This window comes from Paenibacillus senegalensis JC66, assembly GCF_000285515.1.
Taxonomy (GTDB): Bacteria; Bacillota; Bacilli; order Paenibacillales; family NBRC-103111; genus Paenibacillus_L; species Paenibacillus_L senegalensis.
In genome coordinates, this window is the sequence record NZ_HE610960.1 from 163398 (window position 1) to 221068 (window position 57671).

At 48.7% G+C, this 57671-nt stretch carries 52 protein-coding genes and 1 other RNA gene; 15 read left to right on the plus strand and 38 right to left on the minus strand.

All coding sequences use genetic code 11. The features are described from left to right. Positions 1 to 830: 830 nt before the first annotated feature. A complete protein-coding gene (locus tag PSHG_RS16290; RefSeq protein ID WP_010274733.1) occupies positions 831 to 1148 on the plus strand; it encodes a hypothetical protein in 318 nt (105 codons plus the stop codon). 260 nt (positions 1149 to 1408) lie between these two features. Here PSHG_RS16290 and PSHG_RS16295 read toward each other — a convergent pair whose 3' ends face one another. Next, complete coding sequence (locus tag PSHG_RS16295; protein WP_010274736.1) at positions 1409 to 1735, minus strand: hypothetical protein; 327 nt, start codon at positions 1733 to 1735, stop codon at positions 1409 to 1411. Positions 1736 to 2040: 305 nt separating this feature from the next. Beyond that, positions 2041 to 2610: a xanthine phosphoribosyltransferase gene (locus tag PSHG_RS16305; RefSeq protein ID WP_010274739.1), complete on the minus strand. Its 570-nt coding sequence runs from the start codon at positions 2608 to 2610 to the stop codon at positions 2041 to 2043. A gap of 417 nt (positions 2611 to 3027) precedes the next feature. On the opposite strand from PSHG_RS16305, the gene PSHG_RS16310 reads away from it, so the two are divergent. Next, positions 3028 to 3684, plus strand: coding sequence for a hypothetical protein (locus tag PSHG_RS16310; protein ID WP_010274741.1), 657 nt, complete (start codon positions 3028 to 3030; stop codon positions 3682 to 3684). A gap of 89 nt (positions 3685 to 3773) precedes the next feature. Then, on the plus strand, positions 3774 to 4820 hold the full coding sequence (locus PSHG_RS16315; RefSeq protein WP_010274743.1) for a YkvI family membrane protein: 1047 nt from the start codon (positions 3774 to 3776) through the stop codon (positions 4818 to 4820). On the opposite strand, the gene PSHG_RS30635 is transcribed toward PSHG_RS16315, so the two are convergent. Together PSHG_RS30635 and PSHG_RS16320 are read right to left on the minus strand one after the other, a co-directional pair. Next, positions 4746 to 5147, minus strand: a complete 402-nt coding sequence (locus PSHG_RS30635) for a hypothetical protein (RefSeq protein ID WP_148497754.1) — start codon at positions 5145 to 5147, stop codon at positions 4746 to 4748. The genes PSHG_RS16315 and PSHG_RS30635 overlap by 75 nt on opposite strands. A gap of 27 nt (positions 5148 to 5174) precedes the next feature. Next, complete coding sequence (locus PSHG_RS16320) at positions 5175 to 5501, minus strand: hypothetical protein (protein ID WP_010274747.1); 327 nt, start codon at positions 5499 to 5501, stop codon at positions 5175 to 5177. A 356-nt stretch (positions 5502 to 5857) separates the two neighbouring features. Between PSHG_RS16320 and PSHG_RS16325 the strand changes: the two genes are divergently transcribed. Then, positions 5858 to 6628 carry an SDR family NAD(P)-dependent oxidoreductase gene (locus PSHG_RS16325; protein ID WP_010274751.1) on the plus strand — a complete coding sequence of 257 codons (771 nt, stop codon included), beginning with the start codon at positions 5858 to 5860 and terminating at the stop codon, positions 6626 to 6628. A 129-nt stretch (positions 6629 to 6757) separates the two neighbouring features. Here PSHG_RS16325 and PSHG_RS27885 read toward each other — a convergent pair whose 3' ends face one another. From PSHG_RS27885 to PSHG_RS16365, 7 genes are all read right to left on the minus strand, one after another. Then, positions 6758 to 8452 (minus strand): alpha/beta hydrolase family protein, encoded by a 1695-nt coding sequence (locus PSHG_RS27885; RefSeq protein ID WP_010274753.1) that lies wholly within the window; start codon positions 8450 to 8452, stop codon positions 6758 to 6760. Between the two features lie 667 nt (positions 8453 to 9119). Next, the gene (locus tag PSHG_RS16335; protein WP_010274755.1) at positions 9120 to 10055 is read right to left on the minus strand and encodes a D-alanyl-D-alanine carboxypeptidase family protein; all 936 of its coding nucleotides are present in this window, start codon (positions 10053 to 10055) and stop codon (positions 9120 to 9122) included. Between the two features lie 205 nt (positions 10056 to 10260). Continuing rightward, the gene (locus PSHG_RS16340) at positions 10261 to 11391 is read right to left on the minus strand and encodes a sensor histidine kinase (RefSeq protein ID WP_010274758.1); all 1131 of its coding nucleotides are present in this window, start codon (positions 11389 to 11391) and stop codon (positions 10261 to 10263) included. Continuing rightward, positions 11381 to 12073: a response regulator transcription factor gene (locus PSHG_RS16345; RefSeq protein WP_010274760.1), complete on the minus strand. Its 693-nt coding sequence runs from the start codon at positions 12071 to 12073 to the stop codon at positions 11381 to 11383. The genes PSHG_RS16340 and PSHG_RS16345 overlap by 11 nt, the downstream gene beginning before the upstream one ends. Before the next feature lie 397 nt (positions 12074 to 12470). Next, entirely contained in the window at positions 12471 to 13634 is a 1164-nt protein-coding gene (locus tag PSHG_RS27890; RefSeq protein ID WP_010274762.1) for an FtsW/RodA/SpoVE family cell cycle protein, read from the minus strand. A gap of 25 nt (positions 13635 to 13659) precedes the next feature. Continuing rightward, positions 13660 to 14787, minus strand: a complete 1128-nt coding sequence (locus PSHG_RS16355; protein ID WP_010274764.1) for a glycosyltransferase family 4 protein — start codon at positions 14785 to 14787, stop codon at positions 13660 to 13662. 421 nt (positions 14788 to 15208) lie between these two features. After that, positions 15209 to 15430: a helix-turn-helix domain-containing protein gene (locus tag PSHG_RS16365; RefSeq protein WP_010274766.1), complete on the minus strand. Its 222-nt coding sequence runs from the start codon at positions 15428 to 15430 to the stop codon at positions 15209 to 15211. A 500-nt stretch (positions 15431 to 15930) separates the two neighbouring features. On the opposite strand from PSHG_RS16365, the gene PSHG_RS16370 reads away from it, so the two are divergent. Continuing rightward, positions 15931 to 16323, plus strand: coding sequence for a helix-turn-helix transcriptional regulator (locus tag PSHG_RS16370; RefSeq protein ID WP_010274768.1), 393 nt, complete (start codon positions 15931 to 15933; stop codon positions 16321 to 16323). Positions 16324 to 16771: 448 nt separating this feature from the next. Here PSHG_RS16370 and PSHG_RS16375 read toward each other — a convergent pair whose 3' ends face one another. The 3 genes from PSHG_RS16375 to PSHG_RS16385 form a co-directional block, all read right to left on the minus strand. After that, entirely contained in the window at positions 16772 to 17503 is a 732-nt protein-coding gene (locus tag PSHG_RS16375) for a hypothetical protein (protein WP_010274771.1), read from the minus strand. Next, the gene (locus PSHG_RS29465) at positions 17500 to 18147 is read right to left on the minus strand and encodes a DUF4004 family protein (RefSeq protein ID WP_010274774.1); all 648 of its coding nucleotides are present in this window, start codon (positions 18145 to 18147) and stop codon (positions 17500 to 17502) included. The genes PSHG_RS16375 and PSHG_RS29465 overlap by 4 nt, the downstream gene beginning before the upstream one ends. Positions 18148 to 18484: 337 nt before the next feature. Next, entirely contained in the window at positions 18485 to 19294 is an 810-nt protein-coding gene (locus tag PSHG_RS16385; RefSeq protein ID WP_010274777.1) for a metallophosphoesterase, read from the minus strand. Between the two features lie 1645 nt (positions 19295 to 20939). Between PSHG_RS16385 and PSHG_RS31555 the strand changes: the two genes are divergently transcribed. After that, positions 20940 to 22547 (plus strand): RsmB/NOP family class I SAM-dependent RNA methyltransferase, encoded by a 1608-nt coding sequence (locus tag PSHG_RS31555; protein ID WP_010274778.1) that lies wholly within the window; start codon positions 20940 to 20942, stop codon positions 22545 to 22547. On the opposite strand, the gene PSHG_RS16395 is transcribed toward PSHG_RS31555, so the two are convergent. The 4 genes from PSHG_RS16395 to ppdK all read right to left on the minus strand — a co-directional run bounded on the left by PSHG_RS16395 (position 22520) and on the right by ppdK (position 27188). Beyond that, entirely contained in the window at positions 22520 to 22786 is a 267-nt protein-coding gene (locus PSHG_RS16395) for a hypothetical protein (RefSeq protein WP_010274781.1), read from the minus strand. The two genes, PSHG_RS31555 and PSHG_RS16395, sit on opposite strands and share 28 nt — an antisense overlap. Before the next feature lie 68 nt (positions 22787 to 22854). Then, complete coding sequence (locus tag PSHG_RS16400) at positions 22855 to 23718, minus strand: pyruvate, water dikinase regulatory protein (RefSeq protein ID WP_010274782.1); 864 nt, start codon at positions 23716 to 23718, stop codon at positions 22855 to 22857. An 11-nt stretch (positions 23719 to 23729) separates the two neighbouring features. Then, a complete protein-coding gene (locus PSHG_RS16405) occupies positions 23730 to 24401 on the minus strand; it encodes a helix-turn-helix transcriptional regulator (RefSeq protein WP_010274783.1) in 672 nt (223 codons plus the stop codon). 105 nt (positions 24402 to 24506) lie between these two features. Beyond that, positions 24507 to 27188, minus strand: coding sequence for a pyruvate, phosphate dikinase (gene ppdK / locus PSHG_RS16410; protein ID WP_010274784.1), 2682 nt, complete (start codon positions 27186 to 27188; stop codon positions 24507 to 24509). Positions 27189 to 27660: 472 nt separating this feature from the next. On the opposite strand from ppdK, the gene PSHG_RS16420 reads away from it, so the two are divergent. Together PSHG_RS16420 and PSHG_RS16425 are read left to right on the plus strand one after the other, a co-directional pair. Beyond that, positions 27661 to 28476, plus strand: a complete 816-nt coding sequence (locus tag PSHG_RS16420) for an undecaprenyl-diphosphate phosphatase (RefSeq protein WP_026021421.1) — start codon at positions 27661 to 27663, stop codon at positions 28474 to 28476. 371 nt (positions 28477 to 28847) lie between these two features. Further along, positions 28848 to 30194, plus strand: a complete 1347-nt coding sequence (locus PSHG_RS16425) for a hemolysin family protein (protein WP_010274791.1) — start codon at positions 28848 to 28850, stop codon at positions 30192 to 30194. 134 nt (positions 30195 to 30328) lie between these two features. Here the strand turns inward: PSHG_RS16425 and PSHG_RS16430 are convergent, their stop codons facing one another. Together PSHG_RS16430 and PSHG_RS16435 are read right to left on the minus strand one after the other, a co-directional pair. Continuing rightward, the gene (locus PSHG_RS16430) at positions 30329 to 31366 is read right to left on the minus strand and encodes a hypothetical protein (protein ID WP_010274794.1); all 1038 of its coding nucleotides are present in this window, start codon (positions 31364 to 31366) and stop codon (positions 30329 to 30331) included. A 117-nt stretch (positions 31367 to 31483) separates the two neighbouring features. Next, the gene (locus PSHG_RS16435) at positions 31484 to 32224 is read right to left on the minus strand and encodes a pseudouridine synthase (protein WP_010274797.1); all 741 of its coding nucleotides are present in this window, start codon (positions 32222 to 32224) and stop codon (positions 31484 to 31486) included. Positions 32225 to 32524: 300 nt separating this feature from the next. Between PSHG_RS16435 and PSHG_RS16440 the strand changes: the two genes are divergently transcribed. After that, positions 32525 to 33004, plus strand: coding sequence for a thioredoxin family protein (locus tag PSHG_RS16440; protein WP_010274800.1), 480 nt, complete (start codon positions 32525 to 32527; stop codon positions 33002 to 33004). Between the two features lie 181 nt (positions 33005 to 33185). On the opposite strand, the gene PSHG_RS16445 is transcribed toward PSHG_RS16440, so the two are convergent. From PSHG_RS16445 to PSHG_RS16455, 3 genes are read right to left on the minus strand one after another with little or no spacing between them, the layout of a single operon-like run. Then, positions 33186 to 33614, minus strand: a complete 429-nt coding sequence (locus tag PSHG_RS16445) for a DUF309 domain-containing protein (RefSeq protein WP_010274801.1) — start codon at positions 33612 to 33614, stop codon at positions 33186 to 33188. 18 nt (positions 33615 to 33632) lie between these two features. Then, positions 33633 to 34445, minus strand: coding sequence for a GTP pyrophosphokinase (locus PSHG_RS16450; RefSeq protein ID WP_010274803.1), 813 nt, complete (start codon positions 34443 to 34445; stop codon positions 33633 to 33635). Between the two features lie 23 nt (positions 34446 to 34468). Beyond that, positions 34469 to 35563: a quinone-dependent dihydroorotate dehydrogenase gene (locus tag PSHG_RS16455; protein ID WP_010274805.1), complete on the minus strand. Its 1095-nt coding sequence runs from the start codon at positions 35561 to 35563 to the stop codon at positions 34469 to 34471. A 283-nt stretch (positions 35564 to 35846) separates the two neighbouring features. Between PSHG_RS16455 and PSHG_RS31745 the strand changes: the two genes are divergently transcribed. Beyond that, on the plus strand, positions 35847 to 35978 hold the full coding sequence (locus PSHG_RS31745; protein ID WP_262362366.1) for a hypothetical protein: 132 nt from the start codon (positions 35847 to 35849) through the stop codon (positions 35976 to 35978). Here the strand turns inward: PSHG_RS31745 and PSHG_RS29470 are convergent. The 3 genes from PSHG_RS29470 to PSHG_RS16475 form a co-directional block, all read right to left on the minus strand. After that, on the minus strand, positions 35975 to 37657 hold the full coding sequence (locus PSHG_RS29470; protein WP_235782081.1) for a L,D-transpeptidase: 1683 nt from the start codon (positions 37655 to 37657) through the stop codon (positions 35975 to 35977). The genes PSHG_RS31745 and PSHG_RS29470 overlap by 4 nt on opposite strands. A 687-nt stretch (positions 37658 to 38344) precedes the next feature. Next, positions 38345 to 38587, minus strand: coding sequence for a ferredoxin (locus PSHG_RS16470; protein ID WP_010274809.1), 243 nt, complete (start codon positions 38585 to 38587; stop codon positions 38345 to 38347). A gap of 97 nt (positions 38588 to 38684) precedes the next feature. After that, positions 38685 to 39983 (minus strand): DNA polymerase IV, encoded by a 1299-nt coding sequence (locus PSHG_RS16475; protein ID WP_026021422.1) that lies wholly within the window; start codon positions 39981 to 39983, stop codon positions 38685 to 38687. Positions 39984 to 40235: 252 nt separating this feature from the next. Here PSHG_RS16475 and cimA point away from each other — a divergent pair, with 252 nt between their 5' ends. Continuing rightward, positions 40236 to 41852, plus strand: coding sequence for a citramalate synthase (gene cimA / locus PSHG_RS16485; protein ID WP_010274812.1), 1617 nt, complete (start codon positions 40236 to 40238; stop codon positions 41850 to 41852). A gap of 283 nt (positions 41853 to 42135) precedes the next feature. Here the strand turns inward: cimA and PSHG_RS16490 are convergent, their stop codons facing one another. Continuing rightward, positions 42136 to 42669, minus strand: coding sequence for a TlpA family protein disulfide reductase (locus PSHG_RS16490; protein ID WP_010274814.1), 534 nt, complete (start codon positions 42667 to 42669; stop codon positions 42136 to 42138). A 305-nt stretch (positions 42670 to 42974) separates the two neighbouring features. Here PSHG_RS16490 and PSHG_RS16495 point away from each other — a divergent pair, with 305 nt between their 5' ends. Continuing rightward, positions 42975 to 44297, plus strand: coding sequence for an MFS transporter (locus PSHG_RS16495; RefSeq protein ID WP_010274816.1), 1323 nt, complete (start codon positions 42975 to 42977; stop codon positions 44295 to 44297). 238 nt (positions 44298 to 44535) lie between these two features. On the opposite strand, the gene PSHG_RS16500 is transcribed toward PSHG_RS16495, so the two are convergent. From PSHG_RS16500 to PSHG_RS16510, 3 genes are all read right to left on the minus strand, one after another. After that, the gene (locus tag PSHG_RS16500) at positions 44536 to 45279 is read right to left on the minus strand and encodes an exonuclease domain-containing protein (RefSeq protein ID WP_010274819.1); all 744 of its coding nucleotides are present in this window, start codon (positions 45277 to 45279) and stop codon (positions 44536 to 44538) included. A gap of 44 nt (positions 45280 to 45323) precedes the next feature. Then, positions 45324 to 46415: a DUF294 nucleotidyltransferase-like domain-containing protein gene (locus PSHG_RS16505; RefSeq protein WP_148497755.1), complete on the minus strand. Its 1092-nt coding sequence runs from the start codon at positions 46413 to 46415 to the stop codon at positions 45324 to 45326. Between the two features lie 77 nt (positions 46416 to 46492). Further along, positions 46493 to 47833, minus strand: a complete 1341-nt coding sequence (locus PSHG_RS16510) for an ammonium transporter (RefSeq protein WP_085980216.1) — start codon at positions 47831 to 47833, stop codon at positions 46493 to 46495. A 331-nt stretch (positions 47834 to 48164) separates the two neighbouring features. On the opposite strand from PSHG_RS16510, the gene PSHG_RS16515 reads away from it, so the two are divergent. Both PSHG_RS16515 and PSHG_RS16520 read left to right on the plus strand, forming a co-directional pair. After that, positions 48165 to 48596 carry a MerR family transcriptional regulator gene (locus tag PSHG_RS16515; RefSeq protein ID WP_010274825.1) on the plus strand — a complete coding sequence of 144 codons (432 nt, stop codon included), beginning with the start codon at positions 48165 to 48167 and terminating at the stop codon, positions 48594 to 48596. A gap of 26 nt (positions 48597 to 48622) precedes the next feature. Next, positions 48623 to 49315, plus strand: a complete 693-nt coding sequence (locus PSHG_RS16520; protein ID WP_010274827.1) for a zinc metallopeptidase — start codon at positions 48623 to 48625, stop codon at positions 49313 to 49315. Between the two features lie 95 nt (positions 49316 to 49410). Here the strand turns inward: PSHG_RS16520 and PSHG_RS16525 are convergent, their stop codons facing one another. Further along, a complete protein-coding gene (locus tag PSHG_RS16525; protein ID WP_042122182.1) occupies positions 49411 to 50334 on the minus strand; it encodes a LysR family transcriptional regulator in 924 nt (307 codons plus the stop codon). 153 nt (positions 50335 to 50487) lie between these two features. Between PSHG_RS16525 and tpx the strand changes: the two genes are divergently transcribed. Beyond that, the gene (gene tpx, locus PSHG_RS16530; protein WP_010274830.1) at positions 50488 to 51009 is read left to right on the plus strand and encodes a thiol peroxidase; all 522 of its coding nucleotides are present in this window, start codon (positions 50488 to 50490) and stop codon (positions 51007 to 51009) included. A gap of 110 nt (positions 51010 to 51119) precedes the next feature. Here tpx and PSHG_RS16535 read toward each other — a convergent pair whose 3' ends face one another. The 7 genes from PSHG_RS16535 to ssrS all read right to left on the minus strand — a co-directional run bounded on the left by PSHG_RS16535 (position 51120) and on the right by ssrS (position 57604). Further along, positions 51120 to 51506, minus strand: a complete 387-nt coding sequence (locus PSHG_RS16535; protein ID WP_010274831.1) for a DUF1499 domain-containing protein — start codon at positions 51504 to 51506, stop codon at positions 51120 to 51122. Positions 51507 to 51676: 170 nt separating this feature from the next. Continuing rightward, positions 51677 to 53353, minus strand: coding sequence for a UDP-glucose--hexose-1-phosphate uridylyltransferase (locus PSHG_RS16540; protein WP_010274833.1), 1677 nt, complete (start codon positions 53351 to 53353; stop codon positions 51677 to 51679). Positions 53354 to 53411: 58 nt separating this feature from the next. Then, on the minus strand, positions 53412 to 54398 hold the full coding sequence (galE, locus tag PSHG_RS16545) for a UDP-glucose 4-epimerase GalE (protein ID WP_010274835.1): 987 nt from the start codon (positions 54396 to 54398) through the stop codon (positions 53412 to 53414). A gap of 27 nt (positions 54399 to 54425) precedes the next feature. Next, positions 54426 to 55583 (minus strand): galactokinase, encoded by a 1158-nt coding sequence (locus tag PSHG_RS16550; RefSeq protein ID WP_010274836.1) that lies wholly within the window; start codon positions 55581 to 55583, stop codon positions 54426 to 54428. 40 nt (positions 55584 to 55623) lie between these two features. After that, positions 55624 to 56397, minus strand: a complete 774-nt coding sequence (locus tag PSHG_RS16555) for a DeoR/GlpR family DNA-binding transcription regulator (protein WP_010274838.1) — start codon at positions 56395 to 56397, stop codon at positions 55624 to 55626. Positions 56398 to 56660: 263 nt separating this feature from the next. After that, positions 56661 to 57317 (minus strand): fructose-6-phosphate aldolase, encoded by a 657-nt coding sequence (gene fsa / locus PSHG_RS16560; protein ID WP_010274840.1) that lies wholly within the window; start codon positions 57315 to 57317, stop codon positions 56661 to 56663. A 104-nt stretch (positions 57318 to 57421) separates the two neighbouring features. Continuing rightward, positions 57422 to 57604: non-coding RNA, 6S RNA (gene ssrS / locus PSHG_RS30035), on the minus strand. Between the last annotated feature and the right edge of the window lie 67 nt (positions 57605 to 57671).

Consider the following 57671-nt stretch of genomic DNA (forward strand, 5'->3'; position numbering starts at 1 on the left):
AGTCTAGCAGCAGTCGGCCAAGATCCAGCTAGAGATAATGCCGAGGTTCATGCGAACTCCTCAGCACAACGTTCATCCGGAGCTGAGACTTTTAATATATGTCGTGGATATCCATATAAAATGTCCAACAACGCATGTTCGGCAAAATGCTCTACGCTAACGCTCGCCCCAGCTCTTATTTAACTGAAAAAGCAGGGATTTTATTTCTAACGCTCCTCCTTGTTCTTATTTGTGACAACTAGTGGGAAAAACCGCAATCTGGAGCAGAATAAGGACCATGACGAGCGTTACAATTCTCAAACCCTTGATTTTGCTCAAATAAGGACAACGGCGAGCGTTAGAAGTCGAACCGAAAGGTGCTGCAAGCGTTAAAATTCGATGCAGGCAGCAAATGTCCACAATGCCCGCTGCACACTGTTATTTGCTGTTATCGCCCAGCCGTAAATACACCCTTGATCCTCTTTCTCCGGTTTTTGCCCTACTCTCATCCAGTAATAACTTAGTTGATCTTGGGCATTCTAATAAAATCTCATGCAGATCTAACTGACCAACCCTAAGCACTTACCGTCACTGATCACCTTGGACTATAGCCAAACTGGCACTTTCTGTCACTATCACCTTGGACATACCTAACTGACCAACCCTAACTAGCACTTACTGTCACTGATCACCTTGGACTAATCTTAACTGCCGCTAACCATCACCGATAGTCACTGATCACCTTAGCGGTTTCTTATCGTCGCCAACTGAATGGACTAGCCCTGACTGCCCCTGTTCTGACCTTACCTGACCGGCCCTATATCGTCCAGCATTCGAAAGGAGGCCCCCAAATGGCGAAAAGCACCTATTATGTAACAGTCGCTCAAGGAGAGCTGCTTCAAGACCCTACCGCTTTGAATTATGACTTTGTTATCGAAGCGGATGAAGATGAATTTGATAAGCTTCAGGAACTGTTTGAGGATACAGCTGAGGCGGAGCAAAGAACCGCAGGCACCTCACTGATTCCCTACCTCCGGGATGCCGCGGAGGATAATGAATTCTACGACTCCCAGTTGATGGAGATCTACCGTATGCTTCATCAGCTTGGTACTCCGGAGACTAGAAAGCACATTGAAAGCATGGGCATTCTGTCTGACCTTCAATCCTAGCGTTTTGCATAGATGAGACTAGGCTGTTTTACAAAGTTGGCTTTGAGAGGACCAGCTGCAGAAGAACGACAAAGCGTTAGCTGGCAACGACCAGGCAAGCTGCAAGGGCTGCTGCAAATGCCCTCATGACGACCCGGCTGCCTACTCAAGGGCTTCCAATGGCTGCGAAACGAGTTCACTGCCTTACATAGCGCCAAATTAATTAGAAGCCTTGCAAAAAAAGACCTGGAAGCCGATTGGCTTCCAGGTCTTTCCCAGCGTTAGCCTACATGTTCTTTGGAATCATTGGTCTCAAACCAATAATCCAACACCTTGCTGGACATGACACGTTGATGGATATATTCTACCTGCTGTGCAGTAAACTGGCTTTCCCAGTCAATTTCCAACTCATTGCAAAGCTTGACAATGGTAAGCAGCTCAGACCAAGCTACGTACCTCTTATACCAGAAAAATTGAGGATGTTCAATCATATAGGGATAAAGGTCGTCAAACTCAGTATGCTTGCAATCCAGGGCGCGCTCGAAATGAACCTTTGATTCCGCCAGCTTAGATAAGAAAAATTCAACCGGAATGTTCTCATTCCCCATAGCAACTTCCTCCTCTCCTTACTACCTTACCCCACATTATAACGAAAAATCTACAATCTGCAAAGGGTAAACCCCCGATCTTCCATGGAATGAAAAGGAAACTCGGCATTTACCCACATTCCAGAATACAAGTGGAAAAGGGGGGGCCTGCAAAGATTTGACGCCTGCCTGAGCTGCTTCCATGAAATCAGTCCAGGGCCCCCGGCCGACCGTTGTCATGCAGCGAAACACCTCGCGCTGGGAGCCGCACGCCATCGCTGCAGCAAGTCTGGTGCGCTTCTAAAATTAAGAGGCCCTAAGCCGGTTTATTCAAACTCAATAACTCCTCCGCTAAGTCCTGAAATTTTAACTAGAGACTCTACCCGGATTCCCTGCTCTCGAATGGTTGCCGCTCCTTTTTGGAACGTTTTCTCGACGATGACCCCCATGCCGACCAGCTCGCTCCCGGCGCGTTCAATGATGCGGATCAAGCCGCGGGCAGCATCCCCATTAGCAATAATATCATCGATAAATAACACGCGATCCTCTTTGGAAAGAAACGCTTTTGATACCATAATATCCGTTACAATCCCTTTGGTGAAAGAAGGAACTCTCTCCGAGTAATTTTCTTGGTCTGAGGTTAGCGTCTTTTTGCGCTTGGCAAACACCAGAGGCACACCGAACTGCAGCGCTGTTGTAAAAGCAGCAGGGATACCGGAGGACTCGACGGTTACCACCTTGGTAATAGACTCACCCGCAAAACGGCGGGCAAATTCTCTTCCCATCTCCATGACCATTTCCGGCTCCACTTGGTGATTCAACAGAGCATCCAGCTTCAATACTTCGTCAGACAGGATGACTCCTTTATCCAAAATTGCTTGTTTCAATACTTCCATATGCATACCTCCAACGCCATTAATCAAATCAACATCTTTTAAAAAATCCGTATTCCAATAAAAAGCTAACATGTCTAGTCAACTCTAATGACTTAGAGCGTCATGAAACAACTTGGATTCGTCCATTACTTGATACTCCAATTTATCACAGGAACGGCTTCCTTTCAAGGAGGAAGTTCCTTCAGGAAAGGAAAACTTTTCAAAACTTTTCAATTCTCAAAAATGAAACTTTTTCCGTCATTTGGAAGTCTATATGATTAGAAGCTAAAAAAATTGCCGTTTTTCATCTAGAAGCGTTAAGTTTTTTTACGCGGTGATTCGTATTAGGTGATTCGTATTGGGTGATTCGTATTAAGATGAATGTTTTAGACTAAGCCATCTGATTGGCTTGGTGTGAATAGAAAGAGGAATTTAGCAATGAACCCACTTCCCAACAAAATCAAGCACTTTGTCTCCATCAGTTTATTGTCGTTACTTTTGTCATCCTGCGGTATGTTAAAGCCAGCTCCGGAACCGCCAGCTGCTTCTAACCAGAATCCGCAGCCGCGCCTTCCGGCTTCCCATGAAGGAATCGGGGCCTCATCCCCCCTCCCTTCTTCGCCTCACCGGCTCCCGGATCCCGATTCTTATCAGGATGCTATCGATAGCAAATCTGTCCTGGCGAATGCAGGTGAGAGATATTCTCATGAGCTGCCGCTATTGATGGGAATTTCAATTGGCGATAGCCGCCAGAAGGTTCTTGAATTATATGGAAACGAATCTGTGCAGTACATAATGGAGGATCCCGTTGAACCTGTCAGAGTGCTGGATTATGTCACCTTTAAGGTAGGCTTGGACAATCAAGGCTTTGTTAAATTTATTAGTATTGAGAGCGAAGAGCTTGATCCCGGACTAGGGGGAGTTAGAATAGGCAGCTCTGGAAAGACTATTCGTTCTGTGATTGGCGAGCCGGATACGGACACGCAGTTTGTTCTCTCCTATTCTTCCAACAACACCGTTCTGAAGCTGGATATGGACCCTTCAGAGGAAACAGTCCAATCCATTAAATTGTTTGCCGAGACGCGCATTCCTTAACGTTAGAGCCATTTCCGCAATTCCTGTCATGTATGCTCCACAATCCACATACCTTGTACAGATAACGTATGGACAAGGATGGGATTGCAATGCGCAAAGTGCTGACCGTTATCCAGATTGCCTTTACTTACATTGGTACGATAGTGGGCGCCGGCTTTGCTACCGGACAGGAAATCGTCCAATTTTATACACGGTATGGGGGATTTGCCGTTGTTCTGATCTTTCTCTCAGCGCTTTTATTTATTTATTTGGGGACCAAATTGATGCTGCTGGCGCAGGAAATGAATGCGGAGTCCTACGAGGATCTAAACCGGATGCTGTTCGGAGAGCGTGCCGGATCATACATCAGCCTATTCATGATGGTTGTGCTCTTTGGCGTGACGACCATCATGCTGGCTGGGGCTGGATCTTTGTTCGCCGAGCAGTTCCATTTTTCCTATCAATCCGGTTTATTGCTTACGCTGCTTGCAGCCTATTTTGTTATTTCCAAAGGGATGAAGGGGATTCTCACCATCAACGTCATCGTGGTGCCTTTTATGATCACTTTCTCTCTAGTCATTATCGCCGTCACCTGGAGTCATCCGCAAGCAGGCAACTGGCTACATCTTCCCAGCGATTTATCCTCCTGGCGGCTATGGCTTTCCCCCATTCTATACACCTCATTCAATCTTGCTATGGCTCAAGCGGTGCTTGTTCCTATGGGCTCGGCAATAGGCAGCCGCTCGCTGCTGTACTGGGGCGGTATTGTAGGAGGGGCCGGGATCGGAGTCATGCTGATGGCTGCCCACTTTGCTCTATCAGCCCAGATGCCGGGAATCGCTCATTACGAAATCCCGATGAGCCACATCGTTCATTCGCTCGGACGCGCAGTTCAGCTGCTCTTCTCCGCTGTCATCTTCAGCGAGATCTTTACAACTCTTACCGCGGATGCTTACGGCCTGACACTGCAGCTTCGGCAAAGAACGAATTGGCCATCTTCAAGCTTGACTCTTCTGCTGCTTGCCGCCTGTTACCTTGTCAGCCAGCTCGGCTTCAGCAATCTGCTGTCCACCTTGTATCCCTTATTTGGAGGTGTGAGTCTGGTTTGGTTTTTGATGCTGCTGTGGAAAAGAAGCCAACCGACGCACTCTTCTTAATACAAAGATTAGCCGACCGACCATAAACAGCATCCCGGTTAGGCAGTACACCACCCCGGAGATCGTGTACCCGTAGTGATGATAAGCCAACAGATTGCGTTCCCGAACGATGCCTATCACATCCGCCATAAGAAAAAGCGCTCCTATGGCAAACAAAGCGATCATAACAGCGTCAAGTGCGGTCCAGCGCTGAAAATACTTCTCCGCCCGCTCCACGACATTACCTGATTCAGCTCTGTTAAAGGAAATTCTGAGCAGTGTGTACAAAGCTGCACCTACTGCAATCACGCCAATGGCGGCAGCTAAAGCCGCTAACAGGTCATACATCACTCTATCCCTCCTTAAGATTTACCCTTATGCCCAGTCTCCATAATTAAAAGTTAACAGACGATACACAAGCCAAATAAACAGCCCGCCCGCTGCAAAGGGAAAGCTCCACAGCCAAAGCAAGCCGCAAACACAGCTAAACGAAGCCTCTCTGCTGCTCGTCCAGCTTTTGTCCAATAGCTCAGACCGAGCGTGGTCCTTCCCAGTTTGCTCCTGTTTCTCAGCTGCTGCTGGTTCCGCCGCTGCGGCGGAGCCGGATGTCCTTTTTCTTTTGTTATAATCAATCTTACCTTTTTTCCAGCCAATCTGATAAGTAATTTGACGCTGCGGTTTGGGCGGATCCTCAATGGCCATTTGGTTCGCCTCCATTTCCGAATTCAGTATTGTCCACCTATAAGGACGATCTGGATTTAGTATTATACTATTCGAAGCATGAACGAAAAAGCAATGAACATTTTAACTTCATATAGTTTTTCCTTCGCTTTGCCCCGCCAGGCTGTTTTCCCCGTACTATTGACGATGCTGACACTTTCGCTCAAGATTAAGGATAATTCCCAATTATAAATTAACGCTATTAACTAATCCCGCAAAGCTGTTGTTGCCGCTTTAAAACTATTCCCGCAAAAGTTGTTGTTGCTCTTTCAATTCCGGCTGGAATGAAAATGGTTCACGGAACTAAAAATAACGATGATCAAAGGAGGCAGCAGACAATGCCGAACACGAGCAAAACCGTCATGATTTCAGGCGGGGCCCAAGGCATAGGACGGGCTACAGCCTTGGCTTTCGCTTCCAAGGGCTACTCTGTGTCAATACTCGACACGGACAAGGAAGCCGGGTTCGAAGCTGTACGATTGATTAAGCAGGCAGAGGGGCATTCCATGTTTCTGTGCGCGGATGTGGGCAAGGCTGAATCCATCGAGCGATGGATCCGGCTCACTCTGGAAGAATTCGGGCGGGTTGATGCGCTCATCAATAACGCCGGAATTCACGCTAATGCCCCGTTCCTCGAGCTGGAAGCGGCGGCGTTCGACCGGGTGATCGCGGTAAATCTGCGCGGAACGATGCTGGCTTCACAGGCAGCCGCACGCGTTATGAAGCAGCAGGGAGACGGCGGCAGTATCGTCCACATAGCCTCGACGCGGGGCTTGATGTCTGAGGCTGGGACCGAGGCCTATTCCGCCTCCAAGGGAGGCATTCTTGCCCTCACTCACGCAATGGCCGTGTCCCTTGGAACCTTCGGGATTCGTGTTAATGCCATCAGTCCCGGCTGGATTGAGACAGGCCCCTGGCAAAAACAATCCCGGGCTGCCGCGCCTAACCATACGCAGAGAGACAGGGAACAGCATCCTGTAGGCCGAGTCGGCGTGCCGGAAGACATAGCATCGGCATGTCTGTACTTGACCAGTGATGCCGCCGGCTTTATTACCGGGCAGAACCTCGTTATCGATGGCGGCATGACAATCAAGATGATTTATGAGTAGGACCAGCGGTCAGGGATTTGCTTGTCCGTTCCGTCAAAAAAACGGCCTTCCTAGAGAGCATAACCGACTCCCTGGAAGGCCGTTATAGCATGATTGCCTCACCTGCAAAAAAACTGCGAAATCAACTTCTTAAGAGCGTGCTGCTATCTTCTTCACCCAATCCGCCAGATCATTAATCAGCTGCGGCGAAACATTGCCGGGCACCTCATACTCCATCCCGGTAGAAGGCTGATCCACCTCTACGAGGAAATGGTTCATGTTCGGATACTGCAAATACTCGACATCCTGGCGGTTAGCCAGCGCTTCTTTCCACCCGTCCAATTGATCGATATGAACTTGGATATCGTTCTCCCCCTGCATGATGAGCAGCGGCCCTTCCTGGTCTTTCGCCAGCTCAGCAGCGTAGAAGTTGCGGAAATCCGCCCACCAGTAACCGTCAGCGGCACCAAACGCCTGCTGCAGCTGTTCGACACCGGCGGACTCATCCTTCAGCATGGCATACAGCTGATCCCAAGCCGCTTTCTGCTGTTCTACTACTTCCAGCTGTTCAGCCGGAACCCCCATATCCCGCATCATGTCAAGCCGTTGCTCCATTTGCCAATTCACAATGTCTTCCAAAGGCTCATAAGGCGAAGAGATGATAACGGCTCCGGCAATCGCTCCTGACTGATCCTTTTCTATAATCCGCGGCATAACCATGCCCCCTTGGCTGTGCCCAACGACAAAGATTTGATCAGGATCGATTTTATCTTCCTGAGCAAGATAAGATACAGCGGCCAACGCATCATCCACCGATTCCTTATTGACTGTAAATTCACTATCATAAAAGGTCTGGAATTGATACTCCCGCGTCCGTTTCTCATACCGCAGAACCGCTACATCCTGTGCGGCCAAGCCAACAGCCAGGTCACGGAAGGTCGCATAGGCGCCAACCGCCTCATCCCGGTCATTCGGGCCTGATCCATGAACGAGCACAACTACAGGAAAAGGTCCTTCTCCATTCGGAAGCGTTAAAGTGCCTGGAAGTTGAAACGGCCCCTCTCCCAAGACAACCTCTTTCTCCGTGTAGGTCGAAGGATCGTCATAATCCGGAATCTTATAAAGCCCATTGGTTGTTACCCCATAAGGCATGTAAAAATCATTCAGCTTATAGTTCTGATCATACCGGAAAGTCAGCGTCATCGGCATTTCCAAATCGGTTAAATAAGTGTACACCACATTGTGATGGACCCCATTGCTATTTGTTGTTACCGATATTAGCTTATCCGGCTGTCCGAGGGTTTGTGACAGTTGAGCCAGCATAACGAGCAGGTCATCAGGAGGCATAACCGCCCCGAGCTGAGCGCTCATAAATGAGCCGGCTACCGAGTTGCCCAGCACGGCATGATGCAGAATAAAACCGGTTAATGAAACAATATCATTGTAATTGATAAGGACTCCGGTTGACGGGCTCCAGGAAATGTTAGCCTCGAAAGCTTCCTTGATGACATCGATCGGAACCGTGACCGTGGATCCGGACCACTTGGCTGCCTCTGCCATCGTAACCGATTCTCCATTCACCTCTGCGGTGGTCTGGCCGGGCGTCACGGTGAAATAATGCTTTCCCCGGCGGGCTGTAGCTTGTCCGCTCTCTGCGTTCCACTCTACCTGGGCCCCGATAGCCTCCGCCACTTGACGGAGAGGAACCTGCTGAATTTCGACAGCTTCAGCGCTTATCGGAATAACCGGAGTTTCCGCCAGGACATGATAAGGAACGCTTACCCCCATCGCCAATACCGTTCCTGCTACGAAAGTTTTTAACTTCTTTGCGCTTTTCCGTTTCATCCACTCACCTCTTTATTAGTTTAACCGGCTGTCTTTACCATTCTTCGGGGGAATTCAGGCAAGCAAGTAAAGTACGACAACGCCCCCAGACCCTGCTCCCATTCCACTTGCAAAGAACCTCGGCTAAGAAAGCCAGCACATTATATGCACTTCCTTCCGGACAATAAGACTAAATCAACGGTCGCCTCTGATCATCAGCGAATTCCGAACGGGTCGGAAGTTCCTCTTTACTGTTCCATGTCAGAGGAGCATCTCGAGCAGATCTGTCCGGGCAGAAGCATTCAACGGAAACTTATATTGAATTCTCCCTGCTGACGCATTCTGATCAAACTTGACTCGAAATCTCTTTAGGGTACGGTCATTATTGTATACGGGACAAAAATGGTTGTGTTTCATTTCATGGAGTGAAAGCTGCGGAGTAATTAATGGATCCCTGCGGATTTAGCGGAGATATATGCAGCATCTGCTTAAGCAAATGCAAGAAGGAGCCTTCGCCGCACCCCGCATCGAGCAAACGTAGTGAATCACGAGAATTAGCTTCGCTGGATGAGGCGGAAAGCCGTGAATGAAGTACTTGAATCGAAACCGGAACGATTACAACATCAGCATATCATTCCCTCTCGGGTGAGTAATTAGACAGAAGACTTCCAGCAGCCGCGGCGTCCTGCTATCCCCCCAGCTGACGGAAGCCGTACTCCAGCACCCTGCGCGAATCCAACCAAACGGCATCTTTATCGGATTTCAGCACAACAGCGAGCAAATCCTGGTTGTGCAGACTTGCCGAGGAAACGAGACAATAGCCCGCTTCATTAGTAAAGCCTGTTTTGATTCCGTTAGCAGGCTCGTAGTAATAGGAGCTGTCCCGATTAAGCAGTTGATTGCGATTGGTATAGTTGGCCCTGTCTAGCGGCGTCGGTCCGTTCGATGCAAACAATGCTGAGTGCGTCTGAGTGTTAACCAGGGAACGGAACCAGTCGTCTCTCATTGCCTCTCTTGCTATTTTCAGCAAATCTCTGGCTGTTGTATAATGCAGCTCATCATGCAAGCCGTGCGGATTTACAAAATGTGTTTGTCTAGCTCCTGCTTCCTTGGCCCGGTTGTTCATCAAGCCGACATAATAGGCGGTGGCCTCCTGAACGCTCAAATCCGCGTTCCCGCTAAGCTTACGTCCAAGGTGAACAGCGATCGTTCTCGCCGCATCATTACCGGAGGGAAGCATCATTGCGTAGATCAAATCGCGCAGCTGATAACGTTCTCCAATATTTAGTCCAGCCCGGCTTTCCCCCGGAAGAGGGTCGGCTTCCTCACCGACTGTAATCCACTCATCGAGGTCGCCATGCTCCATGGCAACAAGAGCGGTAGCAATTTTCGTCGTGCTTGCCGGATATAGTTTCTTCTGATCGTTCTTGTAAAACAAAATGTCGCCCGTCCGCTCGTCCATCACTATAGCGGCATCGGCCTGCACAACCCGTGCGGCAAACTCGCGATCATTAGTTTGCATTTGCACCATTTTCCAAAGGGGGAGAAGCGATTCCAAGGCCGCCCATTTTACAGTACATATTACGGTAACTGCCACTACAGCGATAGATAGTAATTTTTTCATCGAAAAAAGTCCCTTCTATATAGCTTCACGATTTCTTCTGCTTCTCACTATAAGGGACAGACGTTAAGCAATAGCTAAAAAAACTTTAAGAATACCTTAACAACCGCTGAAAAATTGTTAAAAGAACAAATGTGCACGCACAAAAAGGCATTCCGCACCATCTTACGGCGAAGAATGCCAAATCCTGAACTTCTACGGTTTATGACTAATGCGATTCTGTCATTCGTTCGGGAGCTTGGCCCTGCCAAAGCTCCAGCCGCACCTCAAATAGCGTTCGGGTCGTATCGCTGTAAACACTTATTTCCCCGCCATGAAGCTCCACAATCGTCTTGGCGATGGCCAGTCCAAGGCCCGAGCCCCCGGTTTGCTCTGAGCGGGACTTCTCCACACGGTAAAAACGCTCGAAAATATAAGGCAGGTCCTTTTCCGGAATCGGCTCTCCATAATTGATAATATCCACCACGACTTCTTTATTTTCGCGGCGAACTCTTATGTCGATATATTTGCCGTCTTGCCCGTAGTGAATTCCATTCAGGATCAGGTTCTCGAATACTCTGACCAGCTTGTCTCCATCCGCTTGAATCACCATCCGCTCCTCTGGGAAAAACAAACGGCATTCCATTCCCGCCACTTCGAGATGGTAGCGGAAATGGGCGGCCAGTTGACCAAGCATATCCACCAGGTTGATTTCCGTTTTGCGAAGCTTGATTCCGCCTCCACGGGTGCGTGTATACTCGAACAGATCATTGATCATGACCGTCAGCCGCTGGGCCTTCTCATAGGCAATGTTGACATAGTAACGGAGCTCAACCTCATCCCGGTAGCGATCCTGCTCAATGAGCCCGAGGTATCCGTTGATGGAAGTCAGCGGTGTCCGAAGGTCGTGGGATACGCTAGTAATCAGATCGTTCTTGGTTTGCTCGGCTCTCCGCTCCTCCTCAATAGATGTTTTCAATTGTGCCGCCATGCGGTTGATGTTTTCCGCCAGCTCCCCCAGCTCATCCCTCGAACCGACCGGAATTCTTGTATCAAATTGCCCGCCCGCGATAAGCTGAACCGCCTGCGTAATTTCTCCCAAATAGCGGATGCTCCGATGACTTAGCAGAACAAAAAAAATGGGAAAGAGCACCAATGCCGTGATGACTATAACAAAAAAAGCACCTATAGTCTGTTCGAGGAAAACTAGCAAAGTATAAATCGGGTACGGCCCCTTGGTCTGGTAAATGACCGCTGCTATTAATAACAGCAGACCGGTTGCGACAATCGTCAGCAAGATGGAGCCAAAGAACAGGAGCAGAAGCTTCCAACGGATTGTGTACAGCAGTCTACGGATCAATTTTATACCCTACTCCCCATACAGTTTGGATCAGTCTTGACTCTCCTGATTCGCTCTCCAGCTTGTCCCTCAGCTTGCTTATGTGAACCATGACCGTGTTATGGGATTGATAATATTTTTCCTTCCACACCTTCTCAAAAATCTCCTCCGCTGAAAACACCCGTCCCGGATGACTGGCCAGCAGATAGAGAATGTCAAATTCAATCGAGGTCAGATTAACCCCGCGACCGTCCACTGTGACTGTATGCGTCGATTTGTTAATTTGTACAGAACGGATCGTGATCGTTTCCTCACCCGCGACCGATTTCGGGTTCAGCTCGAATGAACGCCGGAAGAGCGATTTGACCCGGGCCAATAGCTCCAACGGATTAAAGGGCTTGACCATGTAATCATCCGCTCCTGTGGTCAGCCCTAGAATTTTATCCATATCTTCGCCTTTTGCACTCAGCATCAGAATCGGGATGTTCTGTTTGCTGCGGATTTGCCTGCATACCTCCAGGCCGTCAAGCTTGGGCATCATCACATCCAGAATTACAAGATGATACTCGCTCTTGCCGAGCTCCTCCAGCGCCTCTAGCCCGTTATGCGCCTTTGTCACTTCATACCCGTCATTGGCCAGGTAAATCTCGATCAAATTCGCGATCTCTTTGTCGTCATCAACGATAAGTATTTGTTTATTCATCCAAAGGTCTATCCTTTCAGCCTAAAATGTCCTTTGCAAAATTCGGCTCAATCTAAAAATCAGTGCTTGACCTCCATCAGAGATGCCGCTGCGGGGAATGAGGGACTTCCGATCGCTGTTAGCATATGCTCCCGAAGTACACTTTCTCCCAGAATGCGTTGACCCCCGATTTCTTGATGATAACCACTTCAACGGTTGAAATCCCGGGACAAAGGCGAGCGCTTCGCTTCTCCTGTCTCCCTCTTCCCCTCCAGTTCTGCACAATTATGATGGCAAGCATTTATTCCTGTTATGAGCCCAAAATTCTCATGCAAAATTCCTCTCTTTTTTAAAACGAAGGCAAGGAAATAAAAGTTTGCCCGATTTCGGCTGGTCCCGCACAAGGCTGCTGCTTTTTCTATCCGCCAACGGTCAAAGGCTGATCCTCCCTTGTATCCGGCATCTGCTGATGTACCTTTATGTTCAGCACAATACCGATGGCCAGCATATTCGTCAGCAGCGAGCTCCCCCCGTAACTGATAAAAGGCAAGGCAATCCCGGTTAAAGGCATCATTCCGGTGTGCATCGCGATATTTTCGAAAATTTGCAGCGTAAGCATCGAAACAAGCCCTGCTATGATGTAAGCTCCTGCAGGGTCCACGCAATCAATCGCAATTCTCACCATGCGGTAAATCAGCATAAAATAGAGCAACAGCAGAACAGCGGAGCCAATGAAGCCGAATTCCTCCCCGATAACGACATAGATAGAATCGGCATAATGATAAGGAATAAAACCATTTTGCACAAAGGTACCCTGAAGGAAGCCTTTTCCGGTCATTTGTCCGGTGCCGACGGCAGCAATCGAGTTTAACACATGCCACGTTGCATCTGGATCGCTGGCCGGATCGAGAAAGGTTTGGATCCTCTTCCACTGATGCGGGCGGATAATCTTGAAAAACCATTCCTGATTGTAGAAGTATAAAGCCGCTACGGATGCGACGGCTGCCGCTCCCACAATAGCTCCCCACAGCACATGCAGCAGCCTGATGTTGGCCACCCAGAGCATGCCGATCAAAATGGCGATAAAAATAAGAGCCGATCCCAGATCAGGCTGTTTGAGCACCAAATAAAAAGGCAGGCCGGTAAGAAGAAGCCCCGGTACGATATCCTGCCAAAAGCGCAGCGGCTGGCCTTTGCGTCTTCCAAACCAGTAAGCGAGTACGAAAATGACAAACAGCTTAACGACCTCAGAGGGCTGGAACTGCATGAACTTGAGGTCAATCCAGCGCTGTGCCCCGTTCAAGTTCAGCCCGAAAAAACGAACATACAGCAGCAGAGCAATCCCCAGACCGTAAAAGATATAAGAGAACTTGCTCATCACCCACCGGTAATCAAGCAAGGACATGGCGATCATCGGTAAAAATAGAACGATATAAAAAACCAGATTATTAATATGAAGCCCCGCATACCGTGTTCCGTTGGTAGCACTATAAATAAGGGCGGTACTAATTATAGAAAAACAAGCAATAATGAAAATAATCGTCCAATCCAAATGGCGAAGCTTGGTTTTAAGTAGATACATAAAAGCTAAAATTCACATCCCTCGATCAACTCCGGTAGGATTGATAAATTTGGCTGAGCTGGCGAATGACGCGGTTGAGTGAATAATTTTTTTTGGCTCTTTCCTGCGCCGAGCGCGCCAATTGATAGCGGAATGAAGGATCGCCAATTAATTTTTCCAGCGCTGCCGCCAAGGCATGCTTGTCATCAGGCGGCACAAGAAGACCATTCCGGCCGTTCTCTATTTGCTCAGCAATACCGCCCACATCCGTACCTACAAGAGCAAGCAAACATAAGGCCGCCTCTGCAAACACAGAGCCGAACGCCTCCGCCCTGGATGGCAGTACAAAGATATCAAAAAAAGGCATAAACTCCTCGGGATGGAGCATGTAGCCGTAAAAAATCGTTTCCTCATAGATGTTCAAGCTGCTTGCCATCTCCTCGAGCTCCGTCCGAATCGGACCGTCCCCGATGATGTGCAGAACAAAAGGAATGTTCTTCTCCTTTAGTATGGCACAAGCCTGCAGCAGGATATCCAGCCCCTTGGCGGGAACAAGACGGCAAACCGTAATCAGCTGCGCAACCTTGTTCTCACGAGGCGTGGGGCGGAATCTCCGGTCATCGAAGCCGTTAGCAACAACCTCGATCCTCTCCGCATCCCGTACATAATCCTGCAGGTAACCCCGAAAAGAGTATGACACAGTAAGGATCTGTCCTACTCTTGTTTCCAGCTCATGATACAGCGATGTAAGAAAACGATGCTCAGGCCCATCTGCCGGAATGACTCCATTTAAAATCAATTCCCTTTCATAGCTGGAATGAAGAGTAACGATAATTGGGGTGTCCGGAAATAACTGCTGCAGGACTAGCGCCGGAATCGGATGATGAGCGTGTATTAAATCGAACTTCTGCTGCTGCAGCCTTAATTTGGACCACCAGAGATAGTCCTTATAAGTCTGAATGTATTTGTCTACAACGGGATGCCCCGCATATTTTGTCCAATCAAAGGTCTGAAAGACAAATTCCTCCGCTCCCTTGCCCCTGATCCGCTTAGGAAGATAGAACAGCTCCATTTCCCAGCCCTTCTTCGTAAATCTATCCTGCATATAAGGGACCATGGAAGAAACTCCGCCCGGCTGCTCCGGTGGAAAAAATAACGCCTGCAGTATATTCATACCTAATCCTCCTTGGAAGACCAAGTTTTTAATCAATATTTGAAGGATGGTTCACTATCTTATTGCCGCACATTTCATGGCATACATTGTTGCATTTTCAATAGCGTTCATTTCAAGAGCACTCAGTGCCGCATTTTCAATAGCGCTCATTTCATAGCACTCAGTGCCGCATTTTCAATAGCGCTCATTGTCCTATTGTCGCACTCTTGACCGCTGATGTCCATTCCTTTCAGCTGGATAGCAGAAAACCCTCCAGGCCCGCTTAGTCCGGAGGGTTCTTCTATAAAAATAGCACTCTTCGGAATGATCCAATTATCGTCCAAGTCATCAGTAGCTGCACATCTAAGTAGAAGAGGGGACGACCGCAGGTTTATCAGCATAGGATCTTAAATTAAGCAACAGAGCATTCCTTTCAGTAGGGTTACTTCTTGTTCTGTTCCTTAAGAATAAACAGCTCCTCCATGGGAACCTCCAGCACATCGCTCAGCTTCTTCGCCGAGCGTGGACCTACCGTCTTCATGGAACGCTCCAGCATACTAATATAAGTATGACTTAAGCCTGCCTTTCTTGCTAATTCCCGCTGGGACAATCCTTTCATAATTCGCTTTCTGGCAAAATATTCTGGCTTTGCAATGATCTTCAATCGAACCCCTCCTGTGTTCCCCTACTGTTCTTATTATAAAGAATTACATTTACTGTTGCAATCTTTTTAATTTACAAAAGCAATAAAATTAACTAATGTTGGAAGATAACATTCACAAATGTAAACTTTTGTGCTACAATTGGATACTAGTGTTGACCTAAAGCTCTTGGCCGCTCTGGACCGCTCTTGACCTCTGCTTTTAATTCCGCACGAAACTCTTCTAAGTTGGGACCATTACGAGTTCGGGGCTGTTAAATTCAAGTTCTGGTTCGTTACAAGTTTGGGACCGTTATATGCTCAGGACCGTTACAAAGCTCAGGATCTATACAAGTTCAGGACTGTTACAAGCTAAGGACTGTTACAAGCTAAGGACCGTTACAAGCTAAGAAGCGTTACAAGCTAAGAAGCGTTACAAGCTAAGAAGCGTTACAAGCTAAGAACCGTTACGGGTTCATGACCATATTTAAGGTTGTGTTGAACGATAAGGAGTTGGTAATGCGATGATGTTCTATGACAAGCTCCGCAAGTTGCGCAAGCAGCAAGGCTTCACTATACGCGAAGTTGCAGATCGCTCCGGCGTATCTCCCTCCTATATTTCCCAGCTCGAGAATGGCCAACGGGGAATTCCTTCGCCAGAGGTGCTGCACAAGCTATCCGCAGGGCTGAACACCTCCTATGCTGTGCTAATGCAGGAAGCAGGCTACCTCCAGCCGCTAACCGACATGGAGCCTCCTCCTCAAGTTCCGATTAACCTAAGAAGATTTATCCGGGAAAATGAACTGGAATATGACGGGCTGCACCTGACAGCAGAGGACAAGGAATGGATCGACCGGGTGCTTACAGCTCTTTTCTGGAAAGTTAAAAAAGAGCAGAAGCCTACGAACCAGCCGTAAGCTCTGCTCTTAACCGCAATCTTTAGTTTAGTTCCGCTCGCAGTATGGGATACACTAACACTCTTGCAGAGATAAAGCTGACCCTCGTGCACAAGTCGGACCAGCACTCGTTTCTTTATGCATACAGTATGGTTATGGCATATAGTATCGTTCGCTGCATGAGATCGCTGCGGTCCTTATTTGAGCAAAATCAGGGGAATAAAAATTGTAACGCTTGCCCTTGTCCTTATTTTGCTTCAGATCGCGGTTTTCCCGCCAAATTGTCACAAATAAGAGCGAGGAGGAGCGTTAGCGCAGAACATCTTGCACGGCAACGAACAGGTTAACCTTTCAGGACCTCTAGCTGGACGTTTTTTTAAAAGCAGCCACTTGAATTGGCCACTTAAATTCGTCACTTCAATTCATCGCTTGAATTGGCCGCATTAAGCGAAGTGAATGCGATGTGAGACTATCCTTCCACAATTTCGTTGACCTTTGACTCAGGCGAAACCTCCAACGTATCCAAATATTCTACGCATTCAATTTTACAATTGGGCCCGATGCGGATCCGCTCTCCCCGTACGACCTTGGCGTTGGTGTTTTCCAAATAAATAACCGTGCCTTCAATGCTGTCGGCTTTAAGGAGGGGCGTGGACTTGAACAAGGACAGCAGAGCCCCCCAGACTCCCTGTTTGCTCGTGACGCTTTCGATTTCAATGCGTTCCCCGCCAATTTCCCTGGCAAAGCTTGAGCCATATAAAATCCCTTGAACATGATGGGCGTTCAATTCCTTGCTGATCGAAAAGGTTCCTTTCGAAATAAACTCCTCGGCTTCAACCGTCTCCATGGAAATAGATCCTTGATTCTTGAGCTTGGTGGTGCGCAGCTGGCTGCCCTGGATGCTGCCGTTCACCGTCAGATTGGCAATATCCAGCACAGCATCGGATGAAGCGGAACCGTTAATCACACACTTCATCGCTTCGACATCCTCGTTGAATTTAACACTGCCGTTCACCGAAATCTCATTTATACGTGCTCTTCCTTTAAGAGAAGCCGAGCCATTTATTTTCAGCTGGTTCGCCTCGACATCCCCGCTTATTTTTCCCGATCCCGCTATCTTCACCCGGTTATACCGTCCTGCCGCAATCGTTCCGCTGCCCGACAGGGTAATATCCTCTACATCATTCGTTGTATGATTCATCCTTTCATCTCCCCTACTCTTAAGTGTATGATTCCGTGCAGCTCCTTGATTAATTCATCCAGCGGTACAGCAGCAAGCAAGTGTACATTCTCTCCAAACCAGACTCCAGCCCCCTGCTTCAGCATCGTAAAAAAGACTCTTCCATTGTGGCTATAGGCACGCACCTCATATTCACTTCCTGTGAGCTGCGGAATCCAATCTTTGGCACTACGGATCAACCGTTCCTGATCCCCTTCGCTTAATGAACATTGCCAGGTAAGGCGATTCGCAAGCAATACAAATAATAGCTCAATAAACAAAAACTCTCTTTTCATCAAATAGTGAGCAAATTTGTCCGTTAAATGTGAGTCAAGCTCAGGAATACTGCGGATTAAGCTTAATTCATAGCTTCTTTTGTCCAGGGAAGGGGAGAAAAGCTCGCCTAGCTCTTCAAGAGAATACCGGTCCTTCAATTCCTGGATGGTTCTTACTCGTTCCAGCATTTGCTCCCTTGGAAAAAAGGTTTCCTGTCCCGTAAAGCTGGACTGCTTGACAAACCAGGACTCCGGAATTAAATGCTGCCTTTTCCAGCGATACAGCTGCCCATAAGAAATTCCAGTTATTTTCAACAGATCTTTCTTGGATATCCATTCATTAGAATCCATGGACGCCTCCTTAAATGGCCTGACAAATCCTTGCTGAGTCTTAACTTCTTCCTTAAAATGAAAAGCCCGTTCTCTCTCGGCAGAGACGCGAGCGGAATAAGTCTTTACACGTCAGCTCTTTCCCTTCCAATTGTAACAAAACATTGTTACGCCATCAACAAAAAAATGCATCCTTATCCTTGTTCTACTTTTATTCTTATTCCTATTCTTTTTCCTATTCTTTTTCTCTTTAGGAAAACTAGCATAATAGGCAGCAGGCAAGAATATATTTTAATAAAGTGAACCGGAAACAGCCCTCCGAACGAGGCTTGTACTCCCAAGTTGCAAACCAGCACCCTTAGCGGGGCTTCAGATGGTATACCGTTATTTCCGGACGGCAATTCCAGCGCAAGGGCAGCTTAACAGTTCCTAAACCGCGATTTATTCCGAAAAATTGCCCGGACGCATACTCCCTGACTCCACAGTGATAATGGCGGTAAGCTCCCCATGTCCGGTTATGCAGGCGGACCTGGCCGCCGTGCGTATGCCCGGTGAGCAGCAAATCAATTGGCAGGCTTCTCTCCTCGATGTAGTGAATAATGGAGGGCGAATGAGCAAGCACCAGACGGTAAATCGGGTCGGCAGTCAAAAAAGAGGGGGAAGTTCGTTCATTGCCATAAATAGAATTATCAAAACCATAGATTAACAGCCGATTGCCTTTACATTGGAGTACCTCTCCGTCATTTAGCAGCATTTGAACGGGGCTGCCGGGAGCTGAAAGAGCGGGGGGAAGAACAATAGACTCTTTGAAAAACAACCGCCGCTGCTGCTCCCGCTCATAGTTCCCGGGAACAAAATATATAGGGCACCTTGCAGCGATGAGAGCGAGTTCGTTCATAACCCGGGACAGCTGAGCCTGTCTCGTGGCCAAATCGCCGGTTAGGCAGACGAGGTCTGGCTCAAGCCGCCGTACCAGCTTACTCAAGCGCCCGTTCACCCAGCGGAGAGAGCCATGAAGATCAGACAAATGAACGACAGTAAGGGCAGTAGTTAATTGTGTGCTGCCCAGACTTACTTGGCGGATATCCACCCATTTGGTATGGTAGCTCCAAAGGCCGGCCAATCCGCCTGCGCCGGCTATAGCGATAGATGCCCCCAATGTCAACAATGCAAATTCCTCCTTATCCTTCAACAAGAATTGCCCATATTGAATGAAATCTTAAAACCGTGTTAGCCCTGTGGCGATAACAAGGCTCTCAAATGGGCTATTCATAGATTCTTTTTTTCGAACATGGTATAATTATCCCCTCAGCTTTTGTTCCCCGACCTCGCATTTCGCGGGCTGACGGAAGTGCGGGAGTCATTGTCCACGGTTTCGAGTGGTCATTTGCACTCCTTATTAGTTGTAGGGGAGGCCTGTCCTTTCCACACCGCCCTCATTCATCCAGCCGCGAATTCAGGCTTTATCCCTTTCATACATTGGAATTCTGTCTGAAATATCCTGCCTGAGAGGCAAGGGGTTCACCATTTCCGGTAGACCGACCTCCGCCATGCAGCCAAACACCATGCGCTGGGAACTGCGCGCGATACGTTGTTACCAGGTCTTTCGGCACGGGTCTTTCGTTTTTTAGTCAGCATCTTTTGCAAGTGTAGGCGCAGAATGCCCGATTGAGAACGAGGGTTGCACAAGATGTTCATTTTTATATAGGAGGCGTTAGGCTTGGCTACTAAATGAATCCTGTATGCACCTATAGCCGCCGTTGTTGTCTTTATTATCGTATACAGCTACGCATCGGCCGATCCCAGCATGGCATCGTTAGCTTCACTGCTGCTTACTTTTACGCTGATTGTGACTCCATGGATATTTCTGTATTGGTTTATCCGTCTGGTGCGAGCCTATGAGAAAAAGAACAATCCTTAACCTTAAGGCCAAAATCCCGCTTTTTTAAACCCGGTACCGGTATTATAGAACGTGAAAGTGGGCAAACGATAGTTAGTGACAATACATTTTGACGGCTGTAGAATGACTTGCTGTAACGGATTTCAAAAAGAAACCAAACATGGTTTATCTGCCGCAATCCAGCATGAAAATAGCTGAGGCTGGCGGGGTTCGCGGGCTGCGCAGGCTTGTTGCCTGCATTTTGTACGAAATGTCGTACAAATGCATAGGGTTGAAGGGCGATTACCGGGATTTGTATGAAACGTCGTACAAATACAGGGGATTGAAGTGCAATTACCCAAGATTTGTATGTCAAATCGTACAAATGCACGTGATTGAGGTGCGATTACCCGAATTTTGTATGACAAATCGTACAAATGCAGGGGTTTAAGGGCACAGCCAACCATAGCCAGCGTTTTGGACGAAACATTGTACAAGCTCTCCTTATCATGTGATTGAGGTGCGTTCTCCCGAGATTGTACATTATGCAGAGCTTGTTATTTTCACAGAAAACCATCACCCTTCCCACAAGAACGTAAGTCATTTCCACTTCAGGAATGTATGTCATTTTCATTTCGGGTATGTAAGTCACTTCCATTTCGGAGATGTAAATTATTTCCATTTTCGGAAGCGTACATCCACCATTTAACACGTGCGTCTTATGCTTTTTTAAGACCGTAGCGTCTTACCGCTTTTCAAGAATGTATGTCCTAAGCTTTATGGGTGTGCGTTTCAAGCTTTTAAAAACATAAGTCTTATGCTCTACAAGAGAGCACAACTCACAAGAGTGCATGCGCGTCTTAAAAGAACGTACGTTTTACGCATAGACCAAGAATCATGCCTAATCTACTGTTAGAAAAAAGGAGCCTTTCCCGTGAATCCGGAACTGCCCCCGTTATTTATCCAACGTATCCGCCGTCAGCTTGGAGAAGACGCTGATGCCTTTTTGCACAGCTACAAAGAGCCAAGAACATTTGGCCTGCGGTTGAATCCGCTTAAACTGTCCGCCAGCGATGAGAACTTTGACTATATCAAGACCTTGTTTGGCTTGGAACCAGTTCCCTGGTGCCCTACAGGCTATTACTATGAGGAAGCTTCACGGCCGGGCAAGCATCCCTTCCACCAGGCCGGACTTTATTACATTCAGGAGCCCTCGGCGATGTCGGCTGTTGAGCTGCTTGCTCCGCGGCCCGGTGAGACCGTTTTGGATCTGGCAGCAGCCCCGGGCGGCAAAGCCTCTCAAATTGCAGGCAAAATGCAGGGACAGGGATTGCTTATTGCGAATGAGATTCATCCAGGCAGAGCCAGGATCCTCTCGGAAAACTTCGAGCGAATGGGTGTAGCCAACGCCGTGGTCACGCAGGCAGCTCCAGATGAACTGGCCGCCAGATTTCCGGCTTTTTTTGAACGCATTCTGCTCGACGCTCCCTGCTCGGGAGAAGGCATGTTCCGCAAAGACGCAGAGGCAATCGGCGAATGGTCTCCCCAGCATGTCGATTACTGCGCGGTAAGACAGTTAGACGTTATCCGCCATGCCGTCACGATGCTGAAGCCCGGGGGTGTGCTGGTTTACTCGACCTGTACGTTTTCTGAAGAGGAAAACGAAGGCGTCATCGAGCAGCTGCTGGAGCAATACCCCGGCCTCGAGCTGCTGAAGACGGAGAGGCTCTGGCCGCATCGCCACCGCGGCGAAGGCCATTTCGCCGCAGTTCTGCGCCTGACCGCGGGCGGCGGGGCTGCACGCGGCGCGGAGCCGCAGACGTCTGCGGCGGAGGCCTTTCGCGTGCAAGCCCCTCGCCGCAGCGCAGAATCGGCCGTCTGGCATACGGCCGATTCTGCCGCCGCCGGCGCGGACCCGCACGCGGCTGGTGCGGCCAACGCGCACGCGGCTAGCGCAGCCGACGCGCATGCCGCTGGCGCAGCCGTGACGCGCGCAGACGGGCGCAGCCATCGCGCGGAGCGGCGCCGCCAAGGGCGAAGCGGGCGCGGCAAAGCCGCCCGCCATGCCGCCCGCAGGGACGGCGCCGCGCTCGAGGCTTATGAGCTGTACAAGCTGTTCGCCGGGGAAGCAGAGCTCCCCATCCCCGCCGACGGGGATGGGGAACCTCTGCTGTTCGGCGAACAGCTGTATTGGCTGCCTACAGACCGGCAGCAAAGCTTCAGCTCATCCAGCCTCCGCGGGCTAAAGGCGCTGCGGCCCGGCCTGCATCTCGGCACCGTCCGCAAAGGCCGCCTGGAGCCGGCGCACGCGCTTGCTCTGAGCCTGCCGCCCGCTGCGCGCAACAAAGCCTTCGGGCAGCAGCATCGCTTGGAACCCGAAGGCCGGGAAGTGTTAGCTTATTTACGTGGTGAAACGCTGGCCAGTGCTCACGGGCTCAAAGGGTGGACCCTTATCACCGTTGCCGGCTATCCGCTCGGCTGGGCCAAAGCGAGCAACGGCCAGCTGAAGAATCACTACCCTAAAGGACTGCGACTGCGCTGAGAAAAGCGCAGCTGAATATCCTGCATCCGGTTGTTTTCGCTTTTCAGCTTCATTTCAATTCTCTCCATGCGCTCGCGAATTTCCTCGCCAACGCTTTCAGGAAGCTCTGCTTCCTGAAGGGACTTCGTAATGTACAAGAGGCAGTAGAGCATATCCTCCATTGCCTCTTTTTTATTTCCGTTCAATACGACATCAGCCAGAAATACGAGGTGGCTCAATTCCTTTTGCGAAAAAATCACGGGCTTCCCTCCAACCGGTCCGTGCAAGGTTAGATTTCAGCCTGTCCCTGCCGACGCTCTTTCTTCTATTATCCCTCTTTTTGTCGAATAATGGAAGTTTTTTTCAGAGCGGCGTTCCGGTTTTGCGAAGATAAATAATCCAATATAAGTCCTGCCGTTTCTTCAATTGCTTTATTGGTCACATCGATAACCGGGCAGTGAAGCGACTTCATCACTCGTTCCGCATACTCAAGCTCCTCCATCACCCTGGCTGATGTCGCATACTTAGCTCCGAAAGGAAGGCCGGCGCTTTTCAAGCGCTCCGTTCGGATAGTGAGCAGCTGCTCGGCCTTCATCGTCAATCCGATCACCTGTCCGGAAGCGAGATGGGCCAGCTCAACAGGCGGCTTTACTTCAGGAACGAGCGGCAAGTTAGCCACCTTGTAGCCTTTGTGGGCGAGGTAGATGCTCAGCGGAGTTTTGGAGGTCCGGGACACCCCAATTAACACGATATCAGCAAGCAGCATACTCTGCGTGTCCCGCCCATCATCGCACTTGACGGAGAACTCCATAGCCTCCACGCGTCTGAAGTACAAATCATCCATTTGGTACAGGAGGCCCGGCTTTCTTTTGGGCGAACCATTGAAAACCTCCATATAGGCCTCCATTACCGGACCCATTACATCAATCGCCCGGACTCCCTGACGGATTGCTTCTTCCCGCATCATTTCCCTCAGCTCGGGCTGAACCAGCGTGTAAACGACAAACGCTTTTTGCCTGGCCGCCTGCTGCAGCAGCTCGATGATTTCCTCTTCTTCTTTAATATGCCCGATCCGCCGGAGACTCGCCGCTGTGGCGTCGAACTGGCGCAGCGTAGCCTGAACGACTGCCTCAGCCGTTTCCCCTACTGCATCAGAGCAAATGTAGATAATCGGCTCTGCTTCCTTGTTCATGATCGTCCCCCTTACTCGTTAAAGCCCGGCGGTTTGGCCAAATCGACCAAAAGCCGCGTCATTGTTGTTTTCGTAATCCGCCCGACAACCTCAGCCTTCTCTCCCCCGGAGTCGCCGTCGGCATAGACGACCACCGGCAGACTGTCAATGTCGTGATGAATCATTTTTTGTCCGGCTTCAAGCACCGGATCATCCGGTGTGACGGTAATCAGGTTCGGTTTGCGGGTCATGACAAGACTTACCGGCATCTGCGCAGCGGCCTGGTTGCCAAGCGTCACTTTTAGCAGATCCTTGCGCGAAATGACCCCTTGTAAAAAACCCTCCCCATCCGTAACAACCAGGCTGCCTACGTTTTCCAGGAACAGGGTGACTACGGCATCATTGACGGTCGTCGTTTCATGAACGATGACAGGCAGAGCCTGCACATCTTTCACCTTCATCTCGGAGATCCGGCCCCATTGGCTTTCGGGGGAGAGTGCAGCTCCCGGAAAATAACCGACCTTGGGCTTGGCGTCCAAATACCCGAGCATGACAAGCAAAGCAAGATCGGAACGAAGCGTAGGCCGGCTTACCCCTAACGTTTCGGCAATTTGCTCGCCAGTAATCGGCGCCCGGGAATGAACGAGCTGGACGATTTCCTGTTGACGGCTAGATAGTTCGATGATACATCTCTCCTTGTCCATACTGCCCGGCCGTTGGCCTGACGGCTTAGCATTGCTTGCCCTTTTATAAAGCTTTCGTTCCTGTGCAGCCCAGCTTTTCGAAGGGCGGGGGCGTACGCCCCCGATTCATCCGCTGTACGCTACGGTTTTTGAAGCTGCCGCTGCCTGGGCTGCAGCCAAACGTGCGATTGGCACCCGGTAAGGAGAGCAGCTGACGTAATCAAGCCCTGCGGAATGGCAGAAAAAGATCGAATTCTTCTCCCCGCCATGCTCTCCACAAATGCCTGCTTTCAAGTCCGGTTTGACGGAGCGTCCCTTATTCACAGACATTTCGATCAGCTGGCCTACGCCTTCCGTATCCAGCACTTCGAACGGATTCTCAGGCAAAATCCGATTCTCTACATAATAGGCAAGGAATTTTCCCTCAGCATCATCGCGGCTGTAACCGTAGGTCATTTGTGTCAAATCATTGGTGCCATAGGAGAAGAAGTCGGCATGGCTTGCAATTTGATCGGATAGCAGCGCAGCGCGGGGCACTTCAATCATCGTGCCTACCTTGTATGGAAGTTCCTGGCCGGCAGCAGCGAGTAACCGTTTGGCCTCACGATGGACCATTTCCTTCAAGATTTCCAGCTCTCTCGGATGACCTACCAGCGGAATCATGATTTCTGGAATTACGCGGATTCCTTCCGAACAGCAGGTTATCGCAGCCTGAAAGATAGCCTGAACCTGCATCTCGTATATCTCCGGCAGGACGATCCCGAGCCGGCAGCCCCGCTGACCCAGCATCGGGTTGGCCTCATGGAGTCTCTTGACCTTACGGATCAGCCGCTCCAGCTCCTCTCTTTCCTCCCCATAGCGGTTATCCTCATTATTCCCTGTGGAGAAGGCAGAGTCAAGTGAAGAAAGGCGCTCCTGCAGCTGCTCCAGATCAGGAAGAAACTCGTGGAGTGGCGGGTCCAGCAGCCGGATCGTAACGGGAAGCCCGCTCATTGCCCGGTACAGGCCCTCAAAATCACTTTGCTGCATAGGCAGAAGCCTTTGCAGTGCCGCTGCACGCTCCTCGGCTGTTTCAGCGAGAATCATAGCCTGCACCACGGGCGACCTCTCCGCTGACATAAACATATGCTCCGTCCGGCATAATCCGATACCCTCAGCCCCGAATTCCCTCGCCTTGCTGGCATCGGCAGGATTATCCGCATTCGTATAGACCTTCAATTCGCGAATATCATCCGCCCACTGCAGCAGCTCCAGAAGCTCAGCCGACATTTCCGGTTCGGTAAGGGGCACGGTTCCCCGAATAACTCTGCCGGTTGCGCCGTCGATCGACAGCCAATCGCCCTCCTTGACCGTCTGTCCCCCTACGCTGAAAGCATCCTGCTCAATACGAATCTCTTCACAGCCGCAAACACACGGCTTCCCCATACCCCTGGCTACAACCGCAGCATGGCTCGTCATCCCTCCACGGCTGGTCAGAACGCCTTCAGCGGCAATGACACCATGAATATCATCAGGATTCGTTTCCATACGGATCAGAATGACCTTCTGGCCCGCTTTGGCCCACTGCTCGGCTTTGTCAGCGTCAAACACAGCTACACCTGCAGCCGCTCCCGGAGAGGCGGGCAAGCCTTTGGCCAATACATCGAGGGTGGCGCTCGAATCGATCGCCCGGTGCAGCAGTTGATCCAGATGTCCCGTTTCTATTCGCAGCAGAGCTTCCGTCCGGGATAGAATACCTTCGTGCACCAGATCTACGGCTATCTTCACAGATGCCTGGGCTGTACGCTTTCCATTTCTCGTTTGCAGAAGATACAGCTTGCGATTCTCCACCGTAAACTCTATATCCTGCATGTCCCGGTAATGCTTTTCGAGCTGCTCGCAAGTGGCCAGCAATTGCCGATAAGTCTCCGGCTGACTGCGCTCAAGCTCCGATACCGGCAAGGGCGTCCGAATGCCGGCAACAACATCTTCACCCTGAGCATTGATCAGATATTCCCCGTACAAGCCTTTCTCCCCGGTAGAGGGGTTTCGGGTAAATACAACACCTGTACCGCAATCATCTCCCAGATTACCAAATACCATCGCCTGAATATTGACAGCTGTACCCAAATCATCAGGAATCCGATGAGCCCGGCGGTATACAACCGCTCTCGAATTGTTCCAGGAGCGGAACACCGCATTGATTGCCAGTTCAAGCTGTTCGTGAACATCCTGCGGAAAAGGACGGCCTGCATGACTGGCAAAAGCTTTCTTATATTGATTAATTAACGTCTGCCAATCTTCTTGCGGCAAGTGATCCAGAGAGTCAGTATCCGTGTTAGACTTCATCGAATGATACAGCTGCTCGAAGTAAATATTTTCAATACCGTAAACAACCTCCCCAAACATCTGGATAAAACGCCGGTAGCAGTCGTAAGCGAATGAAGGCTTGCCTGAAGAGCGGGCCAGCCCTTCCACAGTCCGGTCGTTAAGCCCCAGGTTTAGAATCGTGTCCATCATCCCCGGCATCGAGTGGACGGAGCCGGAACGGACAGATACGAGCAGCGGAGCCGATTCAACGCCTCCGAATGTTTGGTTTTTAGCTCCCTCGAGCCTTTTCATCGCCAAAGCAACTTCATCGATCAGCCCTTCCGGAAGCTTTCCATCCTCCTCATAGTACCTCCGGCAAGCATCAGTTGTAATAGTAAAACCGGGCGGGACCGGCAGACCATGTCGGGTCATTTCCGCAAGATTCGCCCCTTTGCCTCCCAGCAGTGATTTCATTTCGGCACTTCCTTCATGAAAATCCATAACATACTTTTCCCTCATACTCCTGCTCCTCCCCATGTATAAGCATCGTTTCCAACTCCTATATAAGACATACCATATATTTTTATAATACACAATATATAATTTAAAACCGAGCTTAAATATGTACTATTATCTTTAATTTACAATTTACACTTTCCTGCGTTTGCCCCATTTAATTGTTTTTATCAATATACAGTAGCATGAAGAGTAATATCATCTATATCTTGTATGCTCGGAACATTGTGCAGGATCATGGAAAATGTCGTCATAAAAGTTTCGATCATTTTCTCCGTATTCGAGTCTGCTATTATATTTTTTTACAAAAATATAACTTTTCAATTAGACGCTGTCCTCTTACTATTAAGAAAGGGCAAAAAACTTTACATCCAAGTTGCTGCAGCGGCGTTCCATTTTCGTTAACCTCTTGAAGAGGCACTATTTGCAGTATAGATTGAATTTAAAATGCACCAAATAAAAGGAGGAATTAGCACTGGAGACTTGGTGGGAAATATTACGCTACGCTTTTCTTGGGTTCTTACAGGGGGCAACTGAGCCGATTCCTGTTTCTTCAAGCGGTCACTTGGTAATTGTGCAGCATTTATTTGGCATGGAAATAGAAGGGCTGAGCTTTGAGGTGCTTGTAAACTTTGCCTCCCTGCTCGCCGTTCTCGTCATTTACAGGCAGGATATCGTGCGTTTGTCGGTAAATGGGTGGGGTTATATCCGCACTCGGGAGGCCGCTTATCGGCCCGATTTTATGTTTATCGTTTATTTGATAATTGGAACGATCCCGGCGGCGGTTGTCGGCGTTTTGCTGAATGATGTTATTGCCGAGCAGTTCAAAGGGACGCTTACCCTTGCAGTGGCTCTGTTGGCCACCGCCGTGGCATTATGGATAATCCGCAATCGGAGAGGCCGCAAGAACGATCAGGACTTGTCTTTACAAGACGCCGTCATTGTCGGATTAGCGCAGACGATTGCCCTGATCCCGGGAGTAAGCCGTTCGGGAGCAACGATAGTTGCGGCAATGGGCAGGGGCATGAAGCAGGAAACCGCGCTACGCTTCTCCTTTTTCCTTTACATTCCAGTAAGTTTGGGCGGAATGGTGCTGGAGGCGGGTTCGATTCTCAAGGATCCGGATCTAAACCGGCTGCTCATCCCTTATTTGGCTGCCTTTTTATGTGCGCTTGTGGCGTCCTACTTTTCCTTGCGCTGGTTCATGAATATTATGCGCAAAGGCAACCTGAATATTTTTGCTGTCTACTGCTTGCTGCTGAGCCTCTTCATATTTCTATTTCTGATGTAATTAAAGACATTTCTTACATCCACTGCCAAAGCCGGTGTCCCCTCAAGGAGCAAGGAGTGAAACACGGCGTCTAGGAGCTGCGCGCCGCTTCTTTGCAAAGAGGTCCGAAACTTTACGGCAATTTCTCTGACTCAATAGATCCTTATCATGAAAAAAACGCCGCTGGACTAGGCTGTCCGGCGGCTTTCCTGCGTAAAACATCCAAATTTTTCTAGAAACTTTGACCTCATACTCGTTTTGGGATTATAATAAGATTAAATGGGGTGATCGGATGGAAAGTTGACGCTTACAACATTAGGTTGCGACGTCCATAAGTTTATTCTCATAAAACCGGAGGTGAACATCCGAACCCGGTAGGGGGAGGATCCTGATTGGAAGATGGCATACCGATATTATTGTATTCATTATTGGTGATCTTTCTTGTCTTTTTAAACGGCTTTTTTGTAGCATCGGAATTTGCGCTTGTCAAAGTCCGGGGCTCACGACTTTCTCAACTTGTTAATGAAGGAAACAAGAGAGCAAAAATTGCTCAGCATGTCACATCCAAGCTGGATGCCTATTTATCTGCCTGTCAGCTTGGAATTACACTCGCCTCTCTTGGCTTGGGTTGGGTCGGGGAACCGGCAATCGCCCATTTGATGGTTGAACCGCTGATGAACTACTTAGGCGCACCGGAATACCTGATTTCCCCGGTATCATTTGGTATCGCATTTTCGATCATCACCATCCTTCATATTGTACTTGGAGAATTGGCGCCCAAATCAATAGCCATTTTTAAAGCAGAAGGAACCGCCTTATGGCTTAGCGGACCGTTGATGCTGTTTTATCGATTGACATACCCGGTAATATTCGTGCTGAATGGGACAGCCAACGCCCTGCTTCGCATGATTGGCATTGCTCCGGCTTCCGAGCATGAAGCCGGTCATACGGAAGAGGAAATCCGCATTCTTATGAAAGAAAGCCAGAAAAGCGGGCACATTGATGAAAATGAGCTAACACTCGTGGAAAATGTATTTAATTTCTCCGAGCGTGTAGCACGTGAAGTCATGATTCCCCGTACAATGATACAATGTTTGTATACGGATCTGTCCTTCGATGAGAACTTGGATATTATTATCAAAACGCGGCATACTCGTTACCCATTGGCCCAGGAAGAGAAAGATCGGATCATTGGTATCGTGCATGCCACTGATATATATCATGCTATATTGCTGCACGGCAAAGACAAGATCGATATGGAAGCGATGCTTCGTCCCGTGCCCCATGTGCCTGAAGCCATGGAAATTAGCCAGGTGCTGAAGGTCATGCAGAAGGAGAAAGTCCAGATTGTTATTGTAGTAGACGAATATGGCGGTACAGCCGGTATCATAACCATGGAAGACATTATTGAAGAAATCATTGGCGAGATCCAGGATGAAACCAAGATCGAGCGTGACGAGGTTGAAGTATTGGATGAATTCACTTCAGTTGACGGCCGTTTGCTTATTGAAAAAGTTAACGAATTGTTCGGCTTGGATATTGTAGATGATGAAGTGGATACGATCGCCGGCTGGATTTACAGCCAGCTGAACAGTCAGCCAAGAGTAGGGCAAAGCGTGCAGTATAACGATATTCGTTTTGAAATCGCCGAGGTGGAGCACCTCCGCATTAATCGTATTAATGTTTATGCGCTGCCTTTATCGGCTCAGCATGACGATACGCAGGAGAGCATTGCCTGAAATCTGCGCAGTTAAAGCTGAGCTCGCTGATTGAATGATCTTCCATGTTGCCTGACATCATCTCATGACGTGTTGTCAGTCACATGATTACACCCCTCTCTTATGCCAAGGAGCGTTAGAGAGGGGTGTTTTAGTTAATGAAGGTTTTCGGTCTCCATCATGATTTCCTCTACAATTTCATCACCGTGAAGCATGGTAAGATTTAAGGAATCATAATCTTTCTCTTTATCCAATTCCTGCATCAACAAGGCCGCAATTACTTCCGTTTCTTCTCCAATATCCTTCTGGCGAAGATCAACGAAACCGGTAAGCGCCCGACTTTCTATATCTATGGTTGCTGTCCCGATAGGTAAACCGCCTGAAGGCTGGCGGTAAATTTCGTAAGTCAGCGTATCTTGATCATCACGGATCAGGACAACGGAGTAATCGTTCGACAATCCGGAAATCGTTTCTTGGTCATCATCATAAGCTTCGGAGTCGTCCTCAGCCTCGTAAGCGAGTTCTTGTTGTTCATCTTCCGCATACAGCTCCATATGAACGAGCATTCGCCCCTCATAAAAATGATGAATATCCATAGACATAATCTCGGTGTCGTCAAAATCGAAAACCAGCAGCTCTGTAACCCCATCGATCTCCTCATCAGACGGCTCATGCAGCCAATGGATATCTCCATGACCGTAATGATCATCTATTTGGACAATCACTTCGGCAATCCAATTTTCCTCTTCGTCATATACATGGTACTCCACTTCATTGTCCGTTTCGTTGACCTCGACCAACTCATAATAACCAGCCTGCATTTCATCTTCCTCGGCTGTGTACTCAGTTCCATCATCATACTCATCTTCCAAGACAGGATCGAGATCCTCATCCTCTTCCATGATTTCCTCAACATTGACAATGTGTTCATAAGAGCTGTGCGTCACAATCACACTGCATTCGGGTGCATTAATCGAATTGCTAAAAGCTTGAATATAATCCGTTATAAATGCTTCAACTTCTTCCTTATAGGAATCATCGAAGGAATTATCTTCCAACTGGATTGCTCCGGAGATTCTTTCATTTTCCCGGTAAACCAGTGTCAGGGCACCTATAAAACGGCCATCAAGCATAATGTCCGAAGTTTCTCCCCCAGCCGTCTTCATATCGGGTCTGATCATAATCCGCGACACGGGCATCGCCTCCTGTTTAAAATGGATGTTGGAATCCCCGTTAGCTTGCCCTTGTCACGGCTATATAATGTATGGCGAATTAAACGTCTGATCCCCTGCCAGAAATTGATTATCCATTCAAACATTCCCTTGTGTTCGGAGAAGGTCTATTTCATCTTTTGCCAGCTCCCGATACTCCCCAGGCCGAAGTTTCCTGTCCAGCTGCAGGCTTCCCATAGATATCCGCTGCAGATACAGAACTTTTTTACCGACTGCTTGAAACATCCGTTTAACCTGATGGAATTTGCCCTCTGTCAAGGTCAGTTCAATTCTGGCAGGCTCCACTTCGTTCCCTTCATCAAGAATCTTTAACCTGGCTGGTAAAGTAACATAACCATCATCGAGCTCTACGCCCTTTTCAAACATTTCTCTCTCCCTATCGGTTACTCTTCCTTTAATTTCCGCAAAATAAGTTTTCGGAACATGTTTTTTGGGAGAAAGCAGCTCGTGGGCCAAAGGCCCATCGTTGGTCAAAAGCAGCAGCCCTTCCGTGTCCTTATCCAATCGCCCTACCGGGAAAAGCCGATAATGGGCCGCTTCCGGCCCAAGCAAATCCAATACCGTTTTGTCTCTCTTATCTTCCGTGGCCGATACAACCCCTTGAGGCTTATTCATCAAATAATAAACGAGAGGCTTGTACGCCACCTCCTGGCCGTCCACAGTGATTTCATCTACAGTTGGATTGAGCTTCTGTCCGCTGTCTTTAGCAACTATGCCGTTTACGGTCACCGCTCCACGCTTAACCAGCTTTTTAATTTCACTGCGGGTTCCCCAGCCGGAATGGGCCAGCACTTTATCCAATCTCTCAATCTTCTTCATGGCTTCACTCCTCCTAACCGAATCTACTAGCTCTAGCTTAATCACTTAACAGCCGCCGGGCAACTTTCGTTCTTGCTGCATACCCTTATAAAATTACAAATCCAGGGGCCGCAAGGGGTAAAGCATGCTTTTACCTGTTCACGTAATTGCCATGACTTTGCCACAATTCCATAAAAAAAGCGAAAACATAGTGAGAAATGTATCCATTCTCATGATATAATCATTTCATGATTTAGCATTTGGCATAATTCTAATAGAGGATGATATTGCTAATGCCGAGATTTATAAGGAGGGGCCTAAGTGAAAAAGCTGATCATCTATGTATCCATCATCGCTGTTTTATTCGCCGGGTTGTTCTTTGTGAACAAGGCGTCCGTTAGTTCCAAAAATGCCAAAGCAGAGGAATTGTACGGTACTAAGGCAGAAAATCTGCGGGCTTCCACAGTCAAGCTTCTGGATGATCCGAATTACCAGAGTATCGTTTCTCCAGAAGAATTAGCCGCAAGTGTACAAGCTGAGGAGTCCATGTTTGTTTATTTCTTCTCGCCTGAGTGCGAATTCTGCTTGGCTGTTACCCCGGTCATATATCCGATGGCTCAGGATATGAACATTGATCTCAAGCAATTCAATCTTTTGGAAAACCAGCAGCATTTGTCGACTTATAACATCACCTCCTGGCCGGTGCTCGCCTATTTTGAGAACGGTAAGGAAGTGGAGCGCATTACGGGTCAAGATACTGATGAGAATTACCGCAGCTTCTTTGAGAAATACAGCAACTAACTGGCCAGGCAAGCTGTCGATTTTATATGGAACCCGCTCATCGTCGACCAATGACGACGTATTTTGTGCTAATCGATTCATCAACAAAGGAGTTACGCAAACGCTAATTTAAAAAAAGCAGCCATTTCCGGCTGCTTTTTTTTGATGAACCTCTGCGGCACCATGCTTGGTGACCCCTAGATTAATCCGAAGCAAGCTTTTCCGGCGGCTGCTGGCGCATCTGCTGAATGAACAGTACCAACTCAGGATCGGTATATTGAATAGTCAAATCATAGAACCGGAACTCGCCATCCGGAATCCGTTTCAATTCCTGCAAATAATGCCTGCAATCCTTCACTAATTGATCCAAATTAATCCCATGGGTCTCGGAAGGATAACGCTCCAGCTTATCGATCGCCTGGGCAAACAGCTTGCAGGAGCCGCTCCAATTGTCATTGCGGCAATGATACAGGGCTACTGCTACCTGCAGAAGTCCTTGATAAAGGGGGCTTCTTGCTTCCTCCATCCACAATTCCTCGAGTACTTCATGACATTCATAATAATCCCGTTCTTCGTTAAAGAAATAAAGAAATGCCAGATAGAGCGGGCTGTATTTCGGATTAGCTCTCATCGTATCCCTCCGCTTGGCTTATTTGCGGCGTCGGTCGCTCATCCGTTTGGCCTTAAGGATAGCCTCATCCAAAGAGTGGGCCAATTGCTTCAAGCTCCAGATATCTTCAGCTTCCCACAGCTCGTTAAATTTCAGCTGAAAATATACGGCTTCACGAACCCGGTGATAAAAGTACAGCTGTTGGATATCATTGAGTAATTTGGATACCAGATTGGAATTATCTTCGAAAGCTCTCTGGGATTCCATGATTTCATCGCGAATACTGGACATTTCCTGATCAAGCACGTAAGCGGCCTCTGCGGCTTTGCTTAATCGACGGGTAACGTCTTCGGGAAGGGAATCCTTATATTTGTAATTTAACGAGTGTTCTATAGTTGCCCAGAAATTCATCGCCAGGGTGCGGATCTGAATTTCTGCCAGGACATTCTTCATACCAAGGGCGGTTTGCACCGGATATTTGATAATGATGTGATAGCTCCGGTAACCGCTCTCCTTTTTGTTAGTCACGTAGTCCTTGCAATACACAATTGTCATATCCTCGCGCTGCTTGATCAGTTCAGCGAGCCGCTGAATATCCTCAACGAATTGACACATAATGCGGATACCAGCGATATCCTCGATTCCGCTTTCGATTTCATCCAGCGGCACATTGAGCTTTTTTGCTTTTTCTAAAATGCTGGAAATACGTTTTACCCTGCCGGTCACGAATTCGATCGGAGAATACTCTTCCCGACTTTTCAATTCCGAACGGAGGGTTTTGAATTTAACTTTGAGCTCTTCCACCGCCTGTTCGTAAGGGAATAGAAATTTATTCCAATCTCTCCCGTCCAAGCGATCCCCTCCTTTGCAGCTTGTTACAGCACGTCTGCACCTACAGCGTCCGATAGGCGCTTAAAACCGTCTTTACGCAAAAGCTCTAACAAGCCTTCGTTGATTTCTTTTATCAGTTCCGGTCCCTCGTAGATCAGAGCGGTATAAATTTCTACCAAGCTTGCTCCTGCGCGAATTTTATCATAAGCGTCCTGCGCCGAGAATATTCCCCCGCAGCCAATAATCGGCAGCTTGCCTTGGGACAGCCTGTATACGGATCGTATCACTTCACTTGACTTCCCGGATAGCGGTCTGCCGCTCAAGCCTCCAGCTTCCGCGGCTGCCGCACCGCGCAGCCCTTCCCGGCTGACGGTAGTATTCGTGGCGATGACCCCTGACACTCCGCTAGCCAAAATCGTATCCATAATGTATTCCAATTCGGACCCGCTTATGTCCGGAGCAATTTTGACAAGGACCGGTTTAACCGCCTGCAGCTTTCTGCTTTGTATTTCACGTTCATCCATCACTGCTGCCAATAGCCGCTTCAGCTCGTCTCCATGCTGGAGGTTGCGCAAATCCGGGGTGTTAGGCGAGCTGATGTTAACCACAAAAAAATCCCCGTAGGGGTATAAAAGACGCAAGCATTCTCTATAGTCTTGCTCAGCCTGCTCATTCGGAGTCACTTTATTTTTGCCGATATTGATAGCAAGAGGGATAGCCCGCCCGGTATTGCCCTGCAAATTTCTAGCCATCTGCTCGGCGCCTACGTTGTTAAATCCCATCCGGTTGATTAAAGCGCTGTCCTCCGGAAGCCGAAACAACCTCGGTTTTTCATTGCCTGCCTGAGGCTTCGGCGTAACTGTGCCCACTTCCATAAAACCAAAGCCGATTGAGGAAAAGGCCGGTACAGCTTCCCCGTTCTTATCCAGACCGGCTGCAAGCCCGAGTGGATTGTCAAATGTTATATCCCACAGCTTGGTTTGCAATTCCCGGTACAAGGGGACAGCGTACATACCCCTGAATACAGACAAGGCGCCTGGAATTTTACCCATACGGCGCAAGCCATCAATCGTTATATGATGAGCCCTTTCCGCGTCTAGACGAAACATAACCTTCTTCAACCCGTTACGATAAAGCATCGTTCATTCTCTCCCAGCGATTAGTCCTAACTATCAGTTTACCCCGTTCAACGCGAAAAAGAAAGGGCGAACAGCCATTGTTTCCATCTATTTTCATCTATATGAACTTATTGCTTAAGCCGATTCATCTACGGGCGGATTCCGAATTTAGTCCAAATAAAACGATTTACTCTACATCTTATACAACCTACCCTGATATGTTAAAATGAGGGTAACCCAATCAAGTTCATTAAGGGATAGCGACTAAGCTGCTTGCAATGATGGGAAAGGATGGTGATGCCGTATGAAGAAACAGACTCCGTACATGAAGCGTAAACAGCCGGAAGAGGTCAATAAAAAGGGACTGATCTGGGCTGGCTCCATCTTTGGCGCCGTGGCGGTGCTTATGATCGTTTTGCTGATCGTCAACGGCTAGTTCAGCCAGCGGTAAATGCGATCAGGATTTTCTTCATTATGGACAACAGGCAGCAAGAATGGCTCCGTTCCTCTGACGACCTCCTCAGGCAGGTCGAACGAGCCTATACGTACCTTGGTTCCTTTGGATGCAAAGGAGTATAGCTCCTGCAAATCCTCCTCCAGCATTCTGACACAGCCTAAGGATTGGTCCAGACCAATCGAGGAGGGCTGGTTGGTTCCATGGATTGCGTATAAGGTATCCGAAAGAGTCATCCCCCTGCTGCCGAATTCCCCTTTGTTCTTCCCCCTTGGATTGACTACTTTTTCCGAGATGACATACTCCCCTTCGGGCGTTCTGTCTCCACCGAGCCCAACCGGGTAGTTACGGATCACCACATCTCCGCTGACCAATGCAAGACGGTGGTTATTCACGTCCACCAATATTTCCAGCGGCTCATCTAAAATTCCCTGAACATAGCCTTCGGCACTGTTTGAGTGTCCATCCGGTTCACCCGTCCCATCTGATTCATCCATCCCAGCCTGTTCATCCGTGCTATCCGCCTCTTCCAGTTCATCAAGAAGTGGAGCAAAGGCTTCTCTCATCTCCTCTGTAAAAGAAGAAAGCAAGTTATCAGGATAATCCCGGCTGATTTGTTCAAAGCTGGATGGAAATCGGCCATTAAAGTCCTTATAGGCTGCCAGGGCCGATTTAAGAGCAAGACGCTGCTCCTCCAGTGCCATTTGTTCCGCGACCTGGCTGCTGAGCTCCTTCTTGTCCGGCGGCTCACACTTGCAGTATTCTTCCTCATAATATTGAATAAGCCACTCCCCCTGCTGCTCAGAAGGCCGCATGGCAGCAAATAGTTTAGTTCTCTCCCCCCATAAATACCAGGAGTCAGATTTGGGCAGCAGAGCCCATGCGGTTTCCTGCTGGATACGGTTGCCTGGGAGCATAAATGCTATCTCTCCCGGCTGCTGAGCGAATTGTTCCTTAAGCCAGACCAGCCTGTAATTCCAATTCCTTTCACCAGTGTTCGAAACGGAATTGGCGCTAGGCTCATTGAATTTAGCACCGGGCCCCTCCACTTCTATTCTCTCTTGCCAAACCGTCCGGGAATCGTCAAGCGCAGGACGTTTGACCGTATCCGCAGGAGGCATCGCCAAAAATAACAGCAGCAGCACCACAACTATAAACGTATTTTTTTGCCCGCGGGGCCAGCCTCTTCTGATTTGGTTCCCCACAGCCCGGCCTATGATCCGCAGCCTTCGAGTGCTGCTCTGGACTTCTGCCTCATCCGAAACGGCACTGGCATAGCTGCTGTGCTCAGAGGATTTTAACATTGCTGATTCAAAGCTGCCAGCAGTACGAGATTTTTCCTTCCCAGAGCCTTCATTTACTGTTCCCTCACTATTATATGAAGCTGTTCTCTCACCGTTAAATGCAGCTATCCCCTCGTCGTTATAAGGAGCTCCCTCGCCGTTATACTCGGTTATTCCCTCATCGTTGTATGCAGCTATTCGCGCACCGATACCTTCACTATTTTTCCTCCCGTTACCGGCTTCCGGCAAAGGCGCAAGCTTAGGCAGGCTTTTTTTCTCGAACGCTTCATAAACCTCCTGCGACTGCTGATAGCAGTACAGTGCCTTTCCAGCTTTCCCTAGTCTCTCATATTCTTTGCCGAGCAAATACCAGGCCATTTTGTTTCCCGGATGATCCTTTATGTATTGCTTTATATAATGCGGAGTATCCTCACCCAGATCCGCAGTCAATTCGGACTCTTTGGCTTTTTTATGCCCCTTATCCATGGTTACAGACTTTCGGTCTGTGGACAATGATTCAAGCCGCAGCTTTTTAGAAGATCGTTCATTTCCTTGATTCGGCTCATTCATATCGTTCTATCCTCCTGAACAACACGTTCCTTGGCGGGTTAATCCCCCGATTCTTCACAGCTATTTTCTGTGCAGGACAGGGTCCATGTTCAATATATCGGATACGAGCTGCCAGGCAGAGAGTCCCAAAACGACAAATAGTTCCTTATGACCAGATTTTTAAGCTGATTCACTATCTTCCAATTGCTGTTTATTTCCCGGAAAATAGTTTTGCAAAATCTGCGAAAGCGATAACCTGCGCTTCGTATAAGAAAGCTATGAAATAAGTAACGGTTGAAAGCCCAAATAGGAAAATAGTCCGACTTTCGAATCGATCTAAGAGAAAAACGGCCGACAAACAAATTCATGTTCGTCGACCGTTTCTGTCATGCTCACTTCGTTTCCTTCTTCGCGCTTATTCATGCGATTTCGTACTTATGAGATAATAGAAGATTAGCTTTAGCCAATGCAGATCAACCAAAGCTAACCTCCTATCCTAAGCGTCTATTATAAGGATTAGCCTTCCTTATTGAAAGGCTCGTCAGCTACTTTAATGGAATCTGTAGGACAGCCGTCCTGAGCATCCTGAAGATCATCATACAGCTCTTCCGGAATTTCAGTATTCCCTGTATTCTGGTCATCCTCATAGATAACCTCAGCGAGACCTTCGTCGTCGTAATCGTAAATATCTGGAGCCGTGGCTCCGCATGCACCGCAAGCGATGCAAGTATCTTTTTCAACCCAAGTATATTTTGCCATGAACCATCTATTCCCCTTCCAATGAATTGCTCAAGAATAAACTATAATATAAAAGTAAGCAAACATCAATGGACATTCCTATTCCTAAACAGGGTGTTTATTCCTGTCCATCCTCATGGTTCCGGTCTCTTAAAAAGTCGGTTTGCAGGGAAGTGCCGCGTATTTTATGATTGCGGATCAGCGCAGAAGGGTCATTGCCCAGCATCCCTGCTGTAAGCAGCGCTTCATCGCCAAACTTATCGCGTATTTCGTCCATGGCGCGAATGAGCTGTTCCTTGCGGCCAAACTCTTCGACCTCAAATAAATCTAATTGAATAGGAGCTTGATCCCTGGGCTTTAGGTTCTGCAGAGTTATCCCGAGCAAACGAACAGGCTTCCCCAAAGGCCAATGATGCTCAAACAGCTTGCAAGCATGCTGATGAATCTCACGGGGATCTTGCGTAGGCCGGGACAGCGTAAGGGCACGAGTGATGGTCTTCATGTCCGGATCACGTATAACAATTTGCACGGTGGAACAGATCAGACCCTGCCTTCGCAATCTACGAGACGTCTGGTCAGCCAAATTCAGAAACACCCGCTTAATGTCATCAAGCTCCGTATAATTATAGGGAAGCGTCGTCGTATGACCGACCGATTTGCTCTGTTCCTTCTCCGGATTGACTGGAGAACGGTCAATTCCGTTAGCCGCCATATGCAGCCAACTGCCCCACACCCCAAATTCTTTAATCAGGAAATCCTCCGGTGTATGAGCCAGCTCACCAATGGTTCGGATATTAAGTTTGCTGAGCTTGGCCGCTGTTTTCGACCCGATCCCAAACAACTCCTTGCACGGCCTGGGCCACAGCACTCCGGGAACATCACGCAAGCGTAAGATCGTAATGCCATTCGGCTTCTTCATATCCGATGCCATCTTGGCCAGCAATTTATTAGGCGCAATGCCGATCGAGCACGGTAGAGAGAGCTCCCGGGCAATCCGGTCCTGCAGGTGAGTTGCAATCTCCAGCGGGGTTCCGAATTGATGAGACCCCGTAATATCAACATAGCATTCATCTATGGACATAGTCTCCACAAGAGGAGAGTAGCTGTAAGCGAGCTTAATGAATCTGCGGGAGAACTGTCGGTACAGATCAAAATCCGGGCGGATAAGCACTAATTCCGGACATACTCTCAGAGCTTGGCTGACCAGCATGCCGGTCTTGACCCCTTTTTTTCTAGCTTCATAGGAGGAGGTCACAACGATGCCTTTGCGCAGCTCCACACTGCCAGCGACGGCAATAGCTTTATCCGCATATTTTTCCGGTTCTGCTGCCTGATGGACCGAGCAATAAAAAGCGTTCATATCCACATGGAGGATGACTCTGCCTTTTGACGGATAACTATCCCTGGCCTGTTTCATAGTCAATAAGGCATTCGATTTTTACTTTATCGCTTGAATGCGGCTTAGGAATATCAACCGTCAGCCGCGTCAGGGTCCGTTTATCAGACATGATAAGCACCTCCATAGGATTAAACACTACCAGCATACCTTCCTCATAAGAAGCGGTCAAGACATCGCATGGGCAAATTGTGATTAAGGCTGTCCTCGCTAAACAGTTGGTGATATAATAGGTAATTATAGCTTTGGTTTGCCAAGACAAGGAGGGTGCAAATGGCATCGAACGATATCTTTGTCTTCGATACGACATTGAGAGACGGAACTCAAGGTGAAGGAGTCAGCCTTTCAGCCGAAGACAAGTTCAAGATTGCCTTGAGACTGAATGCTTTGGGGGTTCATTATATTGAAGGCGGTCACCCGGGCAGCAACAGCAAGGACATGGAATTTTTCAAACGAGTGAAGCAGTATGATTTCCAATCCAAAATTACAGCATTCGGCAGTACGAGGCGAAAGCATTCGGTAGCCGAACATGATATGAGTTTAAACCGGATCATTGACTCCGGAGTCAAGGTCGCCTCCATAGTAGGGAAATCGTGGGATTTCCATGTGACTACAGCACTGCAAACATCACTGGAGGAAAATTTGGCAATGATCTCGGACTCCATCCGCTATCTGAAGCAAAAGGGGCTTGAGGTGAGCTTTGATGCCGAGCATTTCTTTGACGGCTTCAAGAATAATGCCGAGTACGCTTTAGCAGTATTGTCTAAAGTGCAGGAAGCAGGCGCTGACTGGATTGTCCTATGCGATACTAACGGCGGTACACTGCCTGGCGAAATATCGCAGACGATCCATGCGGTCAAGCAATCGATTACGACTCCACTAGGTATTCATACTCACAATGACTGCGAGCTGGCTGTCGCCAATACATTAGCTGCAGTAGAAGCAGGAGCCAGACAAATTCAAGGAACGATTAATGGTTACGGCGAGCGCTGCGGAAATACAAACCTTTGCTCCGTCATTCCTAATCTGCAGCTAAAGCTCAACTATCGCTGCATCTCTGATGAGCAGCTGCAGCAGCTAACGACAACGGCCCGCTATGTCAGCGAGATTGCCAACGTTAACATGCCGGTCAACCAGCCTTATGTCGGCAATGCTGCCTTTGCTCATAAGGGCGGGATTCATGTTTCGGCCATCATGAAGGATCCTAAAACTTATGAGCATATCGTGCCTGAGCTGGTCGGCAACAAGCAGCGGGTGCTTGTATCTGAGCTTTCCGGGCAAAGCAACCTGCTGTTCAAGATCGAAGAACTGCAGCTGGACGTTGAGAAAAACCCGGAAAAAACTAAAGAGGTTATTGACCAGATCAAGCTGCTGGAGCATCAGGGCTATCAGTTCGAAGGTGCCGACGCCTCCCTCGAGCTGCTGCTTCGTCAGCAATTCGGCGAGCTTGAAGAGATTTTCACACTGGAATCGTTCAAAATACTGGTCGAAAAAAGCGCAAACCGCAAGGTTACCTCTGAAGCCATTGTTAAGCTGAATATGCATGGAGACACCGTGTATATGGCCGCAGAGGGCAATGGTCCGGTTAACGCCTTGGACAACGCCTTAAGAAAAGCGCTGGAGCAGTATTATCCCGATATCCGCTCCATGCACTTGTCTGATTACAAAGTAAGGGTAATTAATGAAAAGGACGCAACTGCCGGCAAAGTACGCGTCTTGATCGAATCGACCGATTCCAATAATAAATGGAGTACCATCGGGGTCTCCGAGAACATCATTGAAGCCAGCTGGGAAGCGCTGATTGACAGTATGCGCTATGCCTTAATCGGACGCACACGTGTCGAGACACATACTGCCGCCCCGGAACGGCTTGGTATTATCAACCATTAAGCCATTAAGTACCATTCTGCGCTTGGTATCATATAGTCATAAAGAGGCAGTCATCACGGGTCGCCCGCAGCGATTTGTGATGACTGCCTCTTCTTGATGATGCAAGACAAGACCGCCGGCTCAACTATTGCATAATTCTCGCCTTGCATATCAGCTGGCTTTGATGGCTTACCATATCAGCGCATTTATTTTTGGTCAGAGCATCTATACTTGGTTGTATGCTCATATCAATCAACTTTTAGTATCCTGCTGGATAACCCCGGAGCGTTCACGCTTGTGTCCATCAGCGTCTAATCAATCTCTTTACTCTCTTCTCCAATTCCTTTAGCTCAAGAGTATGAAATATGTCTATAACAATCCCATGGCGATCAATAAGGTACGTTGAGGGGATGAAGTGAACCTGATATAAATCTTTAATTTGTCCATCCTTATCGAGAAGAATGGGAAACGGTAGCTGGTGTCGCCCGACAAATTCCTCGATATTCGCCATGCGGTCTGTCTGCGTCAAATTGACCGCATACAAGTCCATTTCGTCTCCGTACTGCTCGAACAGCTTTTTAAAATCGGGCGCTTCAAGCTCGCAAGGACCACACCAGGATGCCCAAAAATTAAGCAGAATGGGCTTATCCTTCTCGCCACCGACTTTATAAACTTCCCCGTCCATTGCCTCAAGCTCGAAGGAAGGAGCCCAATGATCCACTTTTGGAGCGGTATCCGAGGGCATTTCAATTAACTCCTCTTGCGCCTGTATATGATTGTAGATGCTTATGCCTACAAACACCAGAACAACAGCCAGCACTAGTATATTTCTCTTCATGGTCAAGCGTCCTCTCCCTCAGTGAATCGCAATCCTGACACATTCGTATGAACCCGCAAAGTTCTTATCTTAATAATAGCGGTTGAAGGTGTCGAAATCCAAATCCTTTTCTGAACATCCCATGAATTTTAATGAGCCACTGCCGCATGCCCTGTTCCTGCTTACCCTTTCCCTTCCAAGGAATGAATGAGGGAAAGATCGGGCAAAGTATGAGCAAACAACACATGAACCAAACATCCATGCAACAAAACAACCCATGAACCAACATGTATGAAGTAAAAACTTCTCAGCGGAGGAAAAACCGAATGGAAAAAACAAAGTCAAGCAAGCTGGATGTTATATTCGAAAGCGCGATTGCTCCTCCCGCGGAAATGGACGAGTCTGCCGACGAACACGATTCCTCTGATGAATCGGCCGGAGCCGGCGATAAAGCAGGGAAAGGTTCGTTCAAGGAGTATTTCGCCATCGCCAGCATCCCTATGGTGCTCGTATTCGGCAATTCCATGCTTGTGCCTGTCCTTCCCGAGCTGCAGAGATCTCTTGGCATCAGCCAGTTTCAAAGCAGTCTTGTCATTACGTTATTTTCATTGGCTGCAGGGATTGTCATTCCCTTCGCCGGATATTTGTCTGACCGCTTCTCCCGCAAAGCGATTCTTATCCCTGCTCTGATTGTGTACGGAGCCGCCGGAATTCTTGCAGGCTTCGGTGCTATTTGGGGCTCCTATGCAGTTGTCATTTGGGCCCGGGCGCTGCAAGGAATAGGCGGTGCCGGAACAGCACCGATCGCCATGGCCCTCGTAGGAGATATGTACAAAGGAGGGGCGCAAAGCAAGGTGCTCGGATTAACCGAGGCAGCCAACGGGACCGGGAAAGTGCTAAGTCCGATTCTCGGGTCTTTGCTGGCCTTAATCGTTTGGTATTCGGTCTTTTTCGCTTTTCCCGTGTTTTGTCTTATCTCGCTCATTGCCGTCTGGGCCTGGATCAAAGAGCCCAAAAAAGACAAGGAACCCCCTAAATTCACCACGTATATGGGAACTATCGGGGGCATACTTAAAGAAAAAGCAAGGTGGCTGATTACGTCTTTTTTTGCAGGCTCGCTTGCTCTCTTTATTTTATTCGGCGTGTTATTTTACTTATCAAATATACTCGAAGAGGAGCCTTACTTCATTGAAGGGGTGCCAAAAGGCTTGATTCTGGCAATTCCGCTTCTAGGGATGGTTATTACTTCCTACACAACAGGCAGCTTGATTAAAAAGAACGGAATACTTATGCGCTGGCTGATGAACATTGGCCTGCTGATGCTCACCGTCTCTTTGGCGCTGGCCATCTTTTTTTACAACCAAATTTATGTATTAATTGGGCTGCTGACCTTCGGCAGCATCGGCACCGGCCTGGTTTTGCCCTGCCTTAACAGTATGATTACCGGTTCGGTGGACAGCTCCGAGCGCGGTATGATTACATCGATTTATAACAGCCTTCGTTTTTTAGGGGTAGCCTTTGGTCCACCGTTATTCGGCTGGCTGATGGCCAAATCGGATAGTCTTGTCTTCATTACAGTATCCAGTCTTTCCCTTGTAACACTTGTACTTGTGTTTTTCCTGATCAAGCCGCCCGCCAAAGTGAGCTAGATAGCAAGATAACCATACCAAGCGTGGTTTTTGCTTCGAAGCTTAATCAGACATTTTGCGGGAACCCCGAAAAATCATTAATTTTGGCCAACAAAAAATTCTGGCTATAAGTTCAAAAAAACCGGCATCTAAAGCAAAGCACAGGTAATCCGTCGTAGGAAACTGTAATTTGCTTTACCATGCCGGCGCGATACACCGATATAATCAAAAACGTGAATCCAGCATTGCAACAAAAAGCTCAAACCTGCGTCATGCGGCTCATACGCTCAAACAATTCACCAATGGTGTGGATCTGAATATTCTGGAGCTGACGGCTTAGCTTTGACCACAGCTGAGCCGTCATTAATGAATCCTCAAGCGCATCATGTCTGCGGCCGATCTCGATTTCATAGCGATCAAGCAAATGATCCAAGGAATAGTCTCGAATATCCGGATTCAACCATTTCGCAACCATCATGGTATCCAGCATAGGATGTCGAAGATGAGTGCGCGACGTCCTCCACAAGGCGCTGTCCAGAAACCGCTTATCATGTCCAGTACCGTGAGCCAGCAGCACTCTCGAATTAACAAAGTGCAAGAAATTTCGCAAGCCTTCCAGCAGCTCAGGCGCTTCTTTTCCCATATCGTCATTAATGCCGGTAAGCTCTTTAACCTCTTCGGGAATTCGCTTTTTCGGTTTGACCAGCGTATAGAAAGTCTCCTGCTCGTTAACTCTCTCTCCCTCCACCGCAACGGCTCCGATCGATAAAATTTCATCCCCGCCATAAGGTGAAAAGCCGGTCGTCTCCAAGTCAAACACAACGCCATTCAAGCTTTTGAGCTTCATTCGAAGCAGAGATTCTTTACGCTGATCCTTCATCACCGAACGAATAAACGCGATTTGCTGGGCATTTTGTGAATTGAACAAGGAAGCAATCACCGGAGTAATTCCTCCCATACGGTAAAGATGCCACAGCTTGCCAGAGGCGCCCATATCCTTCATCGGCTTTGTCCCCCTTTACCATAGATCAGTTCAACTGATTGCAATTAAACGGAAATGCGGCCATTTTCAAAAGCTTTGATCACAGACTCCACCTGCTGCTGCAGCTGCTTGCCCGCTTTTACCGCTATCTTAATTTCCTTGCGCACCGATTTAGTCAGCATGCGAGGCGGAACCTTTCCGCTAGTGCTGTAATAGCCCTCTGCAATAAAACCTGTGGAGATTGAACGGTGCTTCAGCGTCAATTGAAAGGCGTCCTGCAATTCATCCGCCAGCGCGGGGGACAGCAATTGACTTGACTTTAATGTGTTCAGCCTGGCCAATGTAGCTGTCTCTTTGGAGTTTTGGAGCAGGGCCAGCAAGCGCACGCCATTTACTAGCGGAATATATGTACCGTACTTGACATCCACGCTTCCCGCCTCATGCCCATATTTTTCGCGAATTAATTGACCGAAAAAGCCTGTAGCCACCTTGCGATGCAGCGTATTATTAACAAGTCCTTGCAATAGCGAGGGACGGTTATTCAGCAGCTGATAAAAAAATTTCCGCAAACTCTCGGTCAGAAAGCTGTCACCGTATACACAGCGCATATCGGCAAAGATTAATAAATAGCGATTGGCCTCCCAGTCGGAATTTTGAGTCCACTGCTCCAGCTGCTGCCGCCACTCGCCAATCGTTCGCCGCCAAAAAGCATTGCTGCTGATGACCTTGCCGTCACAAGGCGGATACCCGGCCGTTTCCAGCCCCTCCGTCACCTTCTCCGCGAAGGAAGCAAAATAGTGTTCCGCCCTTTCCTTATCCTCTTCCGCAGGTGCGTATACCAGTCCGCTGTCCTGATCGCTCCACAAGGTCTGTTCTTTTCTTCCCCCGCTCCCAAACAAAATATAGGCATACGAACAGGGAGCGAACCCTTCTCCCTTTTCCAAGAGCTTGCTCTCGGAAAGAAAGAGGGTTCTGCGGATAATCGAGTCATGGACTTCGTTGAGATGCTCGTTCCATGCAAGAGGATGTTCGGCAAGCCGAGACTGCTGAATTTGTTTGGTCCAATCATCCCTAATAGCTGCAAGCTCTTCATAACTTCCGGCTTGAATAATTTTGGAATGAATCATTCTCATGAACCTCTGCATTGACAACAGCACCTTCCTTCCCCCAATTTCTAAAAATAGGTGCTTCTTGCTATAAACCAAGGAGGCTGCTGCCCGACAGGTATTACGCCTTATAAAACAGCTCCTCGGTCGCTGGCTTGCTTCATCTGCTCCGGGTAACCGTAGACGCCGTGCTCGCTAAGATCCAAACCGACTGTTTCTTCTTCTTCCGTAACTCTCAGTCCGGTCGTTACCTTAATAGCATACAGAATAATGAACGACAATACAGCGACAAATACAATCGTGCCGGCAACTCCGAGCGCCTGCACGCCTAATTGATGAAATCCGCCGCCATAGAACAGACCGGCTTCGCCGCCATTTGCAGCAGCCAGCTCAGGAGTAGCAAAGAATCCTGTAGAAAGCGTACCCCAAATCCCGGCTACGCCATGGACAGATACCGCGTAGATCGGATCGTCAATCCCCATTTTCTCAAACCATTGAGAGCATAAGAAGCCGACAATTCCAGCAACCGCACCGATCACTACTGCAGCCCATGCATCAACAAAAGCACACGATGCCGTAATTGCAACCAATGCAGCAAGCACACCGTTCAGCAGACTCGTAATGTCTCCTTTGCCTAGAGCCATCCAGGAGATCAGCATCGCCGCCAATGCCCCGGCTGCTGCCGCCAGCACTGTATTAAAGGCTACAAATCCGAAAAAGCCATCATCTAACGCGCTTAATGTACTGGCCGGGTTAAAGCCAAACCAGCCGATCCAGATGATCAATACTCCTAGTACGGAAAACACCTGGTTATGTCCGAGAATAGCATTAGGCGTGCGGTCTTTGTTAAAGCGGCCCAAACGAGGCTTGAGCATTAAGGTGGCCACCAATGCAGCAGTGGCACCGGTCAAGTGCACAACGGTGGAGCCCGCAAAGTCCTGCTTACCGAGCTCTCCCAGCCAACCGCCGCCCCACACCCAGTGAGCAACAACCGGATAAATAATAACGGTAAAAAGAAAACCGAAAATTACATAAACGCTAAGCTTGGCTCTTTCTGCAAAGCCGCCTCCGGCAATCGCCAGGGAAACACCTGCGAAGGCGAGGTGAAAGAGGAACAAAATCGAGATAGGAATGTCTCCGGCTAACGAATCAAAGGAAGCTGCTGCTTGTTCAGCTGTACCATTAACAAAGAATCCTGTCGTTCCAAAGAAGCTGTTTCCGTTCCCGAAGGCAAATCCAAAGCCTAGTGCCCAGAAGGCGATGACGGCTACTCCGAAAGACAAGACTGTTTTCCCGGCAATGTGTCCGGCATTCTTCATCCGCGAGGATCCCGCTTCCAGCATGGCGAATCCTGCCTGCATGAAAATGACCAGCACAGCCCCTATCAGGACCCATAGAGAATTCAGTCCTGCTGTTAATTCAGCCGCCGATGCTCCTTCTGCCGCATTCGCAACGGCAGGGAATAGCATTCCTGCAAAGATTAAACCTGCAAGCTTTTTAGACAACCCCATCATCTCCTTCATTTAATGTTATATTTCATTACATATAAGGAAAACCTTTATGTCATTATATATGGGAATGGCTGTTTTGACAATTATTTTTTTCGATATCGAAAAATTTATTTACATTAAGTCAACAAACCTTACATGAACAATTTTGTTTTTCAATAAAAGTTCGCCTTTTCTCCAAAATTGACAGCGTTTTCAACAAAGCAATACGTTTGACTGTATGGTCTTTTGTACAGTATTATTGGGCTAATATACTAGCTAGAAGAAGTGGAGGGAATCATAGAATGGGGATATGAAGCTTTATCGCATAGGTGAGGTTGCCAGGTTGGCGAGCTTAAGTCATCGAACAATAGATTACTATACCAAGATCGGTCTGCTGACCCCGGTAAAGCGTAGTTCCAGCAATTACCGCTATTATGATGATGAAACGTTGCAGCGCTTGAAACGTATTGAAATGATGAAAAAAGAGAAATATACGTTAGAAGAAATTAAAAGCAGTTTGGATTTGTTGAGTAAAGTTAGCAAGAATGAGGACGTTACCGACAAATTAGCATCTGTGCAGCTGCAAATGCAGCAGCTTGAGAAAGAGGTCAAAGAACTCAGTCCTCTCCTCGAGCAGATGAAGCCTCAACAGGCGAGGAAGCTTTATAAGCTGCTCACTCCGCAAAGTGCAGCATGTATAGAGGCGCTGTTGCTATTTCTCGGCAAAGGTCCTCTTCTGTAATTCATTCCTTATAAGGGGGAGTGTATATGATATTTCCTTTCTATTATCCATGGGACCTGCTGATTTTGGCTGCATTTGGACTGTCTATCCTGGCATCCTTCCGCGTCAAGAGCACATTTAACAAGTGGGCCCAGGTTCGCACCAATTACGGCTTGACGGGCTATGAGGCGGCGCGCAGACTGCTGGACAACAACGGCCTGCATGATATACCTATCGAGCCGGTCCGCGGCGCGCTTACTGACCATTACGACCCGATCAACCGGGTAGTTCGTTTGTCCGAGCCGGTTTATTACGAGTCGTCCATATCGGCCGTTTCCGTTGCCTGCCACGAAGTAGGACACGCAATCCAGCACAAAGAAAGCTACCCGATGCTCGTAGCCAGACATAAAATGTTTCCAGTTGTCAACCTTAGTTCCAGAATAGCCCCATTGCTGATCATTGCCGGGCTGATCTTTCAACAGTTCAATCAATTGCTGCTGCTCGGAATCATATTCTTCTCTGCAGCCGTATTGTTTCAAATCGTGACCCTGCCTGTAGAGTTCAACGCCAGCAGCAGGGCCCGCAACCTGATGGTGGCCGAGGGATTCATCACCAATGATGAAGAAACAGGCGTAGCCAAGGTGCTGAATGCGGCCGCTATGACTTATGTAGCCGCCACATTGATAGCCGTCCTGGAGCTGGTGAAGTATATAGCGATTTTCTCGAATCGAAACAATTAAATCTAACCGCTTTGAGCATAAAAAAAGGATCGTCCTTACCGGGGACGGTCCTTGTTATTAGTTATCAGATATTGGTGCCCGCGTCCTTGTTGACATTAGAAAAACCTGGAGGCACCGTAGCAGCTGCCGCTCTCCGTCTTGAAATAGTCCAGCAGGAACCGGCGGAACACGTCCGATACAGGCGGCAGTTTTTCATTTTTTCGCCGGATGAGGCCGATCGTCCGCGTGACTACCGGATCTGTAATTCTTAACTTAACCGGCTGCAGCTGTGAGGTTTCCATAAGCGCCATCTCCGGAATAAGACTGACGCCGAGCCCTGCCGCTACAAGACCGCGAATAGTATCCGTCTCTTCCCCTTCGAAACCGATTACCGGAATAAAGCCGGCTGATTTGCATGCGGCAATAACGATCGTTCTCAAGGAGTACGCATCGCTGAACATGACAAAGGACTCATCCTTCAATTCTTTCAATGGAACGCTCTCTTCCCCGGCCAGCTTATGCTCCTTGGGCAAAATTCCGTACAGCTCCTCCGTCATTAGGAGCTCTCCTTCTACATAAGTGCTGCTGTCAGGCAGAGGGGAAATAAAAGAAAGGTCGAGCTCACCGTTCACGATATCGCGGATTAAATGACTATAGGTCCCCTGCTTCAAACGAAACTTGACCTCAGGATATTTCTCTCTAAATTTTGCAATGAGTGTCGGCAGCAGAATAATGCCGAGGCTGTGTGGAAAGCCGATTCGAACTTCGCCCTTGGTCGGATCTAAAAATTGCTGAACCTCCGATACCGCCCGCTCCAAATCGTTCATAACGGACTCAATACGGGTTAAGAACATTTTACCCGCCGGTGTGATTTGCAGATTTCTGCCTTTTTGCACAAATAAAGTAACGCCCAGTTCCTGCTCAAGCTGGTTGATCTGCCGGCTGACCGCCGATTGGGCAACATGCAGCTCTTCAGCCGCCTGGGTAACATGCTGTTTTTTAGCTACTTTAACAAAGTACTGCAATTGTCGAAGCTCCACAAGACATGATTCCTTTCTTCTGGGCATCACGGAAGAGGGAAAACCTTCACCTGGCCCTTATTGGACAAGTCAGGATTACTCATATTATAATATAGAGGCAATGCTTTATACATAATGCTCGTTAACCGGGTTAAATACAAAGGAGGAAATTCCATGGCACAAGAACGCACCAATGTTGCCACATTGAAAGGCAATCCAATTACTCTGTTAGGTCCTGAATTAAAAGTTGGCGATCAAGCTCCTGATTTCAAGCTGAACAAGAGCCTGGTAGAAACCGCCGCCTTATCCGATTTTGCCGGAAAAGTAAAATTGATCAGCGTAGTTCCTTCTCTTGACACCGGCGTGTGCGATCAGCAAACCCGCAAATTCAATGAAGCTGCTGGAGAACTGGGCGATAACGTAGTGGTCCTGACCGTCAGCGTAGACCTTCCTATGGCCCAAGCCCGCTGGTGCGGAGCCGCAGGTGTAGACAAGGTTGTGACTTTGTCCGACTACAAGGAGCGCTCCTTCGGAACAGATTACGGAGTGCTGATCAAGGAATTGCAGCTGCTCATGCGCTCGATCTTTGTTGTAGACGCAGATAACAAAATTCAGTACGTAGAATACCTGTCGGAAATGACCGAGCATCCTAATTACGAAGCGGCACTGGAAGCAACCAAGAAGCTGGTCAAGTAATAACGGCCCTCTCTCGTGAGAGAGACATACAAAAAGCGGGGGAACACTCTTCCCTCGCTTTTTGTAGTTTGTCTATCCGGCTGCGGCTTGCTCTATCCGTACGGCCTGCTTCAGGAAATTTTGTATGCAGAAAGTCTGCGGTCCAAAGCACTGTAAATATCGAGGATCGTCCGATAATTAGATCCCAAATCACCAAGAGATCCTCGGGATGCGGAATAAATATCGACGGCGCTCTTTACAGGAGTGATAGCAAACAAAGTCAGCGTAATATCTTGACGTCGACCGGTAATGGTTCTTCGCTCAACGACTATCTCCCCCACACTCGGAACCTCGTGAAGGATTTTGTAACCGTTCAGCTTTTTCAATGCGCCGACAACCTCATCCCACAGCTTATCCTTGGAAAGCCTGTAATGCCTTGTCTTCAACAAAGGGTCTCTAGCTTTTTCACCTGTTTGCTCATGACTTCGTATCACTCCGACCAATGTTCTTTTCAACAAAGTTTCCTGCCCCCCCAAAGTGACCCTAACGGTCTGCACAGCAATCCTTTTCCTTCATCTTACCATTCTTTCACCAGAAGAAAAAGAGGGTACTTGAGAAAACCCCTTCCAAGGCCTTTTCCTGATGATGTACTTCTTCAAGCAGAACACGCTTCTGCTTGAGGCTTTTGTTACTTCGCGCTTAATTGAAACCCTGCCTTGGCCATAAATCTCAACAGCCCTCTTCTTCCGCTTTCATCCCGTTTATAGACAGCTGCATTGCCAAGTACAGCCAAGTATTTGAAGCCAATCTCTTTTTTTAAACAATCCACCGCTTCTTCGCGGCTCATTTCGGCCCCGTAACGCAGCAATAATTCGTCCATCCACGCTTTATGGGGCTGCAGCCGCTCGTCCAAAGAGCCGTTCTTGCGCACAGCGCTATTCGTTAGCCACTCGCACATAAGCTCCATCTCCTGCTTTAACCTGCCTGGCAGTACCGCAAGTCCCATCACTTCGATTAGGCCGATGTTTTCTTTCTTAATGTGATGATGCTGCCGGTGCGGGTGAAACAATCCGGTCGGATGCTCCTCGGTAGTGCGATTATTTCGCAGCACGAGATCGAGCTCCCATAGCCCCTCCCGATTCTTGCGAACGACAGGGGTGACGGAATTATGCGGAATTTGGCTGCCCTGTCCATCCGAAGTAAAGGCTTCAATGTCACAATCCGGATCAGAATAACTAGACCAAAGAGCAAACAGATTTTTCCCTAACGCGGAGACGGCTTTGCGGTCGCCGCCTATTAGGCGGATTACCGGCATGGGCCAGCGCAGAGTATAAATCTGTACGGATGGATAGTCAGAATGAGCGTACTGCTCTTCGCGCGCCGCTTTTTCCATCGCGAACCGGTGCCGCCCGCCCTGATAATGGTCGTGACTGAGAATCGACCCGCCCACGATCGGCAGTGCCGCATTAGAGCCGATAAAATAAAACGGGAACCGCTCCACAAAATCCATCAACCGTTCAAATGTATCATCGGTGATTTTCATAGGCACATGCTGATCGTTGAGTATAATGCAATGCTCCCGGTAATATACGTAAGGTGAATACTGCAGATGCCATTGCGAACCCGCCAGCGTTAACGGTATCACCCGGTGATTTTGTCGCGCCGGATGATTGAGCCGCCCGGGATAGCCTACATTTTCCACACAAAGCAGGCATTTGGGATAATGGGCCGCAGGCAAGTTTCTTTCCCTCTCAATATCTTTGGGGTCCTTCTCCGGCTTGGATAAATTGACGGTGATTTCGAGATCGCCAAATTCCGTAGCTACGAGCCAGTAGTCATTCTGGCGAATCCGGTCCATGCGAATATAATTCGAGGATTGGGATAATTGGAAAAACCATTCCACCGCTGCTTCCGGACCTCTATCCTCCTCCAGCTCCCTGAATGTTCTCTCCACCTCAGACGCTCTGGGCATGAGAAGACCCATAATTTTGGCATCCAGCAGATCTCTGTAAGTCACCGTGTCGTCCGGCATAAGACCGCGCTCCGCAGCATAATCGAGAATCGGCTGCAGAATCGGGCCCGGATTGTCTAACGCTGCAAATTCCTTGCTGAACAAATCCCAATCTTCGGCATCAGGAAAGCAGGGCTCCTCCACCATCAGCAGCTCGCATAAGCTATTCATAACCGGAATAACATCCGCTTGCTTCAACATGCCTTTGACGAAGCCATATGCTACGAGTCTCGCTAATAATTGCCGGATATGCCCATGCCCGGACGAATCAAGCTTTTCCGCTGAATGAGCCAGAACCCCCGATTCCTCGGCTATATGACTAGATTTGTCCGTGATGCTATCACGTTCTCCCATAGAGGATAGCCCCCCTCAGTTTCTCTTAACTGTACATCACCATCATAATAAGGTTGATTTATTTGCCGTATCCTTGCGGATGCGCCTGGTGCCACTTCCATGCAGAGGCAATGATCTCTTCCAATTGATCCCGCTTCGGGGCCCAGCCCAGCTCTCGCTTCGCTTTGTCTGAGGAAGCGATAAGCACTGCCGGATCTCCCTCCCTTCGGGGGACATCGACAGCAGGTATCGGGTGTCCGGTTACTTGTCTGGCTGCATCGATCATTTGCTTAACGGAAAAGCCCTGCCCGCTTCCCAGATTATAGACTGCGCTTGGCAGTCCGTCTCTCAGACGCTTCAATGCCAGCAAATGCGCATCAGCGAGATCGGACACATGCAGGTAGTCTCGAATACAGGTTCCATCCTCCGTCGGATAATCGCTGCCATAAACTGACACCTGCTCGCGTTGTCCGAGCGGCACTTGAAGAATCAGCGGGATGAGGTGGGTCTCCGGGTTATGATCCTCGCCAATCGTACCGCTGTGATGAGCTCCAGCCGCGTTGAAATACCGGAGCGACACATACTTTATGCCGTATGACTGGTCATACCATTTCATCATCCGTTCCATGGTCAGCTTCGTCTCGCCATAAGGGTTGGTCGGCATGGTCGGATCGCTTTCTTCAATTGGAATTCTCACAGGCTCTCCATAGACCGCCGCAGTGGAAGAAAACACGATTTTCTTGACCCCATGCCTGTTCATGACATCCAATAAGCACTGTGTCCCGTGCACGTTGTTATCATAATATTTGCCCGGGTTCGTCATGCTTTCTCCTACCAGGGAATAGGCCGCAAAATGAATGACGGCTTCGATCTTTTGCTCTGTAAAGACCTGCTCGAGAAAAGCCTCGTCCCGAATATCTCCCACATACAAGCTGCCGCCCAGCACGGCCGCCTCATGTCCTTGGCGCAAGTCGTCAACTACAACTACCTCTTCCCCTGCATCCAGCAGCTCCGCTACCGTGTGTGAACCGATATAACCTGCCCCTCCAGTAACCAATATAGCCATTCTTCATAGTCCTCCCACAAATGATAGTTATAAGTCCAGTTGACAAGCCCCGTCTCCGATATCGGCTACGTAAAATTCCGGCTTTAGTCCGGTCTTTTCCTCATAGGTTCGTCCAACATGCTCAATAAACGGTTGTACGGCTTCTTCCTGCACAAGGGACACCGTGCAGCCGCCAAAGCCGGCTCCAGTCATCCTCGATCCGAAAGTTCCCTGCACCCGCCGCGCTTCCTCTACCATCACATTGAGCTCGTCACAGGTCACCTCATAATAATCGCGCAAAGAGTCATGGGAAGCATTCATCAGCTCGCCGAATAACGACAAGTCTTGAGTTTTCAACGCTTCAACCGATCTTAATACCCGGTCGATTTCCTCTACGACATGCCGCGCCCTTTTACGAACAACAGCATCTTGAATCGCCGCCTCTGCCTCCTCATACTGCTGCAGGGTCAGTTCACCCAGCTGCTGCAGACCGGGAATAACAGCCCGCAAATCAGTTACAGCCTGCTCACATTGTGACCTGCGCGCATTATACTCGGAATCCACAAGCCCTCTTCTTTTGTTCGTATTTCCAATGATTAACTTGCAGCCTTGTGCTTCAAAAGGAATATGCTTATATTCCAATGTGTCGCACTGCAAAAGCAGCGCATGGCTGCGCTTGCCCATAGCGCTTGTGAATTGATCCATGATTCCGCACTGCACGCCAAGAAATTCGTTCTCCGAACGCTGGGCTGCAAGAGCAAGCTGTACCCGGTCAACCGCGTGCCCCTCCGCGCTGAGCAGACCATAACCGGTAACGACTTGGATCGAAGCCGAGGAAGATAAGCCTGCTCCGTTCGGGAGATTGCCCGCATACAGGACATCATAGCCCGAGAAGGAGAAACCTGCGCGAACCAAATGATGCAAAATTCCTTTAGGATAATTGATCCAATCATCCTTCGGGTCATACACAGCCTCTGCCAAGTTATTCAATACACCGACAGGCGCAAAATCCACAGAGGCCAGGTGAATCTCCTGATCCTGGCGCTTGCGTACCATCATCCAGGTTCCCAGAGTCAATGCTGCAGGAAATACATAGCCTCCATTATAATCCGTGTGCTCGCCTATTAAATTCACACGGCCTGGAGCATAGAATAGCTTGACTGATTCGGATGACGAACCATACTTCTCTTCAAACCACTGCTTCATAACGGTCTTATTCACCTTGACAACTCCCTTCTTTATCCCCTTAAGCCATCCTTACTTCAATTCCAACGTCCCGCAAAGCTTTTGCTTGATCAGCTGGCAGCCGGTCATCCGTTATGACTATATGTACCGATGATAAGGGTGCAATTTTCGAGAACATTTTCCTGCCAAACTTACTTCGATCCGCGACCACCACAACCCTTTTTGCTGCCTCAATCATTTTTCGGTTGATGCTGGCTTCTGCCATATTCGGTGTGGACAATCCATCGTGCAGATGCAGTCCGTCCACTCCCAGGAAGAGCCAATCGGCATTTAGCCCTTGCAGCGCCTGCTCCGCTATGGGTCCGACCATCGCATACGATTTCTCGCGAAGCTTGCCGCCGGTAAGCAGGACCTCCCAGCCTGCCGGGCAGCCTAACTGCAAAGCAATATTGACCGCATTGGTTACCACCGTCAGATCCTTCTTGCCAGCAAGCTTGTGGGCGACCAGCATATTAGTAGTCCCTGGTGAAAGGAGCACGGAGCTTTCGTTCTCCACCAGCTCTGCAGCAGCTTCTGCAATTCTTTCTTTTTCAGCGGCATAGGCCTCTGTTTTTTCTGTGAAGGATTTCTCCCTCGCTGACTCCAGCAGCTGGTTTTGAATGGCCATCGCCCCGCCATGGGTACGAATTAGCAGCTGCATCTCTTCAAGCCTCTCCAAGTCCCTGCGAATGGTCACTGGAGATACCTCAAGCTGTCTGCTTAATTCCGCGACAGACACTTTGCCCTTGCTGTTGACCATTTCCAGTATGCGGACTTGACGTTCTTCGGCATACATAACCAGATACCACCTTTTGGACGGTTGAACAATCTTGTTCTTCCAATGTTTCGTTTCCGATTATTCACTTTCGTTTATGATTATTTACAATTTCATTATAGCTCAACTCGACTGTCTTTTCATTAGTTTTTTATCTCGTTATGCACAAACACTAAAAAAACAGCACCCCAAGCTGCTGCCTGAGGTGCTGGTATGTATCTTATCTGGATTTGTCCGGCAAAATGACTCTGGATACTCTGCTTTAGCAGCAGCGGTCATACTGTCTATATCCCGCCTAAGCCTGCCTTCTCCCAATCTTCTGTAAACTTTTGGATTCCTGCATCTGTCAGCGGATGCTTCACCATCTGCTGAATCACTTTGAATGGCAGGGTGGCGATATCCGCACCATGTACGGCGGCCTCAATGACATGAGCCGGATGGCGTACGCTGGCCGTGATGATCTCTGAAGCAATCTGATGCTTGTTAAAGATCAGGCTCACCTCTTCGATCAGCTTCATCCCAATCATATTAATATCGTCCAGACGGCCGACAAATGGAGAGACATAGGTCGCTCCCGCTCTTGCCGCCAGCAGCGCCTGAGGCGAAGAGAACAGCAGCGTTACATTGGTTTTGATCCCTAGTTGGCTGAAACGCGATGTCGCCTTTAACCCTTCCTCACACATCGGGACTTTTACGACAATGCCCGGTCCAATTTCCGCAAGCTTCTTTCCCTGCTCTACCATTTCGTCTGCTTGCAGGCTGATCACTTCAGCGCTTATTGGCAGGTCGCCGACAATCGAGACCATTTCACGAATCGTAGAGAAAATATCCCTGCCTTCCTTGGCAATGAGGGAAGGATTAGTTGTAATGCCTGCAATGACGCCCATTTCATAGGCCTGTCTGACTTCTTCGACATTCGCACTATCAAGAAAAATCTTCATCTTGATGACTCCCTTCTTCAATCATGGCAAGCAGCCTTTCCTTCTCGACTTCAGCATGATGGGGACCGTATGGATAGACTACCTAATGTTTCCTTCTGATAAAAATAAACCCCGCAAATGCCGTCCGATTATCTTGTTTCGAAACCCGCATCAGCAGGTGGGTGTCCGCAATATCACTTTTGAAGTCCCCTTTGGAGGGCGGGTCAGCCGTGATATGATTTAGAACTCCCTGGAAACATACATTGGTTCAAAACAACGTAAAACCGTAACGCACATCGCAGGATATGAATTTTAGAAATGCTTGTTGAATACCGTATTCTCATTATAGAGATGATTCCGCAAAAAGTAAATGCT

Bases quoted from the DNA above. Each gene is read 5' to 3' on its own strand.
- PSHG_RS16290 (WP_010274733.1), top strand. From the start codon at position 831: ATGGCGAAAAGCACCTATTATGTAACAGTCGCTCAAGGAGAGCTGCTT.
- PSHG_RS16295 (WP_010274736.1), bottom strand. From the start codon at position 1,735: ATGGGGAATGAGAACATTCCGGTTGAATTTTTCTTATCTAAGCTGGCG.
- PSHG_RS16305 (WP_010274739.1), bottom strand. From the start codon at position 2,610: ATGGAAGTATTGAAACAAGCAATTTTGGATAAAGGAGTCATCCTGTCT.
- PSHG_RS16310 (WP_010274741.1), top strand. From the start codon at position 3,028: ATGAACCCACTTCCCAACAAAATCAAGCACTTTGTCTCCATCAGTTTA.
- PSHG_RS16315 (WP_010274743.1), top strand. From the start codon at position 3,774: ATGCGCAAAGTGCTGACCGTTATCCAGATTGCCTTTACTTACATTGGT.
- PSHG_RS30635 (WP_148497754.1), bottom strand. From the start codon at position 5,147: ATGTATGACCTGTTAGCGGCTTTAGCTGCCGCCATTGGCGTGATTGCA.
- PSHG_RS16320 (WP_010274747.1), bottom strand. From the start codon at position 5,501: ATGGCCATTGAGGATCCGCCCAAACCGCAGCGTCAAATTACTTATCAG.
- PSHG_RS16325 (WP_010274751.1), top strand. From the start codon at position 5,858: ATGCCGAACACGAGCAAAACCGTCATGATTTCAGGCGGGGCCCAAGGC.
- PSHG_RS27885 (WP_010274753.1), bottom strand. From the start codon at position 8,452: ATGAAACGGAAAAGCGCAAAGAAGTTAAAAACTTTCGTAGCAGGAACG.
- PSHG_RS16335 (WP_010274755.1), bottom strand. From the start codon at position 10,055: ATGAAAAAATTACTATCTATCGCTGTAGTGGCAGTTACCGTAATATGT.
- PSHG_RS16345 (WP_010274760.1), bottom strand. From the start codon at position 12,073: ATGAATAAACAAATACTTATCGTTGATGACGACAAAGAGATCGCGAAT.
- PSHG_RS27890 (WP_010274762.1), bottom strand. From the start codon at position 13,634: ATGTATCTACTTAAAACCAAGCTTCGCCATTTGGATTGGACGATTATT.
- PSHG_RS16355 (WP_010274764.1), bottom strand. From the start codon at position 14,787: ATGAATATACTGCAGGCGTTATTTTTTCCACCGGAGCAGCCGGGCGGA.
- PSHG_RS16370 (WP_010274768.1), top strand. From the start codon at position 15,931: ATGATGTTCTATGACAAGCTCCGCAAGTTGCGCAAGCAGCAAGGCTTC.
- PSHG_RS16375 (WP_010274771.1), bottom strand. From the start codon at position 17,503: ATGAATCATACAACGAATGATGTAGAGGATATTACCCTGTCGGGCAGC.
- PSHG_RS29465 (WP_010274774.1), bottom strand. From the start codon at position 18,147: ATGGATTCTAATGAATGGATATCCAAGAAAGATCTGTTGAAAATAACT.
- PSHG_RS16400 (WP_010274782.1), bottom strand. From the start codon at position 23,718: ATGAACAAGGAAGCAGAGCCGATTATCTACATTTGCTCTGATGCAGTA.
- PSHG_RS16405 (WP_010274783.1), bottom strand. From the start codon at position 24,401: ATGGACAAGGAGAGATGTATCATCGAACTATCTAGCCGTCAACAGGAA.
- ppdK (WP_010274784.1), bottom strand. From the start codon at position 27,188: ATGAGGGAAAAGTATGTTATGGATTTTCATGAAGGAAGTGCCGAAATG.
- PSHG_RS16435 (WP_010274797.1), bottom strand. From the start codon at position 32,224: ATGAAGAAGATTGAGAGATTGGATAAAGTGCTGGCCCATTCCGGCTGG.
- PSHG_RS16445 (WP_010274801.1), bottom strand. From the start codon at position 33,614: ATGAGAGCTAATCCGAAATACAGCCCGCTCTATCTGGCATTTCTTTAT.
- PSHG_RS16455 (WP_010274805.1), bottom strand. From the start codon at position 35,563: ATGCTTTATCGTAACGGGTTGAAGAAGGTTATGTTTCGTCTAGACGCG.
- PSHG_RS31745 (WP_262362366.1), top strand. From the start codon at position 35,847: ATGAAGAAACAGACTCCGTACATGAAGCGTAAACAGCCGGAAGAGGTC.
- PSHG_RS29470 (WP_235782081.1), bottom strand. From the start codon at position 37,657: ATGGCCTGGTATTTGCTCGGCAAAGAATATGAGAGACTAGGGAAAGCT.
- PSHG_RS16470 (WP_010274809.1), bottom strand. From the start codon at position 38,587: ATGGCAAAATATACTTGGGTTGAAAAAGATACTTGCATCGCTTGCGGT.
- PSHG_RS16475 (WP_026021422.1), bottom strand. From the start codon at position 39,983: ATGAAACAGGCCAGGGATAGTTATCCGTCAAAAGGCAGAGTCATCCTC.
- cimA (WP_010274812.1), top strand. From the start codon at position 40,236: ATGGCATCGAACGATATCTTTGTCTTCGATACGACATTGAGAGACGGA.
- PSHG_RS16490 (WP_010274814.1), bottom strand. From the start codon at position 42,669: ATGAAGAGAAATATACTAGTGCTGGCTGTTGTTCTGGTGTTTGTAGGC.
- PSHG_RS16495 (WP_010274816.1), top strand. From the start codon at position 42,975: ATGGAAAAAACAAAGTCAAGCAAGCTGGATGTTATATTCGAAAGCGCG.
- PSHG_RS16500 (WP_010274819.1), bottom strand. From the start codon at position 45,279: ATGAAGGATATGGGCGCCTCTGGCAAGCTGTGGCATCTTTACCGTATG.
- PSHG_RS16510 (WP_085980216.1), bottom strand. From the start codon at position 47,833: ATGCTATTCCCTGCCGTTGCGAATGCGGCAGAAGGAGCATCGGCGGCT.
- PSHG_RS16515 (WP_010274825.1), top strand. From the start codon at position 48,165: ATGAAGCTTTATCGCATAGGTGAGGTTGCCAGGTTGGCGAGCTTAAGT.
- PSHG_RS16520 (WP_010274827.1), top strand. From the start codon at position 48,623: ATGATATTTCCTTTCTATTATCCATGGGACCTGCTGATTTTGGCTGCA.
- tpx (WP_010274830.1), top strand. From the start codon at position 50,488: ATGGCACAAGAACGCACCAATGTTGCCACATTGAAAGGCAATCCAATT.
- PSHG_RS16540 (WP_010274833.1), bottom strand. From the start codon at position 53,353: ATGGGAGAACGTGATAGCATCACGGACAAATCTAGTCATATAGCCGAG.
- galE (WP_010274835.1), bottom strand. From the start codon at position 54,398: ATGGCTATATTGGTTACTGGAGGGGCAGGTTATATCGGTTCACACACG.
- PSHG_RS16550 (WP_010274836.1), bottom strand. From the start codon at position 55,583: ATGAAGCAGTGGTTTGAAGAGAAGTATGGTTCGTCATCCGAATCAGTC.
- PSHG_RS16555 (WP_010274838.1), bottom strand. From the start codon at position 56,397: ATGTATGCCGAAGAACGTCAAGTCCGCATACTGGAAATGGTCAACAGC.
- fsa (WP_010274840.1), bottom strand. From the start codon at position 57,317: ATGAAGATTTTTCTTGATAGTGCGAATGTCGAAGAAGTCAGACAGGCC.